The sequence below is a fragment of the Sphingomonas psychrolutea genome (assembly GCF_014636175.1).
In the GTDB taxonomy this organism is placed as follows: Bacteria; Pseudomonadota; Alphaproteobacteria; order Sphingomonadales; family Sphingomonadaceae; genus Sphingomonas; species Sphingomonas psychrolutea.
The window spans coordinates 1-57671 of the sequence record NZ_BMDW01000011.1 but is presented as its reverse complement, the minus strand read 5'-3'; the positions used below and the strand labels follow the sequence as shown (position 1 = coordinate 57671).

Genomic DNA, 57671 nt, shown 5'->3' with positions numbered 1-57671 from the left:
TAGCGCGTCGTGCGACGGCTGCCGTCATCACGTGGTTCGGCCTCGATCGTGATCGCTTGTGCCGGGCAAACCGCCTCGCACAGCTTGCACGCGATGCAGCGTTCCTCGCCATTGGGATAGCGCCTAAGCACATGCTCGCCGCGGAAACGCGGACTGAGCGGGTTCTTCTCGAACGGATAGTTGATCGTCGCCTTGGCCTTGAAGAAATACTTCAAGGTCAGCGTGTGCGCCTTGAGGAATTCCCACAGGGTGAAGGATTTGAGGAGTTGGCCGGGGGTCATGGAACTATCACCAAAAGAATCAAGTATTCGTAACAGACCGCGATTAAAGCTGCCAAAACTACAAAGCCGAGCAAGGCAAACTTAGCCCAAGGAGACCTTTCATTCAGTCGATAAAGCCACGCAAAGCGTTCGCCGATTGTACGAACTCTTTTCATCCGCCAACCCCCACCCGCGTCAGCATCAGATACCCCGACACCAAAAACACCCAGAACAGCGACAGCGGCAGGAACACCTTCCAGCCCAGCCGCATCAACTGGTCATAGCGGTAACGCGGGACAGTCGCCTTCACCCAGCTGAACAGGAAGAAGAAGACCAGCATCTTGGCGAACAGCCAAAGGATGCCCGGCACCGCGTACAGGATCGGGATATCGAGCGGCGGCAGATACCCGCCCCAGAACAGCGTCGCGTTGAGCGTGCACATCAAAATGACGTTGGCATATTCGCCGAGCCAGTAGAGCGCGAACGACATGGACGAATATTCGGTCTGATACCCCGCGACGAGTTCGCTCTCCGCCTCGGTCAGATCGAACGGCGCACGCTGCGTTTCGGCGAGCGAGGAGATGAAGAACACCACCGCCATCGGGAACAGCAGCGGGTTGATAAAGAAACCGTTGATCAGCCCGAAGCCCATGCCGCGCTGCGCCTCGACGATGTTCGTCAAGTTGAAGCTGCCGCTCCACAGCACGATCGAGATCAGCACGAAGCCGATCGCGACTTCGTACGACACCATCTGCGCCGCCGCGCGGATCGCCGAGTAGAAGGGGTATTTCGAATTGGACGACCAGCCCGCGAGAATGATGCCATACACCCCGAGCGACGACGCCGCGAGCACGTAAAGCAAGCCGACATTGATATTGGCGAGCGCCGCGCGCTCATCGAACGGCACCACCGCCCACACGATCAGCGCGACGGTAAAGGTGATGATCGGCGCGAGCAGGAACAGCACCTTGTTCGCGGCGGACGGGATGATCGTTTCCTGGAGGAACACCTTCAACCCGTCGGCAAAGCTTTGCAGCAGACCGAACGGCCCAACGACGTTCGGCCCACGCCGCAGCGCCATCGACGCCCAGATTTTCCGGTCGGCATAAATGATCATCGCGACCGACAGCATCAGCGGGAAGGCGATCAGCAAGATATCGATAATGGTCCAGAGGAACCACGATCCTTCATAGCCAAGCGTAGCGGAGGTCCAGGAGGTCATGCTTCACCTTCCCCGAAAAGCACCACCCCGGCGAAGGCCGGGGCCCAGTCGCGGAGGTTTACATTGGATCGCGCAGCGCCCGAACAATGAGCCGCGCGCAACTGGGCCCCGGCCTTCGCCGGGGTGGTGCTAAAGGAGAGGGTCATCACTCCGCCGCCTCCGCAAAATCCTGCCCATGCACCAGTTCCGCCGAGCAGCGCTGCATCGTCGGCGATGCGCGGCAGATCGCGTTGGTCAGGTAGAAATCCTGGATCGGATAGCCCGCGATCTCGCCCGAAGCCGCTGCGTCGAGCGCAGGCGGTGCCCATTCAAAGCGCGCCAGCCCAAGCGTCGCGAGCGCCGGCGTATCCACGCCCATCGCCGCGCGCAATTCCTCCAGCGTATCGAACGGCAGCGTCTTGCCCAGCACCGCCGAAAGCGCACGCAGGATCGTCCAATCCTCGCGCGCATCACCCGGCGGGAACACCGCGCGCTCGCCGCGCTGCACGCGGCCTTCGAGGTTCACATAGGTTCCCGACTTTTCGGCATAAGATGCACCCGGCAGAATCACGTCCGCCGCCGCTGCGCCCTTGTCGCCATGATGGCCGACATAGACCTTGAAGCTGTCCGCAAACTTGCCGAAATCGACCTCATCCGCGCCGAGGAAGAACGCCAGCTTCGGCGCCGCCGCGACGACATCGGCGATGCCGCGCTTCTGTGCATAGCCGAGCATCAACCCGCCCATCCGGCTCGCCGCCATGTGGAGCACGTTGAACCCGTTCCAGCCGTCCTTGACCAGGCCGAGCGGCGCGACCAACGCGAGCGCGCCACCGAGTGCCTTGAGGCCTGCCCCGCCGACGATCACCATCGGCCGCTCGGCCTTGCCGAACGCCTGGGTCACCGCTTCGGGCAAATTGCCGAGCAACGCCAGATCGGCCCCCAACCATTCGACCTTATAGGTCAGCTCGGTCTCCGGCCCGATTGCGAAGACCTTGGCGCCCTTCTTGATGGCTTTCCGAATCCGCGTGTTCACCAGCGGCGCTTCCCAGCGCACATTGGTGCCGACCAGCAGGATCACATCGGCCCGCTCGGTGCCCGCAATCGTCGTGTTGAAATTGACGGCAGCCAGCGACGCGGTGTCGTAATCCATCCCCGTCTGCCGCCCCTCGAGCAGCGACGAGCCGAACGACGCGAGCAGCGCCTTGGCCGCATACATCGTCTCGCAATCGACCAGATCGCCCGCGATGGCGGCGACGCTTGCGCCCGCGTTCACCGCCGCGATCGCCGCGAAGGCGTCATCCCAGCTCGCTTCGGTCAGCCGCCCGTCCTTGCGAATATACGGCTTGTCGAGCCGCCGCCGCACCAGCCCGTCGACCACGTGGCGCGTCTTGTCCGACGCCCATTCCTCGTTCACGTCTTCGTTGATGCGCGGCAGCGCGCGCAGCACTTGCCGCCCGCGGCTGTCGAGCCGGATGTTGGTGCCGACCGCGTCCATCACGTCGATCGTCAGCGTCTTCTTCAGCTCCCACGGCCGCGCCTCGAACGCATAGGGCTTCGAGGTCAGCGCACCCACCGGGCACAGATCGACGACATTGCCCGAAAGCTCGCTTGTCACCGCGCCTTCGAGGTACGACACGATCTGCATATCCTCGCCGCGCCCGATCGCGCCGATTTCCTCGACTCCCGCGACTTCCTCGGCAAAGCGAATGCAGCGCGTGCATTGGATGCAGCGCGTCATCACCGTCTTGACGATCGGGCCCATATATTTCTCGGTGACCGCGCGCTTATTCTCGTCATAGCGCGACTGGCCACGGCCGTACGCGACCGACTGATCCTGCAGATCGCATTCGCCGCCCTGATCGCAAATCGGGCAATCGAGCGGATGGTTGATGAGCAGAAACTCCATCACCCCTTCGCGCGCATTCTTGACCATCGGCGAGTTGGTGAAAATCTCCTGATTTTCGGCCGCGGGCAGCGCGCACGAAGCCTGCGGCTTCGGCGGTCCGGGCTTCACCTCGACCAGACACATCCGGCAATTGCCCGCGATGCTGAGCCGCTCGTGGTAGCAGAAACGCGGGATTTCCTTGCCGGCAAGCTCGCACGCCTGGAGCACGGTGGCACCGGCAGGCACTTCGATCTCGACGCCATCGACTTTGAGTTTAGGCATTAGCTAATTACCTGCATTGCTTGGTCAGCGTTGTCCGATTGTAACAAAACGTATGCAATCGGACCGCGCAATGCAGGTCCCGCAAGAAGCGTGACCTCGGCTGCACCGCAAGCTCCAAATGTTTTCGAAAGCGCCTTGGTAGCGGTAAGTTCCGCTGACGATGCGATTTGCGATTTCGATAACGCGCGCGCCGTTTCGCGGTCATGACTGACGACGCATTTCGCAAATTCGACAGTTAGCAAAATTTGCTTGCCCAAGTCGCTCTTCGGCCAGGTTTTAGGCAGCTCGAATGTTATATTTGGCTTGCGACCTGCACGAATGAACGCATCTGAAAAAGCAAACACCAGCCCGTAATACTTTAAATTCATAGATTCGATAGAGATATTTCGATTAGGCGGCAGACAGGCACCATCGGAGATAGCGTTACCCCCGCCCTTCGCGCCGAACTCTGCCACATACTTTGCAGCAGCCTTCGGATGTATCTCTACCACACAGTCTGCAAAGCCACCAAGCAGACTGCGCCGCTCGTCGGCGTTGAATAGCGGTTTTTCAGTCGAAGCTGCGAAAATCGCCCCAGCTAATGTCAACGCGGCGATCACTCCGCCGCCTCCATCATCGGAGCCAGCCCACCACCGCGCTTCTCGGTGATGCGCCGCTCCATCTCCGGGCGAAAATGCTTGATCAGCCCCTGGATCGGCCACGCCGCGGCATCGCCCAAAGCACAGATCGTGTGGCCTTCGACTTGCTTGGTCACCTGATACAGCGTGTCGATCTCGGAAATGTCGGCGTCGCCGGTGCGCATCCGCTCCATCACGCGCCACATCCAGCCAGTGCCCTCGCGGCACGGCGTGCACTGGCCGCAGCTCTCATGCTTGTAGAAGTAGGACAGGCGCGCAATCGCGCGGACGATGTCGGTCGACTTGTCCATCACGATGATCGCCGCCGTGCCGAGGCCCGAGCCGACCTTTTTGAGGCCGTCAAAGTCCATCGGGCAATCCATGATCTCGGCCGCCGGCACCAAGGGCACTGACGATCCGCCCGGAATCACCGCGAGCAGATTGTCCCACCCGCCGCGAATGCCGCCGCAATGCGTCTCGATCAGCTCGCGGAAAGTGATCGACATCGCTTCCTCGACCACGCACGGCTTGTTCACATGCCCGCTGATCTGGAACAGCTTGGTGCCGCGGTTATTCTCGGCACCAAAGCTCGAAAACCACGCCGCGCCGCGCCGCAGGATCGTGGGGACGACCGCGATCGATTCGACATTGTTGACCGTCGTCGGGCAGCCATAGAGCCCGGCACCCGCCGGGAATGGCGGCTTCAGGCGCGGCTGGCCCTTCTTGCCCTCAAGGCTCTCGAGCATCGCGGTTTCTTCGCCGCAAATATACGCGCCAGCGCCGCGGTGGACGAACACGTCGAAATCATAGCCCGATCCGCACGCATTCTTGCCGAGCATGCCCTTGTCATAGGCCTCTGCCACGGCGGCGAAGAGCGTCTCGGCCTCGCGGATATACTCCCCGCGAATGTAGATGTACGCGGCGCGGGCGCGCATCGCATAGCCGGCGATCAACGCGCCCTCGATCAGCTTGTGCGGATCGTGCCGGATGATCTCGCGGTCCTTGCAGCTGCCCGGCTCGGATTCATCGGCGTTGATGACAAGGAAGTTCGGCCGGTCCGGCTTGGGTTCCTTCGGCATGAACGACCATTTCGTACCGGTCGGGAAACCCGCACCACCGCGACCGCGCAGCCCCGAGGCTTTGACCTCGTCGATGATCGCGTCTTGCCCGCGCATCATCAGTGCACGCGTGTTATCCCAATCGCCGCGGAGGATCGCGGCGTTCAGGTTCCACGGCTGAAAACCGTAGATGTTGGTAAAGATGCGGTCCTTGTCGGCGAGCATTAGCGGGCATCCGTTAGATCGAGGCGACGTTCGATGCGTTGCGCGCGGTCGGTCAGTCGGTCGAGCCGGCTGTTCACGCCCGACACGGCAATGAACATGCCGCCGATATGTTCTTCGACGGCTGCCATGCGCGTCTTCATGTCGCACATGTCGCCCTCGATGTTGATAAGCCGGTCATCCATGCGACGCAGCCGTTCGAGGATCAGGTTGCCGACGTCGTCCGTCACTTCGGCCCGCCGATCCGCTTGTTCCCCGTCAGCGCGAGGTAGATCACCACGCCCAGCCCGATCACGATGATCGGCCCGAGCAACGCGAAGGTCAGCCGCAGCACCCAGCCGAGCACGACGATGCCGCCGATGATCGCCAGAATCGTGACGATGGTGTTTTTATTCACGCCCATTCCCCCCGGTAATCATGGTTTTCATCGACCATCGCGGTCAAATTGGTCGGCCCACCCGCCGCGCAACTGTCGCGGCGTCCGGTCTGCGAGCCCGGCGTCACCGACTTGCCCTCAGCGAGCGCCTCGAGCACCGCGATCGTGCGGTCATAGTCGAGATCCTCGAAATTGTCGTCGTTGATCTGCACCATCGGCGCATTGGCGCAGGCACCCAGGCACTCGACCTCGGTCAGCGTGAACAGACCATCGGGCGTGGTGCGGCCCTTGATCAGGCCCTTATTCTTGCACGCCGCCAGCACATCGTCGCTGCCGCCCAACATGCACGGCGTCGTGCCGCACACCTGCACGTGGAAACGACCGACCGGCGCCATGTTGAACATCGTGTAGAAGCTGACGACCTCATAAACACGCATGTACGGCACGCCGATCTCGCGCGCGACGAATTCGATCACCGGCACGGGCAGCCACCCCTGCGTCTGCGTCTCTGCGCCGACCTGCCGCTGCGCGAGATCGAGCAGCGGCAACGACGCCGATTGCTCGCGACCCTTGGGATAGCGACCGAGGATTTCGTTCGCCTTGGTCTGGTTTTCGTCGGTCCAGGCGAACGCACCCCAGCGTGCGCGGGTTTCGGCTTCGTCGGGGATTTTGGGTGCTTCAGCCATTCGAAACCATTTCTATGGTCGCCAACAAATTAGCGCGCTCTTGAACACGCTTCATCCGCCGTGATCGCAAAAATAGCGCGACTCCGAACGACAGCGTTGCCGGAATAATGCCGAAAATCAGAAACGACGATACCGCTAACGCCGTTTCTCCAGCCGATGCCACCCAGATTGAGAGGCCACAGAACACTAGCAAAAGTGTTGCCGCGAGCGCGAAAAGCCCACGCTCTAAATTGGACGCCGCAACGTACTCGATTGAAGGGTAAGACTTGGGGTCAATCACCGGTCACACTCCCCGAACACGATATCCATCGCGCCCAAAATCGCCGTCGTGTCCGCCAGCATGTGGCCCTTCGCCATGAAGTCCATCGCCTGCAAATGCGAGAACGCCGTCGGACGGATCTTGCAGCGGTACGGCTTGTTGGTACCGTCGGCGACGAGATACACGCCGAACTCGCCCTTGGGGCTTTCGGTCGCGACATAGACGTCGCCCGCCGGCACATGGAAGCCCTCGGTATAGAGTTTGAAGTGGTGGATCAGCGCTTCCATCGATCGCTTCATCTCGGCGCGCTTGGGTGGCACCACCTTGCGGTCGAGCGACGCGATCGGCCCGTCGGGCATTTCGTTCAGGCACTGCTTCATGATCCGCGCCGACTGGCGAACTTCCTCGACGCGCACCATGAAGCGATCATAGCAATCGCCGCGCGTGCCCACCGGCACCTCGAAATCCATCTTGGCGTAGACGTCGTAGGGCTGGGCCTTTCGCAAATCCCAGGCGATGCCGGAACCGCGGATCATCGGCCCCGAAAAGCCCCATTTGATCGCATCGTCGCGGCTCACCGTCGCGATGTCGACGTTGCGCTGCTTGAAAATGCGGTTGTCGGCGACGAGCGAAATCGCGTCCTCGAACAAGCGCGGCAGGCGATTGTCGAGCCAGTCGGCAATATCGGCCAACAGCTTGAGCGGCACATCCTGATGCACGCCCCCGGGGCGGAAATACGCGCCATGCATCCGAGCACCCGATGCGCGCTCGAAGAAGTTCATACAGTCTTCGCGGATCTCGAACATCCACAGGTTCGGCGTCATCGCGCCGACGTCCATCACATGGCTGCCGAGGTTGAGCATGTGGTTCGAAATGCGCGTGAGTTCCGCGAAAAAGACCCGGAGATACTGGGCGCGCGTGGGCACTTCGAGATCGAGCAATTTCTCGATCGCGAGCACGAAGCTATGCTCCATGCACAGCGGCGAGCAGTAATCGAGCCGATCGAAATACGGCAGCGCTTGCATGTAGGTCTTGTACTCGATTAGCTTTTCGGTGCCGCGATGCAGCAGCCCGATATGCGGATCGACGCGCTCGACGATTTCGCCGTCGAGCTCCATCACGAGGCGCAACACACCATGCGCAGCCGGGTGCTGCGGGCCGAAATTGATCGTGTAATTCTGGATCGCGACGTCGCCCACTTCGGGGCTTTCCGCGTCGGTCTTGCGGTCGATCTGGTCGAGATAGTCGGTCATAGCGTGACCCTCAAAGCCAAGAACTCCACCCCGGCGCAGGCCGGGGCCCAGTTACGGAGGCTATAATTATCGAGCGTACCACTCTCCAAGAAAGCGATCGCGACTGGGCCAGTGCAGGGTTGAACATGCCCCGCATGTTCAAGGATCGTCCGGGGGACGATCCGACCCTGCACTCCTTCGCCGGGGTGGTTGTAAGCCGAAAGCGCCATCACTTCGGCCCCGCCTTTCCCGCACCGGTCTGCGTCGTATTCTCGCTGGTCTTGACCTCGGTCGCACCCGCAACCGGCGATTTCGCCGCATCGGCCTTGACGATCGCGTCGGCCGTCAGCGGCGTCGGCGCGCCCTTCTGCTCGGGAATCTTGGCCTTCTCGTCCCCGGGCAGGATGTATTCGGCACCCTCCCACGGGCTCATGAAATCGAAGCTGCGGAAGTCCTGCGCCAGCTTCACCGGCTCATACACCACGCGCTTGGCTTCTTCCGAATAGCGCAGCTCGACATAGCCGGTGAGCGGAAAGTCCTTGCGCTGTGGATGTCCGCGAAACCCGTAATCGGTCAGGATGCGGCGCAGATCGGCATTGCCCGAAAAGAGAACGCCGTACATGTCGTACACTTCGCGCTCGAGCCAACCCGCGACCGGCCAGATGCCCGTCACCGAGGGCACCGGCTTCTCGTCATCGGTCTGCACATGCACGCGGATGCGGTGATTGCGCGTCAGCGACAGCAGGCAATAGACCACTTCGAAGCGGTCCTGTCCGCGATCGGGATAATCGACGCCGGCGATTTCCATGAGTTGCTGATATTCGAGGCCGGGCGTGTCGCGTAGCAAGGTCATGGTCTCGACCAGCGACGTCCGCTCGACATGCAGCGCCACTTCGCCGACCGCGTCGAGCGAATGCAGCAACGCCGCACCCAGCACGCCGGTGACGGTATCGATCACGCCATCATTGGCGACATAGGCTGGAGCAGGAGCCCTCACCGTTCGATCGTCCCGATCCGGCGGATCTTCCGCTGCAATTGCATGATGCCATACAGCAGAGCCTCCGCAGTCGGCGGGCAGCCGGGCACGTAGATGTCGACCGGAACGATCCGGTCGCACCCGCGCACGACGCTGTACGAATAATGGTAATAGCCGCCGCCATTGGCGCACGAGCCCATCGAGATGACATACTTCGGCTCGCTCATCTGGTCATAGACCTTGCGCAAAGCCGGGGCCATCTTGTTGCACAGCGTGCCTGCGACGATCATCACGTCGCTCTGGCGCGGAGACGCGCGCGGCGCCGCGCCGAAGCGTTCGAGGTCGTAGCGCGGCATGTTGACGTGGATCATCTCGACCGCGCAGCACGCGAGGCCGAACGTCATCCACCATAGGCTGCCGGTGCGCGCCCAGTGGAACAGGTCTTCGGTCGAGGTGACCAGGAAACCCTTGTCACCCAACTCGCCGTTCAAATCGTTGAAGAAGCTCGCATCTGGCTGAATGATTTCGCCAGCCGCCGACGGATGGGTAAGTTCTACTCCCATTCGAGCGCTCCCTTCTTCCACGCATAGACCAGGCCCAGCGCCAACTCGACGATGAACACCATCATAGAGGCCCAGGCGACCCAACCGAGTTTGAACACGCTCACTGCCCACGGATATAGGAACGCCGCCTCGAGATCGAAGATGATGAACAGGATCGCGACGAGATAAAAACGCACATCGAACTGACTGCGCGGGTCTTCGAACGCGGGGAAGCCGCACTCATATTCGCTGAGCTTTTCCGCGCTCGGTTTGTACGCGCCGGTGAAGCGTTGCGCGACCATCGGCAGAAAAACAAACGCGCTGGAGAGCAGCAGGGCCACGCCCAGAAACAGCAGAATCGGCAGATATTGCGACAGGTCGATCAAAGGGCATCTCGCAAGTGCGAAGGGGGGTGACGCGGGCTTTAGGACGGTGCCGAGAGTCGGGCAAGGGCGCGAGGCCATCTTTCCTTCTCCCGGTGGGAGAAGGTGGCGCGAAGCGCCGGATGAGGGTCAAAGCGATCGCTGCGGCTCTGCCCTCACCCGACCTCGCTGCGCTCGGCCACCCTCTCCCAACGGGAGAGGGGCTTTTACCGCAATGCCCCCGCGATCAGCTTGTGCAGGCGCGATTGCAGGGCGTCGTTTGCGGCGAGGAACTCGCTGCGCTCGATCATCCGCTCGCCGCCGCGGAAATCGGACACGAAGCCGCCCGCTTCCTTGACCAGCAACAGCCCAGCCGCGACGTCCCAATATTTCAGGTCGCTTTCCCAATAGCCGTCATACCGCCCCGCCGCGACCCAGGCGAGATCGAGTGCTGCCGATCCCATCCGGCGAATGCCGGCGACTTCGGGGGCTACCGCGCCGAAAATGCGCGCCCATTGCGCGAAATCGCCATGGCCCATGAACGGAATGCCCGTCGCGATCAGCGAATCGCCGAGATCGCGCCGCGCCGACACGCGCAGCCGCTCCGACTGGACCCACGCGCCACGCCCCTTTTCGGCCCAGAACGCTTCATCGGTGATCGGCTGATAGACCATCGCCGAGGTGATCTCGCGCTTGCCATTGGGCAGCGGTTCCTCGACCCCGATCGAGATCGCGAAATGCGGGATGCCGTGCAGGAAGTTGGTCGTGCCGTCCAAGGGATCGACGATGAAGCGCGGCTTGTTCGGGTCGCCCGCAATCTCGCCGCGCTCCTCCATCAGGAAGCCCCAGTCCGGCCGCGCGCGCGACAATTCCTCATAGATCGTTTGTTCGGCGCGCTGGTCGGCGATCGACACGAAGTCGGCTGGCCCCTTGCGGCTGACCTGCAGATTCTGGACTTCGTTGAAATCGCGCCGCAACCGCGGCCCCGCCTTGCGCACGGCGCGGTCGATGATGGTCATGAGACCGGAATGGGATGCCATAGTATCTTCCAAAACCCCTCTCCCATTGGGAGAGGGAAGGGCCCGCCGCCGCAGGCGGTGGGAGGGTGAGGGCAGGTAAGAGCCCTGCCCTCACCCGACCTCGCTGCGCTCGGCCACCCTCTCCCAAAGGGAGAGGGATTTAGGCTCAGTCTGCCCGCCGCACGTAAGTCTGCTCGTAAACGTCAACCACGATCTTCGTGCCCGCTCCGATGTGCGGCGGCACCATCACGCGGACGCCATTCTCGAGGATCGCGGGCTTGTAGCTCGACGAAGCAGTCTGCCCCTTCACCACGGCATCGGCCTCGACGATCATCGCCTCGATCGTATCGGGCAACTGCACCGCGATCGGGCGCTCGTCCCACAATTCCATCACGACATCCATGCCATCCTGCAGGAAGGCAGCGGCATTGCCGAGGATGTCGGCGTCGAGCGTGATCTGCTCGTAATTGATCTTGTCCATGAAGGTCAGCGTGTCGCCCTCGCGGAAGAGATATTGGAAATCGACCGTGTCGAGCCGCACCTTCTCGACGCTTTCGGCCGAGCGGAAGCGGATGTTGGTCTTGCGGCCGTCGATAAGGTTCTTCATCTCGACCTGCATATAGGCACCGCCCTTGCCCGGCTGGGTATGCTGAATCTTGACGGTCTTCCAGATGCCGCCTTCATATTCCAGAATGTTGCCGGGACGGATTTCGACCGCGTTGATCTTCATGGGGGTGCCTGCAGATTGAAAGAGCGTGAGCGCGGGCCTTTAGCGATGGTCGCCCGGTTGAGCAAGGCGGGCTGGACTTAGCGGCACCGCACCGGCACACCCTTTGGCTGTGCGCACCTTCCTGACCGATACCGAAAGCGTGCTGGGTTCGCCCCTGCGCAACCTCGCGTCGATTGTGGCGTTCGTGCTTACCGTCGTGGTGGTGGCGACGCTGGCCTACATGGCTGCCGGATGGAGCTTCACCGACGCATCGTACATGGTGGTCCTGACGGTCTATACCGTCGGATACGGCGAGGTCCGGGCGATCGATACGCCGTACCTCCACGCGGTCACGATGGGGACGATGATCCTTGGCTGCACCGGCATGATCCTGCTGACCGGCGCGCTGGTTCAGTTCTTCACCGTGATACAGCTCAAGCAGATTTTGGGAGCGAATCGCATGCACGCGCGCATCGAGAAATTGACCGGGCACGTTATCGTGTGCGGCTTCGGGCGGATCGGCCTGATGCTGGCGCGCGACCTGGCGTGCGCGGGCACGCCGCTGGTGGTGGTCGAGCGCGGACCGGAACGCCTCGCCGAGGCGGAGGCAGCGGGCTATCTCTGCATCGCTGGCGACGCGACCGAGGAGGACGTGTTGCTCGCCGCCGGGATCGACCGCGCGCGTGTTCTGGCGACGGTCCTGCCCGATGACGCCGCCAACGTCTTCATCACCTTGAGTGCGCGAAATTTGAACCCCGCGCTCGAAATCATCGCGCGCGGCGAGGCCCCGACGACCGAGCGCAAATTGCTACGCGCGGGCGCCGACAAGGTTGTCCTGCCGACGCATATCGGGGCCGAGCGCATCGCACGGATGATCCTCTATCCGGCCAGCGGTGCCTTGTCCTCGGCCGATGCCGTGGTGCGGGCGCGCAACGATCTCGGCGAACTGGGGCTCGATCTCGAACTGGTCGTGGCCGAGCCGGGGACCGCGATGGCCAATCTCAGCGTGGGCGATGCCGAACGGCTGGCGGCCGGGGCGTTCTTCATTGTTCAGATCAAGCGCGGCGACACCCGCCTCACCCGCCCGCCGAGTGACGAGCGCATCCTGGCCGGAGACGAGGTCATGGTGCTGGTCCGCGATGCCGGCACCGTCGCGCGCAAGCTCTTCACCAACAAGGTCGAACTGCGCGTCGGCCGGAACCGCTTCTAGCGCGAGCGCCGCGCTACGCCAGCACCGCGTCGAACGCCTGTATCGCCGCCGCCTCGTCGCCGCCCCACACGGCATGGCTTACCGCCAGAAAATCGGCCCCGGCAGCGACCAGCGGCGGCGCATTGGCGGGGGTGATCCCGCCGATCGCAACGCAAGGGATTTCGAAGACCGTCGACCACCAGCTGAGCAGCACCGGGTCGGCGACATGCTCGGTCGTCTTGGTCTGGGTCGGGTAAAAGGCACCGAACGCGACATAATCCGCGCCCGCATCGCCCGCCTCCATCGCCAGGTGACGGCTGCCATGGCAGGTCACGCCGATCTGTCCGGCCGGCCCGAGTTCGAGGCGGGCTTCGCGCGGATCGCCGTCGCCCTGCCCCAGATGCACCCCGTCGGCCCCAACGCGCTTGGCCAGCGCGATGCTGTCATTGACGATAAACGCAACGTCGGCATCGCTGCAAATCCGGCGCAGCGGCTCGGCCAGCAATGCAGCCGCATGCTGATCCACATCCTTCACGCGGAACTGGAACGCGGCGACCGGGCCGGCGTCGAGTGCGCGCTTCAGACGGTCGGGAAAGATGCCGCCAACCTCCAGCGGAGAGACGAGATACAGCTGGCATTTCGGCCGCCGCATGTCGCGTTTGAACTGCGTCGCGAAATTGGGGTCGAGCGGGCCGAGCGGGTCGATGATGTCCATCGCGCCGCCCTAACCGCAGATCGCGCGCAGCGAAAGTCGCAGCATGCGATCAGCCCGCCGCCTTCTCCGTCGACGCCGTGTAAATCTCGTCGATCGCAGCGCCGAGCGCGGCGTCGAATTCCGCATCGGTCATTTGATGGCGCAGATCGGACAGCAAAGCACGGCTGAAGCTGGCGATGATCCCGCGATTTTTTGCCAGTTCGGCGCACGCCTCGCCGCGGCTGAACCCGCCCGACAGCGCCACGACGCGCAGCACGCGCGGGTGATCGACCAACGGCGTAAACAGGTTGGGCGTGGCCGGAATCGAGACCTTGAGCATCACCTTGGCATCGCCGGTCATCGCGTCGAGCGCCTTCAGGATCTCCTCGAGCAGGATCTGATCGGCTTCGGCGCGCTCGGCGCTCTTGATATTCACTTCGGGCTCAAGGATCGGCATCAGCCCGCCCGCCAGCACCGCCTGCGCGACCGCAAACTGTTGCGCGACGATCGCGGCGATGCCGGTACGATTGGCGAGGTTGACGACCGAACGTTCCTTGGTCCCGAACACGCCCAGCGCCTTCGCGCTTGCCAACAAGGCGTCGAGCCCGGGCATCGGCTTCATCACTTGCACGCCGTCGGCTTCGTCCTCCAGGCCCTTGTCGATCTTGAGGAAGGGCACCACGCCCCGGTCGCGCAGCGCTTGCGGTGTCGGCTTGCCGTCGACCAGGCCGTCCATTGTGCGTTCGAACAGGATCGCGCCGATCACCTTGCCGCCGCTGAAGCTCGGCGCGGTGATGATGCGGCTGCGCATGTCGTGGATCAGATCGTACATTTCGGTGTCGTTCGACCAGGCATCCGCCGTTACGCCATAACCGGCCAGCGCCTTGGGCGTCGATCCGCCACTCTGGTCGAGCGCGGCGATGAAGCCGTTCCCGGTTGCGATCTTGGCCATCATGTCCTGGTCGAGCATCGGGTGTCCTTCACTATCTGCGCGTGGTGCGCCGCCGCGCATACGAATGTTGTCGCGGCTGTTAGCGGGCCGGACAGCATGGGGCAACGGTTGACCGCGCGCGACAAGCACGCCAATCTGCATCCCACGTCATAGGGGGCGAACAATGCGCACTTCTTTGAAATTTCTTAAAAAGTTGACCGCCGGGACTGCGCTGTGCCTCGCCGCCCCGCTGCTCCTCGGGGCAAGCGGATCGCTTAAGGTTGGCGCTATCGCGCCGCCGTTCGAACTAACGCTGATGGATGGCACCAAAGTGTCCTCGGCAGATTTGCGCGGGCAAGTCGTGGTGCTGAATTTCTGGGCGACGTGGTGCGTCCCGTGCAGATCGGAACTGCCGCTGCTCGATCGCTATTATGAAATCCAAAAGGCGCGCGGATTGCGCGTCTTCGCCATCACCACCGAAGATTCGGTACCACTCTACCAGCTCAAGAAGCTGTTCGCCGTCATGCACATCCAGCCGGCGCGCAAGATCAAGGGCAAATACGACACGCTGGGCGGCGTGCCGACCAACTACATCATCGATCGCGCTGGCCGCATTCGCTATGCTAAGGCAGCGGCGTTCGATCTCGATGCGCTCAACAAGGAGCTGGTTCCACTGCTGGTGGAACCGGTCCCTGTCGCACTTCCCGCGAGTTAGGGGATAAAGTCACGAATGGGCATCACCTGTAATGCCCAGTTGCAGACAGCAGATGACGCGGGCATCTTTCGACAATGTCTATCCAAACGGATACCGCGAATCGCGAGGCAAGAGAAGAACCCGCGCCAGAAATTGTATGGGCCGGGCGACCTTACCAAGGTCTTTTCTTATCGCCAGAGGGTTGGGTTTCCGTAGTTGCGAGTGGCGCTCTCGTCGGGCTGCTTGCAATCGGCACGCTAGTTTGGGGAGTTTCCATCTGGGCTCCCATCACGACGGGTGGGTTGATCGGTCTTGCCACTTGCGGGCAGATGATCGCAGACAAGCGATTGCGGCAGCATTTGCGATACGAATTGCGACGCGACGGGCTAAAAATTATCAAATGCTCAGAAGGTTGTAACAGCGTCCTACGAACCGTCTGTGTGCAACAATTATCAAACGTAAAGCCAGACTGGCCCGGACGGATCGCAAGCATTAGCCTACCGCCAAGACCGCAAGATGTTTACGACGAGATTTTCAACGAGTGGACCGTGCTCGTGCCCGCATGTCGGCCGTCCGCCAAGCTTGTATTGGTCGAGGGGGCAAGCGAAGTGGCGGCGATGTTGGAACGAATTTCGCGTTCACCGGGCTAACGGAACGACCGTACTCCACTCACTCTCATACGCTACGCAACTCCGTTTCACGCGTTCCGCCGCAACGCCGCGACACCCGGCAAGTCCTTGCCCTCCATCCACTCCAGAAACGCGCCGCCTGCGGTCGAGACGAAGGTGAAATCCTCCGCGGCACCGGCCTGATTGAGCGCCGCGACGGTATCGCCGCCGCCTGCGACCGAGACAAGCGATCCGCTCTTGGTCAGCGCGGCGGCCGTCCGTGCCAACGCCACCGTCGCCGTGTCGAACGGCGGCGTCTCAAACGCGCCGAGCGGGCCATTCCATACCAACGTCCGGCAATTCTTGAGTACATCGGCCAGCGCCTCGGTCGCCGCCGGGCCGATGTCGAGGATCATTTCGTCGGCGGCAACTTCATGGACGTTGACCGTGCGCACCGGCGGATTGGCCCGGAATTCCTTCGCCACCACCACGTCATACGGCAGATGGATCGTGCAATTGGCGCGCTCGGCCGCCACGAAAATCTCGTCCGCCGTGCCGGTCAAATCATGTTCGCACAGCGACTTGCCGACATCGACGCCGCGCGCCGCCAGGAAGGTATTGGCCATGCCGCCGCCGATGATCAAATGATCGACCTTGCTGACGAGATGCTGCAGTACGTCGAGCTTCGTTGAAACCTTCGCGCCGCCCACCACCGCCGCGACCGGATGTTCGGGGTTGCCCAGCGCCTTGTCGAGCGCATCGAGTTCGGCCTCCATCGCCCGCCCGGCAAAGGCGGGCAGCACGTGCGCCAGCCCTTCGGTCGAGGCGTGCGCGCGGTGCGCCGCGGAAAAGGCATCGTTGACGTAAAGATCGCCCAGCGCCGCGAAGCGCGCGACGGTCGCCGGATCGTTCTTCTCCTCGCCGCCGAAGAAACGCGTGTTCTCGAGCACCGCGATATCACCGGGGGCGAGCGCCGCGACCGCTGCGACATCGCCTTCCCAATCGACATACTTCACCGGCCGACCAAGCACGGCGGAATAGGGTTCGACGATCTGCCGCAGCGAAAATTCCGCGCTCGGTCCCTTGGGTCGCCCGAAATGCGCCAAGATCAGCACGATCGCTTTATTGTCGGCCAATTCGGTCACCGTCGGCAGCGTCGCGCGGAAACGCGTATCGTCGCTCACCACGCCATCGTGCATCGGCACGTTGAGGTCCTCGCGCACCAGCACACGCTTGCCGTGGACGTCACCGATATCGTCAAGCGTCTTGAAAGCTCTCGTCATGCTACGATCCTGATTGTGTCGCCGACGCGGATCATCCCGCCGACCAATACGCGCGAACACGCGCCGCCGCGCCAATCGACCAGCAATGCCGCCCTGAGGCCGGGAGCCAATCCTTCCATCCGTTCACACGGATCGGTCTCACGCGTGATTTCGAGCAGCACATCGGTGCCAATGCGCAGCTTCGTTCCCGGAACTTGCGGCAGATCAAGACCTTCAACCAGCAAGTTCGCACGGCGTTCGAACCACGCAATGCTGTGGCCGATCTCGGCCATCGCTGCCGCCCAGTCGCCGCTTTCCATCAGCGTGACTTGCCGGCGGCCCCTACCGCCGGGCTTCACCACGCCGCGAAAATCGCCGTGCAGGCCGCCTGCGACACTCACCTCGACATGATCGAGCGCCTCCATCGGGGCCTTGGGACGCGCATGCCGCGCGATGCCGGCAAGCGTGCCAACCCCGCTGCCAACACCGTCACCCCAGCGAAGGCTGGGGTCTCCGTGGGGCGCTTGATCCGCATCCCCCCTAGAGATGCCAGCCTGCGCTGGCATGACGGCGAGGGCCATTACAGGAACTTGCCCATTGCACCCGCCGTGTCGACCATGCGGTTCGAAAAACCCCATTCATTGTCGTACCAGCTGACGACGCGCACCAATTTGCCGTCGAGCACTGCCGTTTCCAGGCTGTCGACCGTCGACGAGGCCGATGTGTGCATCAAGTCGATCGACACCAACGGCTCGTCCGACCAATCCAGAATGCCGACCAGCGGCCCGCTCTCCGACGCGGCCTTCAGGATTGCATTGACCTCGTCGCGCGTCGTGTCGCGCTTGGGCGTGAAGGTCAGGTCGATCAGCGAGACGTCGGGGGTCGGCACGCGGATTGCCGAACCGTCGAGCTTGCCCTTCAATTCCGGCAACACTTCGCCGACTGCGCGCGCGGCGCCGGTCGTGGTCGGGATCATCGACATGCCGGCCGCGCGGGCGCGGCGCAGATCGGGGTGGATCTGATCGAGGATCTTCTGATCGTTGGTATAGGCGTGGACCGTGGTCATCAGCCCGCGCTCGATCCCGATCGCATCGTTGAGCACCTTGGCGACGGGCGCGAGGCAGTTGGTGGTGCACGACGCGTTCGACACGATCGTGTGATCGGCGGTCAATTTGTCGTGGTTGACGCCGAACACGACGGTCAGATCGACATTCTTGCCCGGGGCCGAGATCAGCACCTTCTTGGCACCGGCATCGAGATGCTTCTGGCAGCTTTCGCGGTCGGTGAAGAAGCCCGTGCATTCCAGCACGATATCCACGCCCAGTTCGGCATGCGGCAAATTCGCCGGGTCGCGCTCGGCGGTGACGCGGATGCGCTTGCCATCGACGACCAGATCATTGCCCTCGGCCGACACCTTGCCGGGATATTTGCCGTGCACCGAATCGCGGCTGAACAGCCACGCATTCGATTTCGCATCGGCCAGATCGTTGATCGCGACCAGATCAAGTCCGCTGTCGTTCCGCTCGAGAATCGCGCGCGCGACAAGGCGGCCAATGCGCCCGAAACCGTTGATCGCAACCTTGATCGTCATCGCTATAGCTCCTTGAAAGCGGATCGACCCGGCGGCGTCGTACGGCGACCGAGTCCTGCAATGCGCGCGTCTTTGCGGGCGGCGGGCGCGCGCGTCAACCGTCGCACGCCGCGCTCGGCTTGACACACGATCGTCACAAATGCGCCTTGTCGGGGCGTCGCGGCATGCTATCTGCGCGGAATGTCAGAGCCATCTCCCCCGACCGCGCTCGACCGGATCGATCGGGCGCTCGCCCGAATCGAAGTCGCCGCAGCCTTGCGCGACACCAGCCGCGCCCGCCTGATCGCCCGTCACGCAGCGCTGCGCAGCCGCATGGCCGAGGCGATTGCCGCGCTCGATGCGGTCCTCGAACGCGAGCAAAACTGATGGCAGATGTTACACTTACCATCGGCGACCGCCGCCACAGCGTCGCTTGCCCCGATGGGCAGGAGGATCAAGTGCGCCGCCTCGGGACGATGCTCGATGCGCATTGGTCGACCGCAGCACGCGCCTCGGGCGGTCTCAACGGCGAGCGCACGATGCTGTTCGTCGCGCTGATGCTCGCCGATGCACTGGAAGAAGCCGATCGCCGTCCTACGGCGACCAAGGATGAGGCTGTGTTGGAGCGAATCGCGACGCGCCTCGAATCACTCGCTGCGTCTCTTGAGCAATAGCCGCAACGCGCCTATATCAGTAAGCGGCGGGTACTGCCCGATACGAGCCTTTATTATCCCTGAGGCTATTCATCATCCAAAGGGGGCTGTCCCTGTTAGGATCTTGGTCCGAAGCATATGGTCCCCACCTGACGTACCGTGCGTCAGTGGATAACCCGGCCACCGGTCACGGCGGTCCCGCCACCCGCGACGCGCGCACGACGACAGCGAAGCTGTCGCAGAGACGCGCAAGCGCGGCCGGGCTTGGCTCCAGCCAAGCTCCGACGGCGCGGCTTTGCCGCGACGCGCCGTGATTCCCACCGACAAAAACCGCTTGCGCGCCCAAATCCGCGCCGCCCGCGATGCCTTCGTGGCGGGAAAGCCGCCCGCGATAGAAGCGCCCCCAGAATATCGCGCGCTGCTGAAGCCCGGCCTGACCGTCACCTCCTACGTTCCGATCGGCAGCGAGGCCGACCCGTCGCTGCTCGCCCGCGCGGCGGTCGAGGCCGGCTGTGTGATTGCCCTGCCCCACGTCACGATTCGCACCGAACCGATGCGCTTCCTCGCCTGGGCAACCGAAGCGGCCCTGTTTGCCGGTCCGTTCGGGCTACAGCAGCCAGCCACAGACGCTACAGCGCTCGTGCCCGACATCATTCTGACGCCGCTCCTTGCCTTCGATGCGAAGCTCGACCGATTGGGTCAGGGGGCGGGCTATTACGATCGCGCCTTCGCGCAATTCCCGCATGCGCGCCGGATCGGGGTTGCATGGGACGTACAACGCGTCGAAACGCTGCCGACCGATCCGTGGGACATGCCGCTCCACGCGATCATCACCGAAAATGGATGGACCCCACGACCATGACCCCAAGCTGGCGCAAACCTGTGGGGATGCTCGGCATCCTGGCGCTGATCACGATCTGGTGCATCCTCGCGGCCAGCCTGTCGGGCGTGGTCGGGCAGCTGCACCCGCTGCTGCAGGCGGCATATTATTTGGTCGCCGGGATCGCGTGGATCTGGGTGCTGCCGCTTCGGCGGATGCTGGCGTGGATGGAGACCGGGCGGTGGTGAGTTTTTGAGGCGAGGATCGTCGCGGCTAAGCCGCGCCATCGACCGGGGCTGTGGCCCCGTAGGCCGATCTTGCAAGTCTCGTAAATAGCTTCGCTATTTTCGTGCTTGCTGCGCTTTGGCGCGAGTGACGGGACTCGAACCCGCGACCTCCGGCGTGACAGGCCGGCGCTCTAACCAACTGAGCTACACCCGCTTATAAAGCGTGAGGCGAGCCAACTATGCGAGCCGCCCTACCCTGTCAACCACCGGTTTCGCGTTCTTCCGCAGAACCGTCGAAACCGCCCTTGCCGCGCCCGGTTAAAGTGCCGTGCTCGAACAGGAAACCGGCGATATCGGGCTTGCCCGCCGCGCCGATGATGGTTTGCAGGATAATCAGCAACGGCACCGCCAGCAGCGTGCCCGCCGTGCCCCATACCCATGACCAGAAGCTGATCGAGACGAGAATCATGATCGGGTTGATCGTCAAGCGGTGCCCGACGATCAGCGGCGTGATCGCATTGGCCTCGATCAGATGGCAGCCAATCATCGCGAAGGCGGGAACCAGCGCGACCCAAATGTCCTGAAAGGTCATCAAACCGCCCAGCGCCAGCAACATCGCCGCCGCGATCGGCCCGAAATAGGGCACGTAATTGAGCAAGGCGACGATCCCGCCCCACATCAGCGGAAATGGCATCCCCATCACCCACAACAGGCCCGACATCAGCAGCCCAAGCGACAGGTTGATCACGGTGATCGTCCCGAGATAGGCCGAGGTATCGTCGACCACGTCCTGAATCACCCGCGCGGTCGCCATCGCGCCGCCAAAGCTCGCCCGGCTGGTGATCGTCTTCTTGCGCAACCGCGACCAACCGGACAGGAAGAAGAACACGATCAGAACGCCAAAAAACACTTGCACGATCACCGACGGCGCAAAGCTCGCCGCAAGTTCGAGGATCGAGCTCGGCGGGGTTACCGCCGTCGTCGCCGGGGCCTTGATCGGGCCGGTCGCGGCGAGGTGCTGGACGGTGCGGTTGAGATATTTCTGGAAGCTTTGATACAGATCGATCAGCGGCGCGATGTTCATCTGAATTCGGTCGATGCGTTCGGGCAAGCGACGGAAAAATTCGGTTGCGGGCACGATGATCGCCGCCAGCGCGACGTTCGCCGCAACGAGGAACAGCAAGACACAGGTCAGCGCCGCCAGGGCCGACGGAACACGCCGCCGCTCCAGCCATTCGAGCACCGGCACCAGCGCGATGGCGATGACCAACGCCGCGGTGGTAGGCAGGAAGAACTCGGCCCCGGCTTTCAGCGCGAACGGCAGCGCCAGTGCGAGGCCGACCCCGGCGATCAGCGTGAGCGCCGCCAGCAGCCGATCGCGCCGCAACGCAACGCGGCGTTCATCCTCGTCCCCGGCCGCCTGTGCCACCGGCAAGCCAAACGCACCGCTCTTGTTGTCATCCCGTTCTGCCATGGCGCGACTCTAGCGCCATTCCCACGCCGCGCAAACGGCGCTAGCGATGGAGCATGGCCGATCTCATCCTGGTTATCGACGAGGGCACCACCTCGACCCGCGCAATGCTGTTCCGCCCCGACGGGACGTGCCTTGCCACCCGCGCCGCGCAACTGACCCAGCATTATCCGGAGCCAGGCCGAGTCGAGCATGATGCGGCCGAGATCTGGGACAAGACGCTCAGCGTCACGCGCGCGGTGATCGACGAAGCGGGCGGCGCCGAAAAGATCGCCGCGATCGGCATCACCAATCAGCGCGAAACGGTGGTGTTCTGGGACCGCGAGACCGGCGAGCCGCTCGCCCCCGCGATTGTCTGGCAAGACCGCCGCACCGCCGCCACCTGTCGCGCGCTAAAGAAGGCGGGGCATGAAAGCGTCGTACAGGCCAAGACCGGGCTGCTGCTCGACCCGTATTTTTCGGGGAGCAAGATCGGCTGGGCCATGGCGCATTGGCCTGCGGTCAAGGCAGCGGGCGCGCGTCTCGCGGTCGGCACGGTTGAAAGCTGGCTGGTCTGGAAGCTAACGGGTGGCTTGCACATTACCGACGCGACCAACGCCAGCCGCACCGCGCTGATGGCGATCGGCAGCGGGCAATGGGACGACGGCCTGATCGACCTGTTCGCCGTCCCGCGCGCGGCCTTGCCCGAGATCGTCGATTGCGCCGGTCAATTCGGCACTACTACGCTGTTCGGCTCCCCAATCCCGATTTGCGGCATTGCCGGCGACCAGCAAGCCGCCACGATCGGGCAATCGTGCCTCGCGGTCGGCGAGACCAAGGCGACCTTCGGTACCGGCGCGTTCGTCCTCAGCCAGGCCGGACCGACCCCGCCGACCTCGCGCCATCGCTTGCTGTCGACGATCGTCTGGCAATTGGGCGGACGGCGCTCCTACGCGCTCGAAGGATCAGTGTTCGTCGCGGGCAGCCTGATCAAATGGCTGCGCGACGAAGTCGGCTTGATCGGCACGGCGGCAGAAACCGAAGCCTTGGCGCGCAGCGTGCCCGACAATGGCGGCGTGTACTTGGTACCAGCCTTGTCCGGCCTCGGCGCGCCATGGTGGGAGCCCGATGCGCGTGGGGCGATCTCAGGCCTGAGCTTTTCGACCGGCAAGGCGCACATCGTCCGCGCCGCGCTGGAAGCGATGGCGCATCAAGCGCACGATCTGAAGACCGCCTTTGCCGCCGACGGCGTCGATTGGGCGAGCGTGCGGATCGATGGCGGGATGGTCGCCAATGACTGGATGGCGCAGGACATGGCCGACATCCTCGACGTCAGCGTCGAACGCCCAAAATTCGCCGAGACCACCGCGCTTGGTGCGGCGATGCTGGCCGGGATCGGGTGCGGGCTGTTTTCCGACCTGGCCGAGGCCAGCGTCATGCGCGGTGCGGTCGAGACGTTCGAGCCGATGATGCCGCCCGAGACACGCGAGGCACGGCTGGCAGGGTGGAAAGTCGCGGTCGAGTCGGCAATCGCGTAACCCGTTGCGGGACTGAGCGTGTGCCCTTCAGCGCCCACGGCCGAACGAAATCGCATCCGCGCCCGTGCCGCACCCGGCTCACGCCGCGACCCGGTCCTCGAACAGCACCTTAAGGTCCTTCTTCAAAATCTTGCCATTCGCGTTGCGCGGCAAGGTGTCGTGGACGAAGCGGATCGCGACCGGCGTCTTGAAGATCGCCAGGCGCGCCTTCACCCAGGCCTGCAATTCCGCCTCGCTCGCCTCCATTCCGGGGGCGAGATGGACGACCGCGGCGGGTTCCTCGCCCAGCGTGCGGTGCGGAATGCCGATCAGCGCGCAATCGGTGACCGCCGGATGCGCGTAGAGGACGTTCTCGACCTCGCTCGAATAGATATTCTCGCCGCCGCGGATGATCATGTCCTTCGCGCGATCGACGATATAGACGAAGCCCTCGTCATCGAGCCGCGCCAGATCGCCGGTGCGCACCCAGCCATTGACGAAGGTCGCGGCGGACGCTTCGGGCTTGTTCCAATAGCCCTTCACCACCATCGGCCCGCGCGCCCATAGCTCTCCGACGTCGCCAATGGCGAGTTCGGTCACGCCATCCTCATCGACGATCTTGAGATCGGCAACGGGCACCGGCGGCCCCGCGCTGGTCGGGCGCGCGAGATAATCCTCGCCGCCATGTCCGGTGACGGTCGCCATCGTCTCGGTCATGCCCCAGCCATTCGAGGGCAGCGCGCCGAATTCGGTGAAGATTCGCCGCACCAGTTCGGGCGCGGACGGGGCCCCGCCATACGCGATCGCCTCGAGCGAAGAGAGATCGTAACGGTCGCGGTCGGGATGCTCGAGGATCTGCCACGCGATTGTCGGCACGCCGCCGGTCACGTGCACCTTTTCGCGCTCGATCAACTCCATCGCGCGGATCGTGTCCCATTTGCGCATGAAGACGAGCGTGTTGCCGGCCGCGACCGCCCCCATCATCGTCGCGCTGCACGCAGTGACGTGGAACATCGGAATGCAGGTGAGAAAGGTCTTGGGCGTCGGATCGGGGATCGCCTCGCCGCGCCGCAAATACGTTCGCGCACCGGAAAAGGCCGAGGTCAGGATGTTGGTCATAAGGTTTCGGTGCGATCCAAGCGCACCCTTGGGGTTGCCGGTCGTACCGCTGGTATAAAAGATCGTCGCCGCATCGTCGGGCAGCAGCGCGACCGACGGCAACTCTGCGTCGGGCAAGGTCGCATACCCATGCGGCGTGCCGATCAGATCCTCCAGCCGCATCGCGCGCGGATCGAGCGCGACCGATGCGCGCGCCACGACCATCTTCTCGATCGCGGGCAAAGCCGGATTGTCCGTCGCCAGCCGCTGATAGCGCTCATCATCGACGAACAGGATCCGGCAGCCCGAATCGTCGATGCCATATTCAAGCTCGCCGCTGGTCCACCACGCGTTCAACGGCACAACGATCGCCCCGATGCTCGCCGCTGCAAAGAAGATCACCGGCCATTCGGGCAAATTGCGCATTGCGAGGCCAACGCGATCGCCCTTGCCGATCCCCATTGCGACCAGCGCATGCGCCAGCGCGGCCACGGCGCGGAAATTCGCGTCATAGCTGACACGCTCGTCCTCATAGACCGTGAACGCGCGTGCGCCATGCGCCCGCGACGCGGCGATCAGCCATGCGAGCGACGGGGGTGCATGCTTCCACACGCGAGTCGGAATCCCGTCGATCTCGACCGTCTCGATCTCGAACTTGCCACCCGCGACCGTCAGCGCCGCTTCGGCGTCGGCAAGCGCCATTTTGGGCCAGGCCGGGTCGAGCGCGACGAGTGGTTCCATATCCAAGACGATGCTCTCCTCTATGTCGGCGCGTGCGTCAGTTGAAACTCGGGTTTGCCGCGCCGATCGAATTTCGCAAGGTTAGTGTTGATTCGCGCGCCACTCAAGGCAATAGGGACCTTGCGCTTTCGAACCGGGGGTATGGAAACTGACATGACCGTGAACCTGCCCGTCACCGGACGATTCGACACCGCCCGCCTCGCCGCGATCGATACGTTTCTAAAGGAACGCTATCTCGATTCGGGCAAGCTCCCCAATTGCCAGCTGTTGATCGCGCAGGGCGGTGAGATCGCGCATTTCTCGTCGCAAGGAGCGGCACGAGAAGGCGGTGCCAGCATCGACGAGAGCTCGCTGTTCCGCATCGCCAGCATGACCAAGCCGATCACCTCGATCGCGTTCATGATGCTGGTCGAGGAAGGCAAGGTCGCGGTCGACACGCCGGTCCACCACGTACTCCCCGAATTTAAAGGGCTCGGCGTGTATAATGGCGGCGGCGGCGGCGTGCCGTTCCAGACCAAGCCGACGACCGAACCGATGCGGATGGTCGATTTGCTGCGTCATACCTCGGGGCTCACCTACGGTTTTCAGAATCGCTCGAATGTGGACGCGGCCTATCGCGAGGGCAAAATCGAGAATTGGCATGGCGGGCTCGACCTCAACGGCTTTATCGCGGCGCTCGGTAAGCTGCCGCTCGAATTTTCGCCCGGCGATGCATGGAATTATTCGGTCTCGACCGACGTGCTCGGCGCAGTGGTCGAACGGGTGTCGGGCCAATCGCTGCCCGATTTCTTCCGCACCCGCATCTTCGCGCCGCTCAAGATGGACGACACCTTCTTTGCCGTGCCCGAAGACAAGATCGACCGGCTGACCGATTGCTACACCTTTGTGCCCGGAAAGGGCCGCGTGATGTACGATCGCGGCGAAGCGAGTGCGTGGAGCCGGATGCCCAAGCTCGTCTCGGGCGGCGGCGGGCTCGTCTCGACCGCACTCGATTATCACCGGTTCTGCACGATGCTGCTCAACGGTGGCGAACTCGACGGCGCGCGGATCGTCGGGCGCAAGACGATCGAGCTGATGACGTTGAACCATTTGCCCGGCGGCTCGGATCTTGCCGCGATGTCAAAGTCCTTGTTCAGCGAAGCGGCGAACGCGGGCACCGGCTTCGGGCTTGGCTTTGCGGTCAATGTCGATGTCGCGCGCTCGATGATTCCGGGGTCGGCCGGCGAATATTATTGGGGCGGGATGTTCTCGACCGCGTTTTTCGTCGATCCGGTCGAACAGCTGTCGATGGTGTTCATGACGCAAATGTCGCCGTCGAACGTCTATCCGATACGGCGCGAGTTGAAGACGTTGATCTACAGCGCACTGACGTAACGAACTCGCTTCCCCGGCGAAAGCCGGGGCCCAGTTGCGCTGCTTGTGATAACGAAGCGCAACGCAACCAACTGCTGCCCCGCGACTAGGCCCCGGCCTTCGCGGGGGAAGGATTTAGGGAGTAAAATGACAATGACCGGCCCGATCACCACCGAACTCCACGACGATGTCCTCGTGATCATCTCGAACAATCCGCCGGTCAACGCGCTCGGCGCAGCGGTGCGGCAGGGGCTTGAGGCTGGGATCAAGGAAGGTCTCGCCAACGATGCGGTCAAAGCGATGGTCATCCGCTGCGATGGTCGCACCTTCTTTGCCGGAGCCGACATCACCGAATTCGGGCGGCCGATGCAGGAGCCCGGCCTGCCGACCGTCGTCGACATGATCGAAATGGCCGATAAGCCGGTCGTCGCCGCGATCCATGGCACCGCACTTGGCGGCGGGTGCGAGGTCACGCTCGGCTGCCATTACCGCATTGCCGTGCCGAGCGCGAAGATCGGTACGCCCGAGGTCAAGCTCGGCCTGCTCCCCGGGGCTGGCGGAACGCAGCGCATCCCGCGCATCGCTGGCGTGAAAGTGGCGCTTGAACTGACCGCCAAGGGCGATCCGATGTCGGCCAAGATGGCGCTTGGTGCTGGTCTGATCGACCGCGTCGCCGGGGAAGACAGCCTGGTCGCCGACGCGATCGCCTTTGCGCGCGACATCGCCGCCGCCCGCCCCCTGCCCCGCGCCCGCGAGAAGACCGCAAAGGCCGACCCGGAAGCGGTGGCCGCGTTCAAGAAGGACAATGCCAAGCGGTTCCGTGGCTTCGACGCCCCCGCCGCCAACATCGCTTGCGTCGAGAAGGCCGCCGACGGCTCCAGCTTCGAAGAAGGTATCGCGTTCGAACGCGCTGAGTTCATGAAGCTGATGATGGGCGTCCAGTCCGCCGCACAGCGCCACATCTTCTTCGCCGAGCGGCAGGCCGCCAAGATCGATGGGATTGACCCCAAGATCGCGCTACGCCCGATCAAGAAGGTCGGCGTGATCGGCGCAGGCACGATGGGTGGCGGAATTTCGATGAATTTCCTGTCGGCGGGCATTCCCGTTACGATCGTCGAGATGGCACAGGACGCGCTAGATCGCGGGACGGGCACGATCCGCAAGAATTACGAAGCCTCCGCCTCCAAGGGTCGGATCAAGCCCGAACAAGCCGAAGCCGCGATGGGCGCGCTAACCGCGACGCTCGATTTCGCCGCGCTCGCCGATTGCGACCTCGTGATCGAGGCGGTCTATGAGAATATGGACGTGAAGAAGGAAATCTTCGGCAAGCTCGACGCGATTTGCAAGCCGGGCGCGATCCTCGCGTCGAACACCTCCTATCTCGACGTCAATGCAATCGCCGCCGCGACCAATCGCCCGGGCGACGTGCTCGGCATGCACTTCTTCTCGCCCGCAAATGTGATGAAGTTGCTCGAAGTCGTGCGCGGCGAAAAGACCTCGGATGACGTGCTAGCAACCGTGATGGCGCTCGCCAAGACGATCAAGAAAGTCGCAGTCGTCGCGGGGGTGTGCGACGGGTTTATCGGCAACCGGATGCTCAAGCCGCGCCAGATCGAAGCCATGAAGCTGCTGATGGAGGGCGCGACGCCCGAGCAGATCGACCGCGTTCATGTCGCATTCGGCATGCCAATGGGGCCGTTCCAGATGAGCGATCTCGCCGGGGTCGATATCGGCTGGCATCGCGACCCGACCCGCATCGAAAGCATCCGCGACGCGCTCGCCGCCGAAGGGCGCTGGGGCCAGAAGACGCAAAAGGGCTTCTACGATTATGACGAGAAGCGGAACCCGACGCCAAGCCCGCGCGTCGCCGAGATCATCGAGGATTTCCGCGCGAAATCCAACATGCAGAAGCGTGAGATCAGCGACGAAGAGATCATCGAAAAGACGCTCTACACGATGGTCAATGAAGGCGCGCTGATCCTGGAAGAGAAAATGGCGCAGCGCGCGTCCGACATCGATGTCGTGTGGATCTACGGCTATGGCTGGCCGATCTATCGCGGCGGGCCGATGTTCTGGGCCGATAGCGAGGGTCTCAAGAAGATCGTCGCCGGCCTCGAAAAGCACGGTTTTGCAGTGAGCGAGTTGCTCAAGAGCAAGGCCGAGAGCAACGGGCGCTTCAATTGAAATCGGCAATCGCCACCGCCGCCGCGATCCGCTCGGGCGAGACCACCGCGCTCGCCGAGTGCGACGCGGCCATCGCGCGGATCGAAGCGGGCGATGGCGCGATCAACGCCGTCGTCATCCGTGATTTCGATCGCGCCCGCGACGCCGCGCGCGCGATCGACGCGGGGCCGAAGGATGACCGCGCGCTGCTCGGCGTGCCGATGACGGTCAAGGAAAGCTTTGACATTGCCGGTTTGGCGACGAGCTGGGGCTTTGCCGAACATGCCGATCATATCGCGACCGAGGATGCCGTCGCGGTGCAGCGGCTGAAGGCGGCGGGTGCTGTCATCCTCGGCAAGACCAACATCCCCGTCGGCCTCGCCGATCTGCAGACCAACAACCCGAATTACGGCCGCACGCGCAACCCGCATAACCTCGACCGCGTCAGCGGCGGCTCCTCGGGCGGGTCGGCTGCAGCGCTTGCGGCGGGGTTCGTGCCGCTTGAGTTCGGTTCGGACATTGGCGGATCGATCCGCGTTCCCGCCGCCTTTTGCGGGATATGGGGTCACAAGCCGACCTTCGGAATGCTCGACACGGACGGCCATTATTTTCCGCGTACCCAAGGGGCTGCGCCGAATCTCAGCGTGATCGGCCCGCTCGCGCGCGATCCCGACGATCTCGCACTGGCGCTCGATCTCGTCAGCGATCTTCCGTTGCCCAAGCCCACGCCGCGCGGCACGGGCGACTGGCGCATCCTCATCCTCGCGCGTCATCCGCTCGCGGCGGCTGCGGCGACGATATCCGACGCGGTCGAGGCGGTCGGGGCAGCCTTTGCGAAAGTCGGTGCGACAGTAGACTATCACAGCGACTTGCTTCCCGATCTTAAGAGCCAGCATGAAGATTACATGCGCATTCTCGCGGTCGCGATGGCGCGCGGGGCACCCTCCCCCAGCGGCCCACCGTCGACCCCGATGATCGTCCTGCTCGACCGGCAAGCCGCATGCCGTCGCGCGTGGCGTCGGCTGTTTCGCGCGTATGACGCGGTGATCGCCCCCGCCTGGGGCACGACGGCCTTCCTGCACGACGACACACCGATCGGCGATCGCATCGCCATGATCGATGGTGTCGCAACCCCCTTCGCCGCACAGATCGCCTATCCCGGCCTTGCCACCTTCCCGCTGCTGCCCGCCACCAGCGTTCCGGTCGGCGTCGATCCCGACGGCATGCCGATCGGCGTGCAAGTGATTGCAGACCGTTATGCCGACCACACCGCCATCGCCGTCGCCCGCGTGGCGCACGACCTCGTCTGGAGCCGATAGATGACCGACCTCGACACCTTCCGCGCCGAAACCCGTGCCTGGCTGGAAGCGAACTGCCCGCCCGAAATGCGCGAGCCGATCCGCACCGATAAGGATGCGTGCTGGGGCGGACGGAACCCGGATTTCCAGCCCGGCCAGAAAGAATGGATGGACGCCATGGCGTCGCGCGGCTGGACCGTGCCCGATTGGCCGGTCGCCTATGGCGGCGGCGGGTTATCGCCAGCGGAGACCAAAGTTCTGCGCGAAGAAATGGCAGCAATGAAGTGCCGCAACCCGCTCAATTCCTTCGGTATCTCTATGCTCGGGCCAGCATTGCTGAAATACGGGACGGAGGAGCAGAAGCTCGATTACCTGACCAAGATCGCGAAGGGGCAAATCCGCTGGTGTCAGGGCTATTCCGAACCCAATGCCGGGTCGGACCTCGCCAGCCTCGCCACCAGCGCCGAGGATGCGGGCGACCATTATGTCATCAACGGGCAGAAGGTGTGGACCTCCTATGCCGACAAGGCCGATTGGATTTTCTGCCTCGTCCGCACCGACAAAACCACCAAGCAGGGCGGGATCAGCTTCGTACTGTTCGACATGGCCTCACCCGGCGTCTCGACCAAACCGATCCTGCTGATCTCGGGCTATTCGCCCTTCTGCGAAACCTTCATGGACAATGTGAAGGTGCCCAAGTCGCAGCGCGTCCATGACGAGAACAAGGGCTGGGACGTCGCCAAATATCTGCTGGGCCATGAGCGCGAGATGATTTCCGGCATGGGTCTGGCAAGTTCGGGCGGCAACCCGTTGATCGAAGGCGCAATCGCCACGATCGGGCTCGATCATGACGGCCGCCTCGCCGATCCGTTGCTCCGCGCGAGCATCGCCTCTTTCGAAGTGCGCGCGAACGCATTCGGGTCGATGTCCGAGCGCTTCATCGACGAGTTGAAAGCGGGTCGCGCGCATCCCGCGCAGCCCTCGATGATGAAATATTACGGCACCGAGCTCAACAAATCGCGCCATGAGCTGATGATGGCGGCGGGTGGTTCGAACTTGCTCGAATGGGAGAGCGAAAGCTCGCGCGGCGGTGCCGAGGCGCGCGCGTGGCTGCGCACTAAGGCGAATTCGATTGAGGGGGGGACGAGTGAAGTCCAGCTCAACATCATCGCCAAACGGATTTTGGAATTGCCGGCGTAACACACCACCCTCTCCCGCTTCGCGGGAGAGGGTGGCCGAACGAAGTGAGGTCGGGAGAGGGCAGCGACGCGGACGTTCGTTCCCGCGACTGCCCCTCTCCCCGACCCTCTCCCCGCAAGCGGGGAGGGGGAGAAGAAGGAAGAAAAATGCCCCTGTTTCTCGACGACGACCAAACCGCCCTGCAGGATACGATCCGCGATTTCGTGGGCGAGCACGCCCCCGTAAAGCACATGCGCGCGCTGCGCGACGCGAACGACGCGACCGGCTTCAGCCGCGACCTGTGGAAGAGCTTTGCCGAAATGGGGTTCACTGGCATCCTGATCGGAGAGGCCGAAGGCGGCCTCGGGCTCGGCCATGTCGAGGCGGGTGTGGTGCTCGAAGAAATCGGCCGAAACCTCTCGCCTTCGCCCTTCCTGACCACGGCGGTGGCGGCGGTCGCGACGCTGAAAGGCACTGCCCACGCCGCGCGATGGTTCCCCGGCATCCTCGCGGGCGACACTGTTGCAGCACTGGCGATCGACGAGGGCGCGAAGCACCGCGACAGCGTCGGCCTCACGGCCGAGCGTTCGGGCAACGGCTTCAAGCTGACCGGCAAGAAGCAGTTCGTCACGCACGGCCATGTCGCCGATCTGCTGATCGTCGCTGCCCGCACCGCTGGCAGCGCCGATGACGCCGCGGGCATTACGCTGTTCGCGATCCCCAAAGACCTGGCCAATCTGACTGCTACGCCCGAGCGCCTCGCCGATTCGAGCATCGCCGCGCGGCTCGATTTCGACGGCGTTGAAATCGATGCCGATGCGGTGATCGGCGATGTCGATGGCGGCCGTTCGCCGCTCGACCGCCTGCTCCGCGCAGGGCGAACGGGTGCCTCGGCCGAGCTGCTCGGCGTGGGCGGCGGCGCGATGGACATGACCGTCGGATATTTGAAGCAACGCAAGCAATTCGGTACGATGATCGGCAGCTTTCAGGCGCTCCAGCATCGCGCCGCGCATCTCTACAGCGAGATGGAAGTCGCGCGCGCCGCAGTAATCAAGGCGCAGCAACTGCTTGACGCCAACAGCGACACCGCCGACACCGCCGTCTCGGTCGCCAAGGCGATGACCGCAATGGCCACGACCTTGTCGGTGCAGGAGGGCGTCCAGATGCACGGCGGCATCGGCATGACTGATGAATATAACATCGGCTTTTACATGAAGCGCGCACGCGTGCTGGCCGAGATGTTCGGCGACGCCAATTTCCACGCCGACCGGGTCGCGCGCGCGGCGGGCTATTGATGGACGACGCGCCCACCCCCGAACAGCTCGCGCAAAAGCTTGTCGACTTGCTCGATGTCGAGGAGATCGATACCGATCTGTATCGCGGCCGGCGCGGTGACGACGGTGATGGACGCGTTTTCGGCGGGCAAGTGCTGGCGCAGGCCCTCCAGGCGGCGCAGCGCTCGGCCGATGCGGACAAGGCCGCGCATTCGCTGCACGCTTACTTCATGCGGCCCGGTGCCGGGGCGCATCCAATCATCTACCGGGTGGTCCGCGATTTCGACGGAAAGAGCTTTGCCACCCGCCGAGTGATCGCCACGCAGAAAGGCGTGCCGATCCTTACCCTGACATGCTCGCTCCAACGGCCCGAGGCCGGCCTCGCGCATCAGGATATCATGCCCGACGTGCCTGCGCCCGAAGCGCTGAAAAGTGATCTCGAAATCCGGATCGAACACGCTGACCACATCCCCGAAAGCTTCCGCGCCAATTTCATGCGACCCCGCATGATCGAAAGTCGCCCGGTCAACGCGCGGAACTGGTTCAGCCCCGAAAAGCAGGATCCGCACCAGGTAAACTGGTTCCGCGTGGTCGCCCCGGTCGCCGACGACGCGGCATTGCACCGCGCGATCCTGACCTATGCGTCCGACATGTCGCTGCTCGGCACCGCGACGCTGCCGCACGGCGTCAATTGGATGACCCATAATCTGCAGTCCGCCAGCCTTGATCATACCGTATGGTTGCACGAAGATTTCCGCGCCGACGATTGGTTGCTCTACGTGTGCGATAGTCCGTGGGCGGGGCATGCGCGTGGCTTCAACCGCGGCAAGATTTTCGCCCGCGACGGTCGGCTGGTCGCCAGCGTGGCGCAGGAAGGGTTGATGCGATTGCGGGAGTGACGGGGTGACGCTGACAACCGACATCGCCGATTTCACGCGGCGCGATTACACGTTCGATCGCGAGACCAAGCCTGTTCTGGTAATTGGCGATGCTGGGCCTGCGGTTATCGTGATCCACGAGGTTTATGGTTTCACGCCCGCGCTCGCCCGCTTTTGCCGGTGGATCGCCGAAGCCGGGATGCGCGTCTACGCGCCGATCCTGCTTGGCACGCCCGATGCGACCAACCCCGAAAAGATCACGCGTCGCCGCCTCTACGGGCTGTGCATCAGCCGCGAGTTCACGCTGTTCCGCACCGGCAAGTCGAGCCCGATCGTCGACTGGCTCCGACCGCTCGCGCATCAGGCGCACCTGGAATGTGGCGGGCCCGGCGTCGGCGTGATCGGCATGTGTCTGACCGGCGGCTTCGCGCTGTCAATGGCGGTCGATCCGGTCGTACTCGCCCCCGTGCTGTCGCAGCCGGGGATGCCGGTCTCGAAAGCCGCTGGCCTCGATATCTCGGCCGCCGATCTGGCGATCGTCAAGCGACGTACGATCGACGAGGGACTGCGCCTGCGCGGCTATCGCTTCGACGGCGATCCGCTGTCGAAGCCCGCCAAATTTGCGAGGTTGCGGCGTGAATTCGGCGATGCGTTCACCGGGGTCGAACTGCCCGATGCGTGCGCCAACCCGGACAGCGTGCTGGTCCGCGCCGGGCGCCCGCCGCACAGCGTGTTCACCGGCGACCTGATCGACGCGGATGGCGAGCCGACCCGTCAGGCCGCCGACGAGGTGATCGGCTTCTTCAAGGCAGCGTTGACCGCCTAACCCTGCGTCGCTGTCCCCGCCACGACGTACAACGTCACCAGCACGCCGGTCAGCAACGCGCCCGCGCGGTGGCTGCCGGTGCGTCGCCACGCGAAGATCGCGACGATCGCGATAACAGGGAGCACAGCGACGAACTGCAGGGCGATGACCGTCGTCAACGGATCAAACCCGGTGATCAACGTCCCGGTCGCGAAGAAGACCCCGTAGATCAGCGCCATTAAGCCACCGATCCCCCCGCTCATCGCCAGCATCGCGCTTCGGTAGCTCCGCGCGGGTGAATCCCCGCCAACGGTGAGCCCGAGCACACTGCGCTGCTGCGCGAGGAACGCCACCATAATCGGCGCGAGATAGATCAACGCAATGCCCCATTGCCGCGCATCGGGCCATTTCACCGCGACGATCCAGAAGCGCAGATCGGTGCCGAACAGTCGATCGACCGCGAACACCGCGAGATAAGCGATCGCGCTGGTCGCCAGCGCGATGCCGATCGCAGGCCCCCAGGGCGACGCCACCGACGGCACCGCGCGCGGCCCGAACCGCCGCAGCGCCAGCCCCGCCGCCGCACTTGCCAGCGCCCAGACCGCGACTTGCGTCGTCACCGTCTGCGGCAGGAGGACGGTGGCGGGCACGAGCAGATACACCGCGATGAAGCACGGATAGAAGAGCAGCGCCGGCACCAGCAGCGACAGCCAGAATCCGCGCCGCCAGCGTTCGTCCCGCGTCGTCGACGCCGCGATCGCCGTGGCGCGCAGCGGCGCGAACGCCGCGCTGCGCACCAACAGATCGAAACTGCCCAGCACGAGCAGCACGAAGCCGATCAGCGACACGCCGGTGGCGACTTCTTTCCAATACCAGATTTGGTCGCTCGACCGGCGCGGCGTGCCGCCCTTCAGCGTCTGCGCGAACCAGTCAGTCGCGTGGCCGATCGCTGCGGTCGAAATGTGATCGCCCGGATGCGTCGTCACCGGCTGATACAGCACGCGTGCTGTGCCCGCTGCTGCTGCGCCGTAAAGCTTGCCCGCGATAATGGTCTGGTCCGTCCCGAACACGCTCTTCAGCTTGGCGCTGCCATTCACATCGATCGCGCGATCGACACCCCACATGATCTTCGAGAATTCGTCATAGGTGCTGTACACCAGCGCCAGATTGCGTGGCCAAATCGGGCTGCCGTCTTTGGCGTAGGGCGCGCCGGTCGACGATCCTTCGAGCACGATTGCGCGGTAGGAATCGGGCATCGCGGCGGCCGCCGCAAGCACCGTCCAGCCGCCCATGCTGTGCCCTTCCAGCCCGATCTGATCGGGATCAACCATTGGCAACGAGCGCAGATATTTCAGCCCGTCCGGCCCGCCAAAGCCGTTCGAAAACGCCTTGCCACCGCTATAGCCGTGGCCAGTCTGGTCGAGCGCCAGCACGACATAACCGCGCCGGGCGAACTCGATCGAGAAGCCATCCTGCGTCTCGCGCGAATTGATATAGCCGTGAACAGCAAAAATGCCCGGCGCGCGGGCAGCCGGGGTCGCGGCAGCGGGCACGTAGAGCAGCGCGCTCATCACCGTACCGTCTTTGCCCGCGAAACGAATGTCGCGCACCGAAATGCCACCTGCGCTGCGCACCATCATCGCGCACGCGGCACCGCCGAGGATCAGCAACAGTCCGAGCAGCGCGAGCCAGCCGCGGTGGCGCGGCGCGCTCATACCGCCGTCTTGCCATATTCCTGGCGTGTCACCGGGTGGCTCGACGACAGCCCACCATCGACCGCGATCGCCTGACCGTTGACGTAGCTCGCATCGTCCGAGGCGAGGAACGCCGCGACCTTGGCGAGTTCCTCGGGCTGCGCACCGCGGCGAAGGGGATTGAGGCGACCGACCTTTTCCATCTTGCCCGCCTCGCGCGCATAATCGAAGGTCGGCTTGGTCATGCCGGTTTCGGTCAGGCCCGGGCAGATCGCATTGACGCGGACGTTGGAGCCAGAGAGTTGCTGCGCCGAGACCATTGCGAGGTTGATGACGCCCGCCTTGGACGCGGAATAGGCTGGCGACCCGGCGCCAGAGCGGATCCCGGCGACACTTGCCGTCAGCACGATCGCGCCACCGCCGCGTTCGGCGATCTTGGGGGCTGCGTGCTTGATCGCAAGATACGGCCCGATCAGATTGACGCGCAGCACTTCGGTGATCAGCGCGACATCGGTATCGAAGATGTTGGCCATCCCGCCCGAAATCCCGGCATTGGCGAACATCACGTCGAGCCCGCCATAAGATTCGCACGCGACGTTCACGGCGCGGATCACGTCGGCTTCGAATCCGGCGTCGATCTGAATGGCGCGGGCGGTACCGCCTGCCGCATCGATCATCGCGGCGGTTTCGTGGACCGTGTCGGCAAGGTCCGCGACAATGACGCTGCCGCCTTCGGAGGCGAAGAGCAGCGCCGCTGCGCGCCCGATGCCAGACCCCGCCCCGGTGACGATGATCGACTTGCCGCTGAACCGTGCCATCGCTCGCTCTCCTAAATCGTCACGCCACCATCAAGCACGATCGTCTGCCCGGTCATGAAGCTGCTCGCCGCGCTCGCCAGGAACACGACCGCGCCCGCAATTTCCTCGGGCTCGCCAATCCGGCGCAGCGGCACGCGCTGGTTCGCCTCAGCGATCCGTGCGGGATCTTCCCATAGCGCGCGGGCGAAATCGGTCTTGATCAGGCCCGGCGCGATGCAGTTCACGCGGACATTGTCGGGGCCGAATTCATGCGCGAGATTGCGCGCGAGTTGCATGTCGGCGGCCTTCGAAATGCAATACGCCCCGATGATCGGCGATCCACGCAGGCCACCGATCGAGGAGACGATGACGATGCTGCCGCTCTGCCGCGCGCGCATTTCGGGCGCGACCATTGCGATCAGCCAGTGGTTCGAGACGATATTGTTGTCGAGCACCTTACGGAACTGCTCGTCCGAAATCCCGGCTTGCGGCCCGTAATAGGGGTTGGAGGCGGCATTGCAGACGAGCACGTCGATCCGCCCGAAGGCGGCGCGGGTTTCATCGACGAGATGCTGGAGTCCGGCCTTGTCGGAAATGTTGGCGGCAACCGCGATCGCGCTTCCTTCGCCGAATTTCGCGTTGATTTCGGCGGCGACCGCATCGCACGCATCTTGCTTGCGGCTGGAGATGACAACCTTGGCGCCATGCTCCGCCAGTTCGAACGCGCTGGCCTTGCCGATCCCGCGCGAGGAGCCGGTAATGACGACGATTTTGCCGGTAAGATCGAATTGCGACATCGTTAAGCCCCCGCCCGCTTTGCAAAATCCCATGCAGCCGTGGAGAGCGGCCCGACCCGTTCCGCCATCTTGGCCGCCTGCGCGCTCGACGCGGTGCCGTCGACGATGCGTTTCTTGATGCCCTGGACGATCCCGGCCAGCCGAAACAGGCTGTACGAGAAATACCAGTTGAGATTGGGCAAGCCGTCGCGCCCGGTCGCCGCACAATAACGCGCGACCACCTCTTCGACGGTCGGGATGCCGCTCTCTGGACCGTCGAGTCCCATCACGCCCGAACGGCCTTCGGGTTCGGTCACCCAGTTCATCAGGAAATAGGCAATATCGGCGAGCGGATCTCCCAGCGTCGACAGCTCCCAGTCGAGCACCGCGATCACCTTCGGCGCGTCGGCGGCGAAGATCATGTTGTCGATGCGGTAATCGCCATGGACGATCGAGGTCCGCGTCTGTTCGGGCAAAGTCGCGGGGAGCCATTCGATTAGCGACTCCATCGCCGGCATGTGTTCGGTCTCGGAAGCGCGATATTGCTTGGTCCAGCGTACGATCTGCCGCTCGAAATAATTGCCGGGGCGGCCATATTCACCAAGTCCCGCCGCGACATGATCGGTGTTGTGCAGCGCGGCCAGCGTATCGACCATCGCATCGTAATGCGCGCGGCGTTCGGGCGGGGTCATCCCCGGCAACGCGCCGTCCCACAGGCTGCGCCCCTGGACCATTTCCATCACGTAGAACATCGATCCGATCACGTCCGGGTCCTCGCACAACCCGAACGGCGCCGGCACCGGGAAACCTGTCGGGTAGAGGCCCGCGATCAAGCGATATTCGCGGTCTACCGCATGCGCCGAGGGTAGCAACTTGCCGAACGGCTGGCGACGCAGGACATAGCTCTTCCCGCCCGCATCGACCCGGTAGGTCGGGTTCGACTGTCCGCCCTTGAACTTCGACAGCGCGACCGGCCCGTCGATATCGGGCATATGCCCCTTCATCCACGCAGCCACAGCACCCGCATCGATCGTGTCATCGGCGGGGAGCGGGATCGTGCCGACCATCGAGACGTCCGCGCTGTCGGTCATCATGCGAACTCGATCACCGAGCGCACCGTGTCGCCGGTGCGGAGCTTGGCGAAGGCGTCATTGACGTCCTCAAGCTTGATCCGTTCCGCCACCATCGTGTCGAGATCGAGCTTGCCGTCGAGATAGAGCCGCACCAGCCGTGGCATGTCGATCGGGAAGCGCGTCGAGCCGAGCAGCGAGCCTTGCAGCTTCTTGCCGGTCAGGAAGGTGGGCCCTGCGATTTTCACCTCTCCACCCGGCGCGATCATGCCGAGGATCGTGGCAGTCCCGCCACGCCGCAGGATCGTCCAGGCGAGCTCGGCCGTTTCGGGCCGCCCGACTGCTTCGATCGCGTAATGCACACCACCCGCAGTCAGCCCCGCAACCTTCTTGGCAAGGTCCGGGTCGCTCGAATCAAGCGAATGCGTCGCACCGAGCTTCTCGGCCAGCGCGCGCTTGTCGGCGACGGGATCGATCGCGATGATTTGCCCTGCCCCCGCGATCTTGGCGGCGTTGATCGCGGCAAGGCCAATGCCGCCACAACCGATCACGGCGACGGTTTCACCGGGGCGCAACTGGCTGTCGTTGAAGATCGCGCCCGCGCCAGTAATTACCGCGCAACCGAGCAAGGCGGCGCGGTCGAGCGGCATGGCCTTGTCGATCGCAACGCAGGCATTTTCATGCACCAGCATCATCTCGGCAAAGGCCGAGAGGTTCAGGAACGGCGCGAGCGGAGTGCCGTCCTTCAAGTTCAGACGCGGCGGCGCGCCCTTCGCGCGTCGTGTCGACGGATCGATGCAGAGCGAGGGACGTCCGGTGATGCACATCTCGCAGGCGCCGCAAAACACCGTGAAGAAGGTGATGACATGATCGCCGACCTTTAAATGCGCGACGTCCGACCCGACCGCCTCGACGATCCCGGCCGCTTCATGCCCCGGCACCGTCGGCATTGGATGCGGAAAGGCGCCATCAATGAAATGGAGGTCGGACCGGCAAACCCCGCACGCGACGGTGCGGATTAGCACCTCGCGCGGGCCGGGAACGGAGATCGCGATGTCCTCGATCACCAGTTCCGACTTGGGCGCGTATAAAACTGCAGCCTTCACCGGGTGGCCGCCAGATCACCGCTCGACACGCGATCCGCCTTATACTCGGCGTACTTGCCGAACTCGTTGCGGGCGATCGCGCGGTTGTGGACTTCATCGGGACCGTCGGCAAAGCGCAGCGTGCGCATCGCCGCCCAATCGTGCGCCAGGCGGAAATCGCCCGAAACGCCGCCGCCGCCATGCGCCTGAATCGCATCGTCGAGGATCGACAGCGCCATCAGCGGCGCTTGCACCTTGATCATCGCGATTTCCTGCTGCGCCGACTTGTTGCCAGCGCGGTCCATCATGTCGGCGGCCTTGAGGCACAACAAACGTGTCATTTCGATATCGATCCGGGCGCGCGCGATGCGCTCCTCCCACACCGAGAAATCGGCGATGCGTTTGCCGAAGGCGACCCGTGTCAGCAGACGCTTGGCCATCGCCTCGATCGCGGTTTCGGCAACGCCGATCGTGCGCATGCAGTGGTGGATGCGCCCCGGCCCGAGCCGGCCTTGCGCGATTTCGAAACCACGGCCCTCGCCCAGCAGCAAATTTTCGACCGGCACGCGGACATTTTCGAGCACCACTTCGCCGTGCCCGTGCGGCGCATGGTCATAGCCATAGACCGAGAGCATGCGCTTGATCGTCACGCCCGGCGTGTCCATCGGGACGAGGATCTGGCTCTGCTGGCTGTGGCGCGAGGCATCGGGGTTGGTCTTGCCCATCAGGATGCCGATCTTGCAGCGCGGATCGCCCACGCCCGACGACCACCATTTGGTGCCGTTGATGACATAATGATCGCCATCGCGCACGATGCTCGTCTCGATGTTCGTCGCGTCGGAGGAGGCGACCGCAGGCTCGGTCATCAGGAACACCGAGCGGATCTCGCCGTGCATCAGCGGGCGCAGCCACTTTTCCTTGTGCTCGCGCGTGCCGTAGCGGTGAAGCACTTCCATATTGCCGGTGTCGGGGGCCGAGCAGTTGAAACACTCGCTCGCCCAGCCGACCTTGCCCATCTCCTCGGCGCACAGCGCATATTCGAGATTGGTGAGCTGCGTGCCTTCGAATTCGAAGCTGTCGTCGACATGCGTCTGGCCCGAATGCGGCGGCATGAAGAAATTCCACAGACCGGCTTTCTTGGCCTTGTCCTTCATCTCTTCAATCACCGGGATCACTTTCCAGCGATCGCCTTCGTGATGCTGTTCGTCGAAGTCGGCCTGCCGGGGCCGGATATTCTGGTCGATGAACGTCCGCACGCGGTCCCGGAAATAGCTTTCGCGTTCGCTGAGTGTGAAGTCCATCGCCGCTCTCCAAATCTGCTGTTGCACGGGTCGTTAGACCGTACCGCGTTTTCGGTAAAGCGACTTTGGCGATCAAAACACGCGCATTACGCGTGCGCCCGAAAAGGACTGTTTCTTCTAAAAGATGATGTTACAGTTTCGCCATGGAGGCCATTGCAACGATCCCGCTGGAGGAAGATACCAGCACCAAGCGCTTCCGCGCCAAGCGCGACGCGATTTTGGCGGCGGCGGCCGAAGCGATCAACGAACAGAGTGCCAAGGGCATGACCTTCGCCGATGTCGCGCGCCGGGTCGGGCTCAACACGACCAGCGTAACCTATTATTTCAAGCGCAAGGAAGACCTCGCGGCGGCGTGTTTCGAATATACGCTCGAAAAGCTGCTTGCGATGCTCGACGAGTCGCTGGCCGAAGCGACGCCACAGGCACGTGTCGCAAAGTATCTGTCACTCAACATGATCCGGCTCGCGCGGATTCAGCGCGGCGAGGAGACGCCGTTCGCGATCCTTTCCGATCTGCGCGCGATGGAAGACCCGGTGCTGGGCCGGTTGATGACGGGGTGGCGCGAGGTATTCCGAAAGACGCGCAGCCTGTGGGGCCCCGCCACCAACCGCGCGCAGACCGATCTTCACGGCGGGCGCGCGCATGTCCTGCTCGAAAACACCTTCTGGCTGCCGGTGTGGCTCAACCGCTACGAGCCCGACCAATATGACCGCGTCGAGGAGCGGCTGATGGACGTGTTCGCGCACGGCATTGCCGGGCGCGACGCGCGCTGGAACCCGACGCTGATCGATCTTGCGCATGACGAACCCGAGCCCGGCCGCGAGGCGTTTCTGCTGGCGGCGACACGGCTGATCAACGAACTCGGCTATCGCGGCGCATCGGTGCAGAAGATCGCGTCCGAGCTCAACGTGACCAAAGGGAGCTTCTACCACCATCTCGACGCCAAGGATGATCTCGTGCTGGCATGTTACAAGCGCAGCCTTGACACCGTTGCCGACGCCCAGCGGCTCTCGGATGAGCGCGGCGGATCGCATTGGGAGCGGCTGTCGGGGACGATCGCCACGCTGCTCGACGTGCAATTCTCCGAACGCGGGCCGTTGCTGCGCACCACTGCGCTGTCCGGTCTGCCGGGCGACGCACGGCGCGCGATGGTCGATCGCTCAAACCGGATCGCACGGCGTTTTGCCGGCACGATGAGTGACGGTATTGCCGAAGGATCGATCCGCCCGGTCGATCCGCTGGTCGCGTCGCAGGCGTTGATGGCGATGCAAAACGCCGCGTTCGACATGCGCAAATGGGCAAGCACCATGTCCCGCGAACGCGCGATCGGATATTATGCGTCGACGCTCGCCTTTGGGCTGTTCGACGATCGCGTGCTGGGGCAATAGCCCGACGCCACCTATCCGTAGTTTCTGGAGCTTTTCATGGCCGACATGGCGCGTTTCGATTGGGCTGACCCCTTCTTCCTCGACGATCAGCTGGAAGACGATGAGCGGATGATCCGCGATTCGGCGCGCGCTTATGCGCAGGACAAACTCGCGCCGCGGATCGTCGATGCGTTTCAAAACGAAGTGACCGATCCCGAGATCTTCCGCGAGATGGGCGCGCTCGGGCTGCTCGGCCCGACGGTGCCCGAGCAATATGGCGGCGTCGGTGCCTCCTATGTTGCTTACGGTCTGGTCGCGCGCGAGGTCGAGCGGATCGATTCGGGCTATCGCTCGATGATGTCGGTGCAGTCGAGCCTGGTGATGTACCCGATCCTGAGCTTCGGGTCGGAAGCGCAGAAGATGAAGTATCTACCCAAGCTGGCCACCGGCGAATGGATCGGCTGTTTCGGCCTGACCGAGCCCGATGCCGGATCCGACCCCGGCAGCATGACGACGCGCGCCAAGAAGGTCGACGGCGGATATCTGTTGTCGGGTGCCAAGACGTGGATCAGCAACTCGCCGATCGCCGACGTGTTCATCATCTGGGCCAAATCTGAGGCGCATGGCGACGGCATCCGCGGATTTATCGTCGAGCGTGGTGCCAAGGGTCTCGAAACCCCGAAGATCGAAGGCAAGCTGTCGCTCCGCGCCTCGATCACGGGCATGATCCTGATGGACGAGATCGAGCTGTCCGAAGACGCGCTGCTGCCCGATGTGCAGGGGTTGAAGGGGCCGTTCGGCTGCCTCAACCGCGCGCGCTACGGGATCAGCTGGGGCGCGCTCGGCGCGGCGGAATTCTGCTTCCATGCCGCGCGGCAATATGGGCTCGACCGGCAGCAGTTCGGCACGCCGCTCGCCGGGCGGCAGCTTTACCAGAAGAAGCTGGCCGATATGGAAACCGAGATCGCGCTTGGGCTGCAAGCGAGCTTGCGGGTCGGGCGATTGATGGATCAAGGCCGCTTCGCGCCGGAGATGATCTCGATCGTCAAGCGCAACAATGTCGGCAAGGCGCTCGATATCGCGCGGATGAGCCGTGACATGCATGGCGGCAACGGCATCAGCGGCGAATATCAAGTGATGCGCCATTTGATGAACCTCGAGACGGTCAACACTTACGAAGGCGCGCATGACGTCCATGCGCTGATCCTTGGACGCGCGATCACCGGCATCGCGGCGTTTTGATGACCGCCCCTGCCCCGCTGTCCGGCCTGCGCATCCTCGAATTGGCGGGGATCGGTCCCGGCCCGTTTTGCGGGATGATGCTCGCCGATCACGGCGCCGAGGTGATCCGCGTCGTGCGGCCGGGCGGCGGCAGCGGGGTGACCGACGATGCGCGCGATCCGCTGCTGCGATCGCGCCGAACGATCACGCTCGATCTGAAGCGGCCCGAAGCGGTCGCCGCCGTCCGCCGGATCGCGGCGACGTGCGACGGGTTGATCGAGGGCTTCCGCCCCGGCGTCATGGAGCGACTCGGACTCGGACCGGATGTGCTGATCGGCGCCAACCCCAGGCTCGTGTTCGGCCGAATGACTGGGTGGGGCCAGACCGGCCCGCTTGCCGCCGAACCGGGGCATGACATCGACTATATCGCCATTTCGGGGACGCTCCACGCACTGGGCGTGGCGGGCGGGAAGCCCGTTGCGCCGATCAATTTGCTCGGTGATTTCGGCGGGGGCGGGATGATGCTCGCCTTCGGGATGCTCGCCGCGATCCTGCAAGCGCAGGCGACGGGGGTCGGCCAAGTGGTCGATTGCGCGATGACCGATGGGTCGGCGGTGCTGACGACGATGATCTGGGGCATGCGCGGGCAAGGCCGCTGGCGCGATGCACGCGGCACCAATTTGCTCGACGGCGGCGCGCATTTCTATGACAGCTATGAGACCGCCGACGGCAAATGGCTCGCGGTCGGCGCGATCGAGCCGCAATTCTATGCCGCTTTGCGCCGCGTGATGGCGCTCGACGGCGCCGAATGGGACGCGCAATTCGCGCCCGCTGTCTGGCCCCGGCTCAAGCAGGAACTGGCCTATCGCTTCAAGCAACGCGACCGCGACGATTGGGTTGCGGCGTTCGCGGGGCATGAGGCCTGTGTCGCGCCGGTGCTCGGCTTCGAGGAGGCGACGCAGCACCCGCACAATGTCGCGCGCGGCACCTTCGTCACCGCTGGCGACATTACACAGCCGGCCCCTGCCCCGCGTTACTCGGTCAGCGGCACGGTGCCGCCGCGCATGGGCATTGTCGAAGACGGCGCGGCGATCCTCGCCGAAGCAGGGCTGAGTGCCGCCGAGATCGCCGCGCTTACCTGACGCAAGCGGGTTTGCGCGACCATACCGATCATGCGATAATGTCGCCAAAGACCCGATCAGGAGAAGCGTTATGGCCACCGCCGCTGTCAGCCCGTCGCAGATGACCGAAGCCGAATGGGAGACGCGCCAGCAGCTCGCCGCCTGCTACCGCGTGTTCGCGATGCTCGGTTGGTCAGAGATGATCTACAACCACATCACGCTGAAAATCCCGGGCGAGGATGGTGCATTCCTGATCAATCCCTTCGGGCTGCACTTCAGCGAAGTGACGGCATCGAGCCTGGTCAAGATCGATATCGACGGTAACAAGCTTGACGACTCGCCCTACCCGGTGAACCGTGCCGGCTTCGTGCAACATGCGCTGTTCCACCGCCATTTGCCCGATGCGCATTGCATCATGCACACGCACACGACGGCGGGGATGGCGGTTAGTTCGGTCGAGGGTGGCTTGCGGCCAACCAATTTCTACGCCTGCAATTTCGCCGGCCAAATCGCATACCATGATTTCGAAGGCGTGACGGTGCGCGACGAAGAGGGCACCCGCTTGCTCGAGCATCTCGGCGACAAGCGCGTCATGCTGCTGCGCAATCACGGCATATTGGTGATGGGCAAGACGCTGCCCGAGGCGTTCATCAAGCATTGGTCGCTGCAACGCGCATGCGAGATCCAGATCGCGACCTGTTCGATGGGGACGCCGCTGGAAGTGTCGGACGCAGTGGTCAAGGTGCATCAGCGCGATCTGCACATGGCGCAGGTGCCGGGCGGCGCGGGTGCCGCGGATTTCGCCGCGATGGTACGCCTGGTCGACAAGATCGATACCGGCTGGCGCGCATGATTTTTCGGCGCGCTGTCGCGGAAGTTTAGGCTAAGTTTAGGGATAGAACGGTCGTAATCAGCGGCCAGGTCGCCTGCATGGAATGCGTCTGGCCGCACCGGAACGCACGCGCCCAATGGTCCTGCGGCGCATGCGGGGGGTGTGTCCCGACGGTGTGAAAGAGCCGCCGCGAGGATGACAGAAGGCACGCGTGTAGGACAGCGCCGCCTGCCGGGTATGTGTTACGCCCCGACCCGCCGCAGCACCGAGCGATTTCGCGGCAGCCAGACGTCCTGACCGTCGTCCACCGGATTGACCTCTTTCAGCGTCGTCATCGCATCGCCGTCGCGCGTGGTGGTTTCGCGCACCTCGGCAATCTGATCACCGTCCGTGCGCGTTTCGGTGGTGACGATCGTCCAGTGCGATACATCCGCGCCCGGCTCGACCTTGACGATTTTCTCCACGCCGACGTCGGTCGCGCGGGAACGGCGGAAACTTGCGTAGCGCACCGTCGCCGCGGCGGGATCGACTGCATTAACCGTGGTGATCGTGACGATCCCGGTCTTGGGCCCGTCGTCATATTGCGCGGTGCGGATCGTCGTCACTTGATCGGGCTGAGCCACGATCGTGACCGTCATCGGCAGGCCTTGCCAAGTGTTCGACTGATAATCACGATATTGCAGTTCACCCTGCCAGCGCCCTGCGGTCTGTGCCAGCAGTGCCGCGGCCCCTGCATCTTTGTCCGCCGCTAGAGCGGGTGCGGCGAGGAGAGCGAGAAGGATCGTCAGATCGCGCAAAACCGGTCTCCGGGCGTCGGGGTGGGCGCTACCTTCATATGTCGGGGTTGAGACGCGGGCAATCCTGCTACCCCTTGAGCCGAAGCCATATCCCAACGCCGGCCAGCCGAGAGCGTGTTCGGTAGCGTCGCATGCCACTGGATCATTCCGGCCCAATAACGATGATCCGTTGCAATACAGCAACACTGCGTAACGATAGTGGAAGCCACCACGCAAATAGCATTCCGGGGGGTTGGCAACGGTGCAAAATCGGCGAAACATGATGTCCTATAAGGGGAACAATAATGACGAGATCTGCACTTCTGTCGTCCTGCCTTCTTACTGGCGGCGTGCTCCTTTTTACAGCCAGTCCGATACAGGCGCAAACCGCCAGTGCGCCGGCGACCGCCACCGCGGACGGCGAAGACATTATCGTCACGGGATCGCGTATTCGTCGCGATCCGCTCAATCAGGATTCGCCGGTGACCACGCTTGACCGCGCGGCGCTCGATCAAACCGGCCTCAGCAGCATTGCCGACATCCTCCAACGCCTGCCGAGCGCCGCAGGCGGCCTCAACACGAAGGTCAACAATAGCGGCAATATCGGCAATCCGCCCGATGGCGGCGGCGTCGGCGCCGGTTCGGCGAATATCGATCTGCGCTATCTCGGGGCCAAGCGCACGCTGGTGCTGGTCGACGGGCTGCGCTTCGTCAACGGCGCGAGTGCCAGCGGCATTCCCTCGACCGTCGATTTGAACACGATCCCGGCGAACATGATCGAGCGAATCGAAGTCCTGCAATCGGGGCAGTCGCCACTCTATGGATCGGACGCGCTCGCCGGCGTCGTCAACATCATCACCAAATCGAGTCAGAAGGGCTTGCAGGCGTCAGCGCAGTTCGGAACCTTCCGCCAGGGCGATGGCCATACGCAGGATTACAATGCGAGCTATGGCATTAACGGTGCCACGACGAACATCGTGTTCGGCGCCAGCTACGTCAAACAGGAAGCCGTGCGCACGAGCAACCGCGCGATTTCGCAATTTCCCAATCCGGGCCAGACCAGCTGTACTGACCCGATTGGCGGCTGCAGCAGCGCACCTTTGCTCGGGCGGTATGACGTCAACGGGCAGAGCTTGACGCTACGCGCCCCCGTCATCGGGCGCCGACCCGTGTATGACCCGACGCTCGCAACCGGGGATTTTACGAACTTCACCTCGGCCGCCCGCTTCAACTTTTCGCCCTTCAACTATTTCCTGACCCCGTCGGAACGCTATGGCGGGTTCGTCAATATCAAGCAGGAATTGTCGTCCAGCGTCAATTTGCGCGTCAAGGCGGTCTATTCGCACCGGACATCGCAGAATCAGGCGGCGTTCCTGCCCCTGTTCATCGGTCCGGATGCCGGGAATGGCAATTTGCTCGACACGATCACGATCGATGCGAGCAACCCGTATAACCCGTTCGGCACACTCTCGGCGGGCAATCCGGGCGATCCGCCCGCCAATTATTCGACGGTGCGCCGTCGCCTCGTCGAGGCCGGGCAGCGCACCTACACGCAAGACGTGAACACCATGTCGATCACGGGCGGCCTCGACGGGTCGTTCACGGTCGGCGCGCACAAATGGTATTGGGATGCGAGCGCTGTCATCGGGTTCAACGATGCCAAACAGTCCTTCACCGGCAACGTCAACGCAGCGAATTTGGCCCGCGCGCTGGGGCCCGTGTCCAACTGCACCGGCGCCTGTGTCCCGGTGAACATCTTCGGCGGGGCGGGATCGATCACGCCCGATCAGCTTGCTTATATCACCTATACCGAGCGCAACCGCAGCGCGCAGGAGCTGCAGGACTATACCGCGAATTTGAGCGGCGACCTGTTCGAACTGCCGGCCGGACCGGTGGGCTTCGCGGTTGGCTATGAACATCGCTACCAGAAGGGCAGTTTCGATCCCGATCCGATCACGGCGGCCGGGCTGAGCTCGGACATCCCGTCGCTTCCCGCCGTCGGCAGCTACACTTCGAACGAAGTTTACGGCGAGCTGCGCGTGCCGGTCTTGAAGCAAACGCCGTTTTTCTATTCGCTCGATCTCGACGGGGCCGTGCGCCATGCGAACTTCTCGCGCAGCGGCAGTACGACGACCTATACGGGGAGCGCGACGTGGAAGCCCGTGCGCGACGTGTTGCTGCGCGGTTCCTACGCGACCGGATTCCGCGCGCCAGCGATTGGCGAGTCGTTCGGTGCGGCGTCGCGCGCCGATGCGCCGATCGACGACCCCTGCACCAACGTCGCGGGATCGCCGTATCGCAACAATGTCGGCAGCGTTCGGGCGAATTGCACCGCCAATGGCGTGCCCGCCAATGGCAGTTATCAGGAGCCGAATGGCGGCCAGTTGGGCGTCCTGACCGGCGGCAATCAGAATCTGCGGCCCGAAACGTCAAAGACCTTGCTGTTCGGCGGCGTCTATTCGCCGACATGGGCGCGTCGGGGCTTTGCCAGCCAGTTGAGCCTTGAGGTCAATTATTATGACATCAAGGTCGACAATGCGATCGCACCGGTCGACGCATCGCTAACGCTCAGCCGCTGCGCCTTCAGCGGCGATCCACTCAGCTGCGCGGCGATCACGCGCACGCCCAACGGCCTGATTTCGCGGATCAATGCGCAGCTGCAAAATATCGGCAGCATCCGCACGCGCGGGATCGACGTGATCGCCACGTTCCGCACCAAGAAGACGACCGTAGGCACCTTCGGACTGACCGGCAGCGGCAACTTCCTGATGAAATATAGCGAGACTTTCCCGGCCGCAGTTGGGTTCACCACGACCAATTATCTGGGCACCACCCGCGGCTTCCCCGACCAATCCTATCCGCGCTTCAAGGGGAATGGCACGCTGGATTGGGCAATGGACAGCTTCAGCGCATCGTTCACGGGCCGCTATATCGACGCCGTGCGTGAGGCCGACGGCACAAAACTAAAAAGCACGTTCTATGGCGACGTGCAGATCGGGTACGCGTTGTTTGACCGGAAGCTTGGGCTGACGGTCGGTGTGAACAACGTCTTCAACCAGGATCCGCCCGCATGCTTCAGCTGCACCGGCCCGAATTATGATCCCACCACCTATGATGTGCCGGGTCAGTTCGGCTATCTCCGGATTTCGTACAAGATGTAACGGGTCGCCCGAGCGGTGCAATCGGGCGGCAGCGTCGGAAACGGGTCATTTCGCTATCGCGCGCGCGGCGCTATCGTAGCGACATGACCCGCTTCACCGTTAACAATCAGCCCGTACATTATAAGATGGACCCGGACACGCCGTTGCTGTGGGCGCTGCGCGATGCGTCGAATTTGACCGGCACCAAATATGGCTGCGGCACGGGCGCGTGCGGCGCGTGTACCGTCGATATTGACGGCGAGGCGGTGCGATCGTGCCAGCGGACGATCGCCGCGGTCGAAGGGAGCTTCGTCACGACGATCGAGGGCCTGTCGCGCGAGCGTACGCACCCGGCGCAAATGGCGCTGATCGCGGGGAATGTCGTGCAATGCGGCTTCTGCATTCCGGGCATCGTAATGGCGGCGTCGGTGCTGCTGAAGAAGAACCGCAACCCGAGCGAGGACGATATCCGCGCCGGGATCACCAATCTGTGCCGCTGCGGCATCTATCCGCGGCTGATCGAAGCGATTTTGCTGGCGGCAAGCGTGCAGCGCGGCGACGAGACGATCGATGCGCCACCGGCGCCGGGGACGTCTCCAGCGGATGCCGCGCGCGAGGTTCCGGCGCTCATGCCGCGCAATCGATAATCCTTTCTGATCGCTGTCAGCGCAATTCAGGCACGGCTCATCGCCAAGAGGATAAGACGAGTTCAACGACCGGACATGGCGTCCGGACGAAGATTGAGGATAGTTTGATGCGCAAGTCTTTGCTCGCCGCGATCATGGCGGCTTCTGCGTTGATCCCGGCGACTGCGTTTGCGCAGGATGACGGCAACGGACGACAACGCGGTCCCCAGCAGGAGCGCGAGGACCGCCCGCAGCGCGAACAGCAGCCGCAGCGCGAAATGCGCGCGCCCGAAGCGCGGCCGCAGTTCCAGCAACCCCAGCAGGTTCAGCAACCGCAACCCCAGCCGCAAGCGCAAGCGCGCTTCGAACGACCCGACCGGGGCAATCGCCCTGATTTCGGCGGTGGGCGCGGCGACGGGCAAGCGCGCGGCGATTTCCGCGGGGGGCGTGGCGAGATGCAGGGCGGGCCCGCAGCGGTTCGTGCGCCCGTGGCGGTGCCGCAAGTGCAGGCCCCACCGCAACAGCAAGCACAGGCACCGCGCGACGGCCGGTTTGGCGATGGCCGCCGCGACGGGCGACCGGACTTCAACGGCGGGCAACCGCCGCGCGGGGAGGTTCGCGGGGAGGTTCGGGGTGATCGGCGCGACGATCGTCAGGATATCCGGCGTGATGGGCGACAGGACTATCGTGGGGACGGGCGTCAGGACGGGCGTCAGGACGACCGGCGCGGGTATGATGCACGTGGCGGCGACCGGCGCGGCTATACGAGCGGCTATAACCGCGGCTGGGACGGCAATTGGAACGGCAACAACCGCAACTGGAATCGCGATTGGCGGCGCGACAATCGCTACAATTACAACGTCTATCGCAACCAGAACCGCGATATCTTCCGCCTGCCGCGCTATTACGCGCCATACGGCTGGGGCTATGGCTATCGGCGTTTTTCGATCGGCTTTACGCTGAGTTCGATCCTGTTCAACCAGGATTATTGGATCGACGATACCGATTATTACCGCTTACCGCCGGCTTACGGTCCGTATCGCTGGGTGCGCTATTACAATGACGCGCTGCTCGTCGATATCCGCACCGGCTATGTCGTCGATACGGTCTACGACATCTTCTGGTAAGCGACTGAGGCGATTGAAACGGGGGTCCGCAAGCACAGGCCTGCGGACCCCTTGTTTTTTGGGGCGAGGCGGGCAAAGTCTTGAGCATGGCTCTCTTTGCAAAAAAACCCAACGGCGCATCCCCGGTGCGCCGCTTGTTCGGGGAAACGGTGTCGCTGCGGCTCGCCAACAATCCGGCGGTGAAGCGCGCCAAGGTCGATACCGCGCACATCTATCATTATCCCGATTTCCTCGATGCCGCGACGTGCACCCGGTTGTGCAAGCTGATTGATGCCAATCGCCGCCGATCGACCGTATTGGCGGCAGAAACAGTCCAGGAGTTCCGCACCAGCGAAAGCTGCGACATGGATCGCTGGTCGCCCGAAGTCCGCCCGACCGACGAGGCGATCGCGGACTTGCTCGGGATCGATCCGGTGCATGGCGAAACGATGCAGGGCCAACGCTATGCGGTGGGCCAGCATTTTCGCGCGCATTTCGACTATTTCAACGAGAAACAGCCCTATTGGCCGAAGATGATCGAGACCGGGGGGCAACGCACCTGGACCGCGATGATCTATCTCAACACGGTCGAGGAAGGCGGCGCGACCTGGTTTCCACAGATCGGCATCAAGGTGGCGCCGAAGCGCGGGCTGCTGCTCGCGTGGAACAATATGAACCCCGATGGCAGCCGCAACGACCAGACGCTGCACGAGGGTATGCCCGTGGTGAAGGGCACCAAGTACATCGTGACCAAGTGGTTCCGCGAGGGGAATTGGATTCGGGAGTAGCGGATCAATCATCCCCTCCCTCTTCCCCGGCGCAGGCCGGGGCCCAGTTGCGAAGGTCGATGTCGTCGAGCGCTTCGCCCGATCATTGCTGTTTCGCGACTGGGCCCCGGCCTTCGCCGGGGAGGGGCAGGCAAAAGAACCACTACTCCGAAATCCGCACCACCTTGCTCCCCCCATCCGCCGCGATCTGCGCGGGCGTAAAGGGCAGCCGGTGCCATTTCTTGACCGAAAACGCGCGGGTCTGGTCGGCATAATAGGGTGACGCCGGATCGGTCGCTTGCGAATAGCTGAGCAGCGCATCGGCGACCGGCCCGGCGGCATCGAAGCCGACGACTTGGATGTAGCTCGTGCCGTGCTTCGGCACGATGCCGCCTGCCACGACATCGGCTTGCTGCACGTTCAGCACGCCAAGCGTGCCCGCCGCGCCGTGGATCGGGATATGGTCGGTCCCGCGCACGGCAAATTGCACGTCGCCCCAGCGCGCATCGAGCGCAATGCCTTCCTTGCCGAGCCGCGCAACCGCCGATCGCAGCGCCGCGAGCAGCTTCTCTCCCGCAGCCCCGCTGGTCACCAGATCGCGCGGCGTGTGGACGGCATCGGCCTGATCGAACGGCACGGCCCATTGCGGGGCCTTCACCGCATCCCAGAACGCCGCGAACAGATACGCGCCGCGGCTGTCGAGATCGTAGCGGCGGTCCCACCCGGCGAGCGCAGCACAGGCGGCCTTGAGGTCATCCTGCCCGCGACACAGCGCCAAGATCGGATCGACCGCGAGTTCGGCCGCGAGGCTTTTGTTGGCGAAGGCCATTGCCTCGGCGCGGGGCTGGTCGATTTGCGTGCCGGCGAGGCCGTCGGTGCCGCCCAAGCGCCGCTCGATCTCGAGCAAGCCCGAACGGGTGCGCAGCGAGCGCGCGGTCTCCGCCGCGCCCAGGATTGGCGAGCGGACGATCGCCGGAACCTTGGGGTTGCTGAGCCAGTAGGAATCGTTGCTGTTCGCGACATAATCGCGCCGTTCGAGCACCGCCTGATCGCGTGCGGGCATCAGCCCGGCGACCGCCGTGCCGGGGGCCTTGTCCCAGTCGCACGCGCTGCGGCTGCCATCGAGCAGCACCAGCCGCCCGGCAAACGCCGCCGAGGCGGGCGTGGCGCATTCCTTGACCTTGGCGGTCGAGACATTGGGGACGGCGGTGACATCGGCATGCATCGCATTGCCCGCGCGATCCGCGGTGATCGTATTGACCCACGGAATACCCAGCGTCCGCTCGACCGCCGCGCGGACTTCGCCGACATTGTGCGCCTGCCCGATCACCAGCCAGGTATCGAGCGCACGCTGATTGTTGTGGTTGGCATCGCGCAGCGTGAAGGCCGTGGTCTTGTTCCACACGAACCCGGCGAGCGGATTGGCGATGAGCGGGCCGTAGCGCGTCGCGTACAGCGTCCGCACCACCGGCGCAGCGCCATCCGGCATCGGCACGCTGATCGTGCTGCGCCGCATCTTCTCGCTCTTGCCATCGACGAGATAGGCGGTCGGATCGGCGGGATCGAGCTTGAGCTGGAACACCGTGAAATGCTGGGCGGCGGTGACGGTATGCGTCCACGCGACATCCTTGTTGAAGCCGAGCGTGACGATCGGCCCGCCCGCCAGCGTGACACCCATCACGTCATATTTGCCCGGCAGGGTCAGGTGCATTTCGTAGAAGCGGCTAGGCCCGGTCCACGGAAAATGCGGATTGCCGACGAGCAAGCCGCGCTTATCCGCCGTCACCTCCGATCCGAACGCCCAGCCATTGCTGCCGAAACCGACGTCGCGGGGACGGAGCGGATCTTCGGACGGCGCGAGGCTAGCCTGCGCGACGCCCGGCGGTGCCGCGAACACCACCATCGGCGCGAGCGCGAGCGAACTTGCCAGCAGCATCTGCTTCTCGGTCAGCCGCAGCATGTCGTCGAGGGCAATCGGCCGGACCCACGCCTTGCCGCGACACGCCACCGGCACGCCCTGCGGCCCGAGATCGCGCAGCGCCTTGTTATAGCCGGCGAGATAGCCGCGCACCAACGCTTGCGTTGCCGGGCTGGCCTTGACGAAGCCGCTGCGCAGCGCGGGCAGATCGACGATCGTGCGGAAGAACAGGTCCGACGACAGATTGTCGATCCGGTCGAAGCCGAGCGTCGCGGTCCCCTTCGGGCCCCACAGGCGGGAGCGATCCCCCGCGACGGTCGCGAATTCCTCGGCGAGCATGCACAGATTATCCTGCGTATAGGCATAGGCCACGCCATAACCGAGCCCGCCCCAGCTGTTCGCGCGGATGTGTGGGATGCCGTAGGTGGTGCGCGTGATGGTGGCGGCAAAGCGCGGGGCTTTGGCCGGCGCTCCGGTCGCGCACAGCAACGCTGCGCCTGCTGCGAGGCTTGCCAGATACCGCATCGTGTCTCTCCCTGTTTTGGTGACGTTTGCACGGCGCGTGCCGCCCGCGCAACCAAACATCATCCACCCCGGCGAAGGCCGGGGCCCAGTTGCGATGGTCGAGCTAACGAAGCGCAACGCCAAACCATAAATGTCGCGCAACTGGGCCCCGGCCTTCGCCGGGGTGGATACCATCGCCAAGAAGAGCCGCCGCATTGCCCCCTGCCCCCACAACCCGCTACGACGCCCGCACATGAACGTCCTCAACATCAAACAGTCGATCCTCGGCCAGCCGTGGCGCTGGCGCATGCTGGAAACCGATGCGCGCGATCCGGGGTTCGCGCCCGACGATCTCGTCACGCAATTGCTGCTCGCGCGCGGTTGTCCGCGCGATGCGCTGGAGGCGCACAAGGCACCGAGCATCCGCGCCTTCATGCCCGACCCGTCGATCTTCCGCGACATGGACCGCGCCGCCGATCGCCTCGCCGATGCGGTGCAAGCAAGCGAGCAAGTCGCCGTGTTCGGCGATTACGACGTCGACGGCGCGACCTCGGCAGCGCTGATGATCCTGCTGCTGCGCGATCTCGGGCTCGAGGCGCGGCCCTATATTCCCGATCGGCTGATGGAGGGCTATGGCCCGTCGGGCGCGGCGCTGGTGCGGTTGAAGGACGAGGGCGCGAGTCTGATCGTCACGGTCGATTGCGGCGCGCAAGCGTTCGAGGCGCTCGAAATGGCGCGTGTCGCCGGGGTCGATGTCGTGGTGGTCGATCACCACAAATGCGCCGCCGCCCTGCCCCATGCGCATGCGCTGGTGAACCCCAACCGGCTCGATGAGGTGGAGGGGGCGGCGCATGGCCATCTTGCGGCGGTCGGGGTGGCGTTCCTGCTCGGCGCGGCGCTGATCCGGACGCTCCGCGCGCGGGGCTATTTCACCGCGCGGGCGGAGCCGAAATTGCTCGATTTGCTCGATCTCGTCGCGCTCGGCACCGTTGCCGACGTTGCGGCGCTAAAAGGCCTCAACCGGGCGTTCGTGGCGCAAGGCCTCAAGGTGATGGCGCAGCGCCGCAATATCGGCCTCAACGCGCTGATCACGGCGTCGCGACTGACGCGCGCGCCGACCTCGACCGATCTCGGCTTTGCACTCGGGCCCCGGATCAATGCCGGCGGCCGCGTCGGCAAATCCGATCTCGGCGTTCGGCTGCTCACCACGCGCGACCCGGCCGAGGCCGAGCGAATCGCGGTCGAGCTCGACCGGCTGAACGAGGAACGCCGCGCGATCGAGGGGATCGTGCAGGAAGCGGCCGAAATCATCGCCGCGACCAAGAGCAACCACGCGGTCATCGTCGTGGCGGGGCGCGGCTGGCATCCCGGCGTGATCGGCATCGTCGCCGGGCGACTGAAGGAGAAATTTGGTCGCCCTGCGCTCGTCATCGCGCTCGACGAAATGGGCGTGGGCAAGGGCTCGGGCCGCTCGATCCCCGGCGTTGATCTCGGTGCGGCGGTGCTGGCGGCGAAGGAGCACGGGCTGCTCGTCGCGGGCGGCGGGCATGCGATGGCGGCGGGGCTGACCATTGCCGAAGACCGGATCGAAGCGTTCGGCGATTTTCTGGCCGAACGGCTCGACGCGACCGTGGCGCGCGCGATGGGCGATCGCGCGCTGCTGCTCGATGCGGTGCTGACCGCGAGCGGGGTCAACCCGACGCTGGTCGCGGCGATGGAGGCGGGCGGGCCGTATGGCATGGGCTGGCCGCAGCCGCGCGTCGTCGCGGGGCCGGTGCGCGTGATCAAGGCCGATATCGTCGGCAACGGCCATGTCCGCGCGATCGTTTCGGGCGACGGCGGCGGCACGCTCAAAACCGTCGCGTTCCGCCAAGCTGACACCGCGCTCGGGCAAGCGCTGCTCGGCGCGCCGCCGCACCGCAAACTGTGGCTGGCGGGGCGCGCCAAGATCGACGATTGGGGCGCCCGCCCCGCCGCCGAGCTGCATCTGGACGATGCCGCATGGGCCGATTGAGCATTTCGCTGCACACAGCGCTTGACCAGCGCCCGCGCTTTGCCTAACCGACCCTCCGCACCCGACACGTTCCGGGTACGGCCCCTTCGTCTAGCGGTTAGGACGCGGCCCTTTCACGGCTGAAGCACGGGTTCGATTCCCGTAGGGGTCACCATGTATTATTTTTCAATGACTTAGCGTGGTTTGAGACATCAATGTCTCTCATCGATGTCTCACAGTGCATGACTCCTTCCCATCGCCCCTCACCCATACGGCCGGGCGAGCGGTTGACTGCGACTGCTGCGGCTAAAAGCTGCGTTGAATCGCGCACGCCAAGAAGCTCGGGGCAACGGGCCAACGTTCTGGCGGCAGTCTCGATTTCGCTTCAGCTCGGCGCGACGACACAGCGACCAACACATCAGGCATCGGGCGAGCCTAGCTCGATGAAGTCGGACTGCTCGCAGTGACGGCAGCCTTTGTGTAGAGGTCGCCGGGGCTCCAAACTTGCCGCCGAAAATTCCGTCACCACGCCCATCGGGATGAGCCATTGCCAACCCTGAAGATTTCCGCTCGCCGATTATCCGATTTCTCTGGTCCACGCCGCAAGAAGCCACCCGTAAATCGGCAGAAACGCGAGCTTGCTAAGCTGCTTTTGGCCGAAAGCGAGCTCATCGCAATCCTGATGAGGGATGCTGCGTTGCGGGCGGCGTTCGAGGCCGGCGCAGGGGTCCCGAGAGAGCCTATGTCAGTATGGACGGATTCTGACCAAAGTTATCGCTTCACAGAGCTTGCACCCAAGCACCTCCCAAGATGGCACAAGCTGTCAGAAGCCATGAAGATGTTCATCGCATTTGATCTGGGCATGGAACACCGGGTTTGCTTTAGCATCACGGCAAACATAGACCCAAGGATGATCGGTCGATGGGCCACGGCGGGCAGCGACATCATGCCCAACTTTGAGCAGCGCATACGCAGAGCAATGAAACGCCAGGGCATCTCCTCGCTACCGTTCGCGTATATCGTAGAAACGAAAACCAAGCGAGGATCACGACAGTCTCGACCTCATATCCACGGGCTCGCGGTGTGCGAGGATCTCCTCGACGCCACACGGCTCCAGGTCGCATTGGAACAGGCGCTCGTGCCGGGACTGACTTGGCAGGGCAGAGGACGCGCGGTCTGGGTCAAGCCGGCGTACGATAAGGATGCTCCGATCGTTGGGGAATTTCTGGGCCGAGGCTCCTGGATGGACTACATCATCAAGAACGCGCACCGTTATGACGTGCGGCTCGGCAAGCGCAGAGTGTTCATCAGCCACAGCCTCACCGATCTGATCCGCGAGGCCTGGGCGGTTCGTCGGGAAGATTGACCTCTGCGGTGGGGTCGCGAAGTGAGCTGCTGCCGGTTTCGTGGACACCAAGATAAGGTGTTTTCGGAACCGGAGGGTGTAAATGCAACGACGGAAGTTCAGCCGAGAGTTCAAGCTCGAG

General features: G+C 63.8%; 54 protein-coding genes and 2 tRNA genes (1 of these 56 running past the window's edge). 25 read left to right on the top strand and 31 right to left on the bottom strand.

Annotation, left to right across the window (positions count from 1 at the left end; all coding sequences use genetic code 11):
- The 15 genes from nuoI to efp form a co-directional block, all read right to left on the bottom strand.
- Positions 1 to 281, bottom strand: the 5' portion of a protein-coding gene (nuoI, locus tag IEV62_RS10285; protein WP_188447125.1) for an NADH-quinone oxidoreductase subunit NuoI. 205 nt of this gene lie to the left of the window's left edge; 281 of the gene's 486 nt are visible here — the first part of the coding sequence; it begins with the start codon at positions 279 to 281; the stop codon falls past the left edge of the window.
- 151 nt (positions 282 to 432) lie between these two features.
- Positions 433 to 1482, bottom strand: coding sequence for an NADH-quinone oxidoreductase subunit NuoH (nuoH, locus tag IEV62_RS10280; protein WP_188447123.1), 1050 nt, complete (start codon positions 1480 to 1482; stop codon positions 433 to 435).
- A 145-nt stretch (positions 1483 to 1627) separates the two neighbouring features.
- On the bottom strand, positions 1628 to 3628 hold the full coding sequence (gene nuoG, locus IEV62_RS10275; protein ID WP_188447121.1) for an NADH-quinone oxidoreductase subunit NuoG: 2001 nt from the start codon (positions 3626 to 3628) through the stop codon (positions 1628 to 1630).
- Positions 3628 to 4227 carry a hypothetical protein gene (locus IEV62_RS10270; RefSeq protein ID WP_188447119.1) on the bottom strand — a complete coding sequence of 200 codons (600 nt, stop codon included), beginning with the start codon at positions 4225 to 4227 and terminating at the stop codon, positions 3628 to 3630. Before IEV62_RS10270 ends, nuoG begins: the two co-directional genes overlap by 1 nt.
- Positions 4224 to 5528 (bottom strand): NADH-quinone oxidoreductase subunit NuoF, encoded by a 1305-nt coding sequence (gene nuoF, locus IEV62_RS10265; protein WP_188447117.1) that lies wholly within the window; start codon positions 5526 to 5528, stop codon positions 4224 to 4226. The genes IEV62_RS10270 and nuoF overlap by 4 nt, the downstream gene beginning before the upstream one ends.
- Positions 5528 to 5755 carry a hypothetical protein gene (locus IEV62_RS10260; RefSeq protein WP_188447115.1) on the bottom strand — a complete coding sequence of 76 codons (228 nt, stop codon included), beginning with the start codon at positions 5753 to 5755 and terminating at the stop codon, positions 5528 to 5530. The genes nuoF and IEV62_RS10260 overlap by 1 nt, the downstream gene beginning before the upstream one ends.
- Positions 5752 to 5922: a hypothetical protein gene (locus IEV62_RS10255; protein WP_188447113.1), complete on the bottom strand. Its 171-nt coding sequence runs from the start codon at positions 5920 to 5922 to the stop codon at positions 5752 to 5754. Before IEV62_RS10255 ends, IEV62_RS10260 begins: the two co-directional genes overlap by 4 nt.
- Positions 5919 to 6587, bottom strand: a complete 669-nt coding sequence (locus tag IEV62_RS10250) for a complex I 24 kDa subunit family protein (RefSeq protein WP_188447111.1) — start codon at positions 6585 to 6587, stop codon at positions 5919 to 5921. Before IEV62_RS10250 ends, IEV62_RS10255 begins: the two co-directional genes overlap by 4 nt.
- Positions 6580 to 6867 carry a hypothetical protein gene (locus IEV62_RS10245; RefSeq protein WP_188447109.1) on the bottom strand — a complete coding sequence of 96 codons (288 nt, stop codon included), beginning with the start codon at positions 6865 to 6867 and terminating at the stop codon, positions 6580 to 6582. The genes IEV62_RS10250 and IEV62_RS10245 overlap by 8 nt, the downstream gene beginning before the upstream one ends.
- Positions 6864 to 8099 carry an NADH-quinone oxidoreductase subunit D gene (locus IEV62_RS10240; RefSeq protein ID WP_188447108.1) on the bottom strand — a complete coding sequence of 412 codons (1236 nt, stop codon included), beginning with the start codon at positions 8097 to 8099 and terminating at the stop codon, positions 6864 to 6866. Before IEV62_RS10240 ends, IEV62_RS10245 begins: the two co-directional genes overlap by 4 nt.
- 208 nt (positions 8100 to 8307) lie before the next feature.
- Positions 8308 to 9075, bottom strand: coding sequence for an NADH-quinone oxidoreductase subunit C (locus IEV62_RS10235; protein ID WP_188447106.1), 768 nt, complete (start codon positions 9073 to 9075; stop codon positions 8308 to 8310).
- On the bottom strand, positions 9072 to 9617 hold the full coding sequence (locus IEV62_RS10230) for a NuoB/complex I 20 kDa subunit family protein (protein WP_188447104.1): 546 nt from the start codon (positions 9615 to 9617) through the stop codon (positions 9072 to 9074). The genes IEV62_RS10235 and IEV62_RS10230 overlap by 4 nt, the downstream gene beginning before the upstream one ends.
- A complete protein-coding gene (ndhC, locus tag IEV62_RS10225; protein WP_188447102.1) occupies positions 9608 to 9982 on the bottom strand; it encodes an NADH-quinone oxidoreductase subunit A in 375 nt (124 codons plus the stop codon). Before ndhC ends, IEV62_RS10230 begins: the two co-directional genes overlap by 10 nt.
- A gap of 203 nt (positions 9983 to 10185) precedes the next feature.
- The gene (locus IEV62_RS10220; RefSeq protein WP_176496344.1) at positions 10186 to 10998 is read right to left on the bottom strand and encodes an inositol monophosphatase family protein; all 813 of its coding nucleotides are present in this window, start codon (positions 10996 to 10998) and stop codon (positions 10186 to 10188) included.
- A 145-nt stretch (positions 10999 to 11143) separates the two neighbouring features.
- A complete protein-coding gene (efp, locus tag IEV62_RS10215; protein ID WP_188447100.1) occupies positions 11144 to 11707 on the bottom strand; it encodes an elongation factor P in 564 nt (187 codons plus the stop codon).
- Between the two features lie 109 nt (positions 11708 to 11816).
- Between efp and IEV62_RS10210 the strand changes: the two genes are divergently transcribed.
- The gene (locus IEV62_RS10210) at positions 11817 to 12896 is read left to right on the top strand and encodes a potassium channel family protein (protein WP_188447256.1); all 1080 of its coding nucleotides are present in this window, start codon (positions 11817 to 11819) and stop codon (positions 12894 to 12896) included.
- A gap of 13 nt (positions 12897 to 12909) precedes the next feature.
- On the opposite strand, the gene thiE is transcribed toward IEV62_RS10210, so the two are convergent.
- Both thiE and IEV62_RS10200 read right to left on the bottom strand, forming a co-directional pair.
- Complete coding sequence (gene thiE / locus IEV62_RS10205; RefSeq protein WP_188447098.1) at positions 12910 to 13590, bottom strand: thiamine phosphate synthase; 681 nt, start codon at positions 13588 to 13590, stop codon at positions 12910 to 12912.
- 49 nt (positions 13591 to 13639) lie between these two features.
- A complete protein-coding gene (locus IEV62_RS10200) occupies positions 13640 to 14539 on the bottom strand; it encodes a fructose bisphosphate aldolase (protein WP_188447096.1) in 900 nt (299 codons plus the stop codon).
- Positions 14540 to 14684: 145 nt separating this feature from the next.
- On the opposite strand from IEV62_RS10200, the gene IEV62_RS10195 reads away from it, so the two are divergent.
- Positions 14685 to 15215, top strand: a complete 531-nt coding sequence (locus IEV62_RS10195) for a TlpA family protein disulfide reductase (protein ID WP_188447094.1) — start codon at positions 14685 to 14687, stop codon at positions 15213 to 15215.
- Between the two features lie 676 nt (positions 15216 to 15891).
- Here the strand turns inward: IEV62_RS10195 and IEV62_RS10190 are convergent.
- The 3 genes from IEV62_RS10190 to gap form a co-directional block, all read right to left on the bottom strand.
- Positions 15892 to 17085, bottom strand: coding sequence for a phosphoglycerate kinase (locus tag IEV62_RS10190; protein WP_188447092.1), 1194 nt, complete (start codon positions 17083 to 17085; stop codon positions 15892 to 15894).
- Positions 17082 to 17489: an MOSC domain-containing protein gene (locus IEV62_RS10185; RefSeq protein WP_188447255.1), complete on the bottom strand. Its 408-nt coding sequence runs from the start codon at positions 17487 to 17489 to the stop codon at positions 17082 to 17084. The genes IEV62_RS10190 and IEV62_RS10185 overlap by 4 nt, the downstream gene beginning before the upstream one ends.
- A 155-nt stretch (positions 17490 to 17644) precedes the next feature.
- Positions 17645 to 18655 carry a type I glyceraldehyde-3-phosphate dehydrogenase gene (gap, locus tag IEV62_RS10180; protein WP_188447090.1) on the bottom strand — a complete coding sequence of 337 codons (1011 nt, stop codon included), beginning with the start codon at positions 18653 to 18655 and terminating at the stop codon, positions 17645 to 17647.
- Between the two features lie 180 nt (positions 18656 to 18835).
- Between gap and IEV62_RS10175 the strand changes: the two genes are divergently transcribed.
- From IEV62_RS10175 to IEV62_RS10160, 4 genes are all read left to right on the top strand, one after another.
- Positions 18836 to 19021 (top strand): hypothetical protein, encoded by a 186-nt coding sequence (locus IEV62_RS10175; RefSeq protein ID WP_188447088.1) that lies wholly within the window; start codon positions 18836 to 18838, stop codon positions 19019 to 19021.
- Complete coding sequence (locus tag IEV62_RS10170) at positions 19021 to 19308, top strand: cell division protein ZapA (protein ID WP_188447086.1); 288 nt, start codon at positions 19021 to 19023, stop codon at positions 19306 to 19308. Before IEV62_RS10175 ends, IEV62_RS10170 begins: the two co-directional genes overlap by 1 nt.
- 292 nt (positions 19309 to 19600) lie before the next feature.
- Positions 19601 to 20149 carry a 5-formyltetrahydrofolate cyclo-ligase gene (locus IEV62_RS10165; protein WP_188447253.1) on the top strand — a complete coding sequence of 183 codons (549 nt, stop codon included), beginning with the start codon at positions 19601 to 19603 and terminating at the stop codon, positions 20147 to 20149.
- Entirely contained in the window at positions 20146 to 20355 is a 210-nt protein-coding gene (locus IEV62_RS10160) for a DUF2842 domain-containing protein (RefSeq protein ID WP_188447084.1), read from the top strand. Before IEV62_RS10165 ends, IEV62_RS10160 begins: the two co-directional genes overlap by 4 nt.
- A 116-nt stretch (positions 20356 to 20471) precedes the next feature.
- On the opposite strand, the gene IEV62_RS10155 is transcribed toward IEV62_RS10160, so the two are convergent.
- Positions 20472 to 20548, bottom strand: a tRNA-Asp gene (locus IEV62_RS10155).
- Positions 20549 to 20593: 45 nt separating this feature from the next.
- Positions 20594 to 21808 carry an AI-2E family transporter gene (locus tag IEV62_RS10150; RefSeq protein WP_188447082.1) on the bottom strand — a complete coding sequence of 405 codons (1215 nt, stop codon included), beginning with the start codon at positions 21806 to 21808 and terminating at the stop codon, positions 20594 to 20596.
- A 53-nt stretch (positions 21809 to 21861) separates the two neighbouring features.
- Here IEV62_RS10150 and glpK point away from each other — a divergent pair, with 53 nt between their 5' ends.
- A complete protein-coding gene (gene glpK / locus IEV62_RS10145) occupies positions 21862 to 23322 on the top strand; it encodes a glycerol kinase GlpK (protein WP_188447080.1) in 1461 nt (486 codons plus the stop codon).
- A 78-nt stretch (positions 23323 to 23400) separates the two neighbouring features.
- On the opposite strand, the gene IEV62_RS10140 is transcribed toward glpK, so the two are convergent.
- Positions 23401 to 25140, bottom strand: coding sequence for a class I adenylate-forming enzyme family protein (locus tag IEV62_RS10140; RefSeq protein ID WP_188447078.1), 1740 nt, complete (start codon positions 25138 to 25140; stop codon positions 23401 to 23403).
- A 141-nt stretch (positions 25141 to 25281) separates the two neighbouring features.
- Between IEV62_RS10140 and IEV62_RS10135 the strand changes: the two genes are divergently transcribed.
- The 7 genes from IEV62_RS10135 (at position 25282) to IEV62_RS10105 (ending at position 34111) form a co-directional block, all read left to right on the top strand.
- Positions 25282 to 26514: a serine hydrolase domain-containing protein gene (locus IEV62_RS10135; protein ID WP_188447076.1), complete on the top strand. Its 1233-nt coding sequence runs from the start codon at positions 25282 to 25284 to the stop codon at positions 26512 to 26514.
- 132 nt (positions 26515 to 26646) lie between these two features.
- Positions 26647 to 28677: a 3-hydroxyacyl-CoA dehydrogenase NAD-binding domain-containing protein gene (locus tag IEV62_RS10130; protein WP_188447073.1), complete on the top strand. Its 2031-nt coding sequence runs from the start codon at positions 26647 to 26649 to the stop codon at positions 28675 to 28677.
- Positions 28674 to 29975: an amidase family protein gene (locus IEV62_RS10125; RefSeq protein WP_188447072.1), complete on the top strand. Its 1302-nt coding sequence runs from the start codon at positions 28674 to 28676 to the stop codon at positions 29973 to 29975. The genes IEV62_RS10130 and IEV62_RS10125 overlap by 4 nt, the downstream gene beginning before the upstream one ends.
- On the top strand, positions 29976 to 31154 hold the full coding sequence (locus IEV62_RS10120) for an acyl-CoA dehydrogenase family protein (RefSeq protein ID WP_188447070.1): 1179 nt from the start codon (positions 29976 to 29978) through the stop codon (positions 31152 to 31154).
- 146 nt (positions 31155 to 31300) lie between these two features.
- Positions 31301 to 32428 (top strand): acyl-CoA dehydrogenase family protein, encoded by a 1128-nt coding sequence (locus IEV62_RS10115; protein ID WP_188447068.1) that lies wholly within the window; start codon positions 31301 to 31303, stop codon positions 32426 to 32428.
- The gene (locus IEV62_RS10110) at positions 32428 to 33306 is read left to right on the top strand and encodes an acyl-CoA thioesterase (RefSeq protein ID WP_188447066.1); all 879 of its coding nucleotides are present in this window, start codon (positions 32428 to 32430) and stop codon (positions 33304 to 33306) included. The genes IEV62_RS10115 and IEV62_RS10110 overlap by 1 nt, the downstream gene beginning before the upstream one ends.
- Before the next feature lie 4 nt (positions 33307 to 33310).
- Positions 33311 to 34111: a dienelactone hydrolase family protein gene (locus IEV62_RS10105; protein WP_229733012.1), complete on the top strand. Its 801-nt coding sequence runs from the start codon at positions 33311 to 33313 to the stop codon at positions 34109 to 34111.
- On the opposite strand, the gene IEV62_RS10100 is transcribed toward IEV62_RS10105, so the two are convergent.
- From IEV62_RS10100 to IEV62_RS10075, 6 genes are read right to left on the bottom strand one after another with little or no spacing between them, the layout of a single operon-like run.
- The gene (locus tag IEV62_RS10100; RefSeq protein ID WP_188447064.1) at positions 34108 to 35805 is read right to left on the bottom strand and encodes an alpha/beta hydrolase family protein; all 1698 of its coding nucleotides are present in this window, start codon (positions 35803 to 35805) and stop codon (positions 34108 to 34110) included. The genes IEV62_RS10105 and IEV62_RS10100 overlap by 4 nt on opposite strands.
- On the bottom strand, positions 35802 to 36602 hold the full coding sequence (locus tag IEV62_RS10095) for an SDR family NAD(P)-dependent oxidoreductase (RefSeq protein ID WP_188447062.1): 801 nt from the start codon (positions 36600 to 36602) through the stop codon (positions 35802 to 35804). Before IEV62_RS10095 ends, IEV62_RS10100 begins: the two co-directional genes overlap by 4 nt.
- A gap of 11 nt (positions 36603 to 36613) precedes the next feature.
- A complete protein-coding gene (locus tag IEV62_RS10090; RefSeq protein WP_188447060.1) occupies positions 36614 to 37378 on the bottom strand; it encodes an SDR family NAD(P)-dependent oxidoreductase in 765 nt (254 codons plus the stop codon).
- Positions 37379 to 37380: 2 nt separating this feature from the next.
- Complete coding sequence (locus tag IEV62_RS10085; RefSeq protein ID WP_188447249.1) at positions 37381 to 38448, bottom strand: phosphotransferase family protein; 1068 nt, start codon at positions 38446 to 38448, stop codon at positions 37381 to 37383.
- A complete protein-coding gene (locus IEV62_RS10080; RefSeq protein ID WP_188447058.1) occupies positions 38448 to 39533 on the bottom strand; it encodes a Zn-dependent alcohol dehydrogenase in 1086 nt (361 codons plus the stop codon). Before IEV62_RS10080 ends, IEV62_RS10085 begins: the two co-directional genes overlap by 1 nt.
- Positions 39530 to 40813, bottom strand: a complete 1284-nt coding sequence (locus tag IEV62_RS10075) for an acyl-CoA dehydrogenase family protein (protein WP_188447056.1) — start codon at positions 40811 to 40813, stop codon at positions 39530 to 39532. Before IEV62_RS10075 ends, IEV62_RS10080 begins: the two co-directional genes overlap by 4 nt.
- Before the next feature lie 143 nt (positions 40814 to 40956).
- Here IEV62_RS10075 and IEV62_RS10070 point away from each other — a divergent pair, with 143 nt between their 5' ends.
- The 4 genes from IEV62_RS10070 (at position 40957) to IEV62_RS10055 (ending at position 45375) form a co-directional block, all read left to right on the top strand.
- A complete protein-coding gene (locus tag IEV62_RS10070; protein ID WP_188447054.1) occupies positions 40957 to 42201 on the top strand; it encodes a TetR/AcrR family transcriptional regulator in 1245 nt (414 codons plus the stop codon).
- Between the two features lie 36 nt (positions 42202 to 42237).
- Entirely contained in the window at positions 42238 to 43422 is a 1185-nt protein-coding gene (locus IEV62_RS10065) for an acyl-CoA dehydrogenase (protein ID WP_188447052.1), read from the top strand.
- Positions 43422 to 44543, top strand: a complete 1122-nt coding sequence (locus IEV62_RS10060) for a CaiB/BaiF CoA transferase family protein (RefSeq protein ID WP_188447050.1) — start codon at positions 43422 to 43424, stop codon at positions 44541 to 44543. The genes IEV62_RS10065 and IEV62_RS10060 overlap by 1 nt, the downstream gene beginning before the upstream one ends.
- A gap of 70 nt (positions 44544 to 44613) precedes the next feature.
- On the top strand, positions 44614 to 45375 hold the full coding sequence (locus IEV62_RS10055; RefSeq protein WP_188447048.1) for a class II aldolase/adducin family protein: 762 nt from the start codon (positions 44614 to 44616) through the stop codon (positions 45373 to 45375).
- Between the two features lie 221 nt (positions 45376 to 45596).
- Here the strand turns inward: IEV62_RS10055 and IEV62_RS10050 are convergent, their stop codons facing one another.
- Entirely contained in the window at positions 45597 to 46151 is a 555-nt protein-coding gene (locus tag IEV62_RS10050; RefSeq protein ID WP_188447046.1) for a hypothetical protein, read from the bottom strand.
- Positions 46152 to 46480: 329 nt separating this feature from the next.
- On the opposite strand from IEV62_RS10050, the gene IEV62_RS10045 reads away from it, so the two are divergent.
- The 4 genes from IEV62_RS10045 (at position 46481) to IEV62_RS10030 (ending at position 51790) form a co-directional block, all read left to right on the top strand.
- Positions 46481 to 49291, top strand: coding sequence for a TonB-dependent receptor domain-containing protein (locus IEV62_RS10045; RefSeq protein ID WP_308510848.1), 2811 nt, complete (start codon positions 46481 to 46483; stop codon positions 49289 to 49291).
- Between the two features lie 83 nt (positions 49292 to 49374).
- The gene (locus IEV62_RS10040; protein ID WP_188447043.1) at positions 49375 to 49917 is read left to right on the top strand and encodes a (2Fe-2S)-binding protein; all 543 of its coding nucleotides are present in this window, start codon (positions 49375 to 49377) and stop codon (positions 49915 to 49917) included.
- Positions 49918 to 50024: 107 nt separating this feature from the next.
- Entirely contained in the window at positions 50025 to 51023 is a 999-nt protein-coding gene (locus IEV62_RS10035; RefSeq protein ID WP_188447041.1) for an RcnB family protein, read from the top strand.
- An 86-nt stretch (positions 51024 to 51109) separates the two neighbouring features.
- Positions 51110 to 51790, top strand: coding sequence for a prolyl hydroxylase family protein (locus IEV62_RS10030; protein ID WP_188447039.1), 681 nt, complete (start codon positions 51110 to 51112; stop codon positions 51788 to 51790).
- Positions 51791 to 51932: 142 nt separating this feature from the next.
- Here IEV62_RS10030 and IEV62_RS10025 read toward each other — a convergent pair whose 3' ends face one another.
- Positions 51933 to 54212, bottom strand: coding sequence for a penicillin acylase family protein (locus IEV62_RS10025; protein ID WP_229733009.1), 2280 nt, complete (start codon positions 54210 to 54212; stop codon positions 51933 to 51935).
- 232 nt (positions 54213 to 54444) lie between these two features.
- Here IEV62_RS10025 and recJ point away from each other — a divergent pair, with 232 nt between their 5' ends.
- The 3 genes from recJ to IEV62_RS10010 all read left to right on the top strand — a co-directional run bounded on the left by recJ (position 54445) and on the right by IEV62_RS10010 (position 57550).
- Complete coding sequence (gene recJ, locus IEV62_RS10020) at positions 54445 to 56205, top strand: single-stranded-DNA-specific exonuclease RecJ (RefSeq protein ID WP_188447245.1); 1761 nt, start codon at positions 54445 to 54447, stop codon at positions 56203 to 56205.
- 79 nt (positions 56206 to 56284) lie between these two features.
- Positions 56285 to 56359 (top strand) — tRNA-Glu (locus tag IEV62_RS10015).
- Between the two features lie 372 nt (positions 56360 to 56731).
- Complete coding sequence (locus IEV62_RS10010; protein WP_188447037.1) at positions 56732 to 57550, top strand: hypothetical protein; 819 nt, start codon at positions 56732 to 56734, stop codon at positions 57548 to 57550.
- Positions 57551 to 57671: the final 121 nt, after the last annotated feature.

Bases quoted from the DNA above. Each gene is read 5' to 3' on its own strand.
- IEV62_RS10175 (WP_188447088.1), top strand. From the start codon at position 18,836: ATGTCAGAGCCATCTCCCCCGACCGCGCTCGACCGGATCGATCGGGCG.
- IEV62_RS10030 (WP_188447039.1), top strand. From the start codon at position 51,110: ATGGCTCTCTTTGCAAAAAAACCCAACGGCGCATCCCCGGTGCGCCGC.
- glpK (WP_188447080.1), top strand. From the start codon at position 21,862: ATGGCCGATCTCATCCTGGTTATCGACGAGGGCACCACCTCGACCCGC.
- IEV62_RS10120 (WP_188447070.1), top strand. From the start codon at position 29,976: ATGACCGACCTCGACACCTTCCGCGCCGAAACCCGTGCCTGGCTGGAA.
- nuoH (WP_188447123.1), bottom strand. From the start codon at position 1,482: ATGACCTCCTGGACCTCCGCTACGCTTGGCTATGAAGGATCGTGGTTC.
- IEV62_RS10070 (WP_188447054.1), top strand. From the start codon at position 40,957: ATGGAGGCCATTGCAACGATCCCGCTGGAGGAAGATACCAGCACCAAG.
- IEV62_RS10065 (WP_188447052.1), top strand. From the start codon at position 42,238: ATGGCCGACATGGCGCGTTTCGATTGGGCTGACCCCTTCTTCCTCGAC.
- IEV62_RS10130 (WP_188447073.1), top strand. From the start codon at position 26,647: ATGACCGGCCCGATCACCACCGAACTCCACGACGATGTCCTCGTGATC.
- IEV62_RS10230 (WP_188447104.1), bottom strand. From the start codon at position 9,617: ATGGGAGTAGAACTTACCCATCCGTCGGCGGCTGGCGAAATCATTCAG.
- nuoF (WP_188447117.1), bottom strand. From the start codon at position 5,528: ATGCTCGCCGACAAGGACCGCATCTTTACCAACATCTACGGTTTTCAG.
- IEV62_RS10240 (WP_188447108.1), bottom strand. From the start codon at position 8,099: ATGACCGACTATCTCGACCAGATCGACCGCAAGACCGACGCGGAAAGC.
- IEV62_RS10140 (WP_188447078.1), bottom strand. From the start codon at position 25,140: ATGGAACCACTCGTCGCGCTCGACCCGGCCTGGCCCAAAATGGCGCTT.
- IEV62_RS10075 (WP_188447056.1), bottom strand. From the start codon at position 40,813: ATGGACTTCACACTCAGCGAACGCGAAAGCTATTTCCGGGACCGCGTG.
- IEV62_RS10115 (WP_188447068.1), top strand. From the start codon at position 31,301: ATGCCCCTGTTTCTCGACGACGACCAAACCGCCCTGCAGGATACGATC.
- IEV62_RS10040 (WP_188447043.1), top strand. From the start codon at position 49,375: ATGACCCGCTTCACCGTTAACAATCAGCCCGTACATTATAAGATGGAC.
- recJ (WP_188447245.1), top strand. From the start codon at position 54,445: ATGAACGTCCTCAACATCAAACAGTCGATCCTCGGCCAGCCGTGGCGC.
- IEV62_RS10055 (WP_188447048.1), top strand. From the start codon at position 44,614: ATGGCCACCGCCGCTGTCAGCCCGTCGCAGATGACCGAAGCCGAATGG.
- IEV62_RS10085 (WP_188447249.1), bottom strand. From the start codon at position 38,448: ATGACCGACAGCGCGGACGTCTCGATGGTCGGCACGATCCCGCTCCCC.
- IEV62_RS10200 (WP_188447096.1), bottom strand. From the start codon at position 14,539: ATGCTCGACCAGGACATGATGGCCAAGATCGCAACCGGGAACGGCTTC.
- gap (WP_188447090.1), bottom strand. From the start codon at position 18,655: ATGACGATCAAGGTTGCGATCAACGGTTTCGGGCGCATTGGCCGCCTT.
- thiE (WP_188447098.1), bottom strand. From the start codon at position 13,590: ATGGACATCATCGACCCGCTCGGCCCGCTCGACCCCAATTTCGCGACG.
- IEV62_RS10185 (WP_188447255.1), bottom strand. From the start codon at position 17,489: ATGGAGGCGCTCGATCATGTCGAGGTGAGTGTCGCAGGCGGCCTGCAC.
- IEV62_RS10095 (WP_188447062.1), bottom strand. From the start codon at position 36,602: ATGGCACGGTTCAGCGGCAAGTCGATCATCGTCACCGGGGCGGGGTCT.
- IEV62_RS10100 (WP_188447064.1), bottom strand. From the start codon at position 35,805: ATGAGCGCGCCGCGCCACCGCGGCTGGCTCGCGCTGCTCGGACTGTTG.
- IEV62_RS10035 (WP_188447041.1), top strand. From the start codon at position 50,025: ATGCGCAAGTCTTTGCTCGCCGCGATCATGGCGGCTTCTGCGTTGATC.
- IEV62_RS10250 (WP_188447111.1), bottom strand. From the start codon at position 6,587: ATGGCTGAAGCACCCAAAATCCCCGACGAAGCCGAAACCCGCGCACGC.
- IEV62_RS10135 (WP_188447076.1), top strand. From the start codon at position 25,282: ATGGAAACTGACATGACCGTGAACCTGCCCGTCACCGGACGATTCGAC.
- nuoG (WP_188447121.1), bottom strand. From the start codon at position 3,628: ATGCCTAAACTCAAAGTCGATGGCGTCGAGATCGAAGTGCCTGCCGGT.
- IEV62_RS10170 (WP_188447086.1), top strand. From the start codon at position 19,021: ATGGCAGATGTTACACTTACCATCGGCGACCGCCGCCACAGCGTCGCT.
- IEV62_RS10160 (WP_188447084.1), top strand. From the start codon at position 20,146: ATGACCCCAAGCTGGCGCAAACCTGTGGGGATGCTCGGCATCCTGGCG.
- IEV62_RS10060 (WP_188447050.1), top strand. From the start codon at position 43,422: ATGACCGCCCCTGCCCCGCTGTCCGGCCTGCGCATCCTCGAATTGGCG.
- IEV62_RS10220 (WP_176496344.1), bottom strand. From the start codon at position 10,998: ATGGCATCCCATTCCGGTCTCATGACCATCATCGACCGCGCCGTGCGC.
- IEV62_RS10090 (WP_188447060.1), bottom strand. From the start codon at position 37,378: ATGTCGCAATTCGATCTTACCGGCAAAATCGTCGTCATTACCGGCTCC.
- efp (WP_188447100.1), bottom strand. From the start codon at position 11,707: ATGAAGATCAACGCGGTCGAAATCCGTCCCGGCAACATTCTGGAATAT.
- IEV62_RS10195 (WP_188447094.1), top strand. From the start codon at position 14,685: ATGCGCACTTCTTTGAAATTTCTTAAAAAGTTGACCGCCGGGACTGCG.
- IEV62_RS10025 (WP_229733009.1), bottom strand. From the start codon at position 54,212: ATGCGGTATCTGGCAAGCCTCGCAGCAGGCGCAGCGTTGCTGTGCGCG.
- IEV62_RS10150 (WP_188447082.1), bottom strand. From the start codon at position 21,808: ATGGCAGAACGGGATGACAACAAGAGCGGTGCGTTTGGCTTGCCGGTG.
- IEV62_RS10110 (WP_188447066.1), top strand. From the start codon at position 32,428: ATGGACGACGCGCCCACCCCCGAACAGCTCGCGCAAAAGCTTGTCGAC.
- IEV62_RS10190 (WP_188447092.1), bottom strand. From the start codon at position 17,085: ATGACGAGAGCTTTCAAGACGCTTGACGATATCGGTGACGTCCACGGC.